This window comes from Thermodesulfobium sp. 4217-1, from assembly GCF_039822205.1.
Classification (GTDB): Bacteria; Thermodesulfobiota; Thermodesulfobiia; order Thermodesulfobiales; family Thermodesulfobiaceae; genus Thermodesulfobium.
Map to the genome: position 1 here is coordinate 1 of NZ_JBAGBW010000016.1, position 49,300 is coordinate 49,300.

A 49,300-nucleotide genomic window follows, 5' to 3' on the forward strand; every position below is an offset into this window, starting at 1 on the left:
GGGGAGAAAGTGAGAGACTTGAGTGACGCCCATGTTGGCCTTGCTAAAAAGCTTTTACTTACGTTTGACTCCATCTCTTGAAACATTTCGATTGGAACGGTAAAGGTAAAGATATCATCGCCAAGATGGTTTCGTATATTCTTTCTTGCAGAGATATCGCTTAACCCTACCACAGCCCTCTGGGGTGCTGATCCTCTCTCTTTATAAGCAAAAATACCCATAGTCTGGCAACCTGCGCCCCACGGAAAAATTACACTTTCGAAAGAGTCCCTGCCATAATTTGCAAGAACAACTAAAGCAGCCAGTTCATGTGGATTCACAGGGAAGACTATCACCTCTGGTTTCTCTACATTCAAATCTACATTTTGCAAGGGCTTAAATATTACATATTCTGTTGGAACTTCCATAATAGGCATCTGTTCTAAAAATTTTTTAACTTTTTCCGGGGTCTTTACGTATCTTTCCCCCTCAAGAAAGTCTTCAATAAAGTCTTTCCTTGCCAGATTCTCTAAGCTTGCAGCGATTTCCTTGCCTAAGTCATCTTCCTTATTCCCGCTTGACAAAAATTTTTCAAAACACGATTGTCCCCCAGGAAAGTATTTATAGGCGTTGCCAAAGCCAAGACCTACTCCGCCGCCCCAACAGCCATAGGTTTTTCTATCAAAGGCAGCAGTCCTTCCTTTAGCAGCATTTGCAAAAAGCCACATCACGCAGCCCCATCTGCCCTCTTTGAATCTCATTGCATTTTCAGGCAACTTATCCGACCAGATAATCGCAACAGGATTAAACTTCATTTTCAAAGCCGATTCTATCTGACTTTTCATGTTTCCCCCTTTAAAAATTTAAAAAAATTTTAAAACATATAATATTATTATATTATTGTAAATTAAATATCCTTCTGTCGCCCAAAACGTTGAAATCGCTTCTGTATTTTTCTACCGATGAAAGATCTATATCAGAAAAATACAGGCCTTCTTTATCGCCGCACTCCAAGAGAGTTGCCCCATAAGGGTCAAAAATAAGAGAGTTGCCAGAATACAAGTTATTTCTATCAGAGCCCACCCTGTTTACTCCGACTATGAAGCATTGGTTTTCAATCGCGCGAGCCCTTAAAAGAGTTTTCCAGTGCTCTATCCTGCTCTTTGGCCACATAGCGCTCACTATCGTAACCCTTGACTTTGTGGAAATCTTTCGAAAGAGTTCTGGAAACCTTATGTCGTAACAGATTGCAAGACCCACCTTGCCCAGATTCTTTGACTCTGCCACCACAGACTCACTCCCCTCTGAAAAGATATCCCTCTCCCCCATAATACCTATTAGATGGATTTTCTTGTATCTACCAATGCAGCTTCCGCCGCTAAAATAAAAGCCGCAATTGTACATGCTGCTGTCTTCTTTTACAGGCAATGAACCATATATATCCATGCTGCATTCTCTTGACATGCTTGAAAGTTGATCAAAATAATATGATAGGTTTTCGCTAACCTTTTTAATTGAACTCTTGTAATATCCAGAGAGAAAGGTCTCAGGCAAGGCTAAAAGATTTAGGTTGTTCTTCTGAGCCTCTAAGATCGCCCTCTTAACCTTCTCAAAGTTTAATTCAAAGTCTCTTAATATGTCCATCTGAAAGAGCCCTATTCTCATTTGTCCACACATCCTTTTTCCATAAACCATATATATAGATCCAAGACTCCCGGTGGCTTTCCAAAATCATCTGAAATTTGAAAAAAGGTTTTCTCGAAATTAATATATGTTTTTTCGGTAATTGTTTTGGGAATCTCATCAAGATAGCCATATTCCTTCATAACCCTTAATATGTGCCTGTCAAGAATCGCCACATCAAATATACCAACGTTTCTAAGGAAGTGGCTTGCCTCTTTCATCCCAAAGCCCTTTACCTCTTTTACCAGGGTCTTCCTCTTGTCAAAAGTGCTTACATCAGAGCCCAGGATATCTCTCAACATCCCAAAAAGTCTTCTGTTTTCTACGATAAATCTATATCGCGGATTCCAGAACCTATAGCCCAGCTCTCTAAGAGTTAGCTTTAGCTCTTCTTCCTCCATATACAAGAAACCATCGCCTATCTTGTTCTGAATAGATATGCCGCCCTTAGCAGAGTAGTTTGCAGTCAGAACACAGAAACAAAGCTCCTCAAAGATCTTTTCTTCACTGCCAGAACCAATTTCTCTAAACTGAGAAACTCTCAACTCAATTTGGCTCTCGCAAGGAGATCCCCTAAGAGAGTCTAACTTATCTAATAGTCCCAATTTTATTTGTGATGTCCTGAAATTTCTCCCAATTCCATCATAAAGCCCTCTTCCTTCATCTTTTCCATAGAGCACTCGCCTTCCATGCCCTGATCGTTGTATTCGCATACCCTGTTCTCTATATCCACAGTAAGCTTCCCGTCGGCAATTGCATCTGAGTGATACCACCACATAAAGATAGGCTTGTATTCATATTTTGAGAAATACTCTTTCCCTATAAATGACACTATGTATGGAGCCATAAGCAGGAATTTCTTATCTACAGACTTAATATTGGCTGCCAGATCCCCATCTAAATCGAGCTTGTTCTTCCACAAGTGTTCTCTTGCCTCAAGTCCTCTATCCAGCTTAAGGAGCATGTCCTCTTCATTTTGTTTTATAACATTTTGCCACAAAGCAAAAAACTCATTATCCAAATTTGCACCTCCAAAATATTTAAAAACCTAATATAAAATTAGATATTATATTATACTATAATGTTGATATTAGCTTTTTGATAGAGAACTTATTAGTTTAACCAATTAAAATTTTATTCTCAGTTTGCTAATTTCAGGAGGAAAAAAATGGTTGATATCAATTTTAAAATAAAGGATAAAATTTTAGAAATTGTTAAAGGAGATATCACGCTCAGGGACACTGATGCCATAGTAAATGCGGCAAATAGATATCTTCAGCATGGGGGCGGCGTAGCCCTTGCAATTGTCAGAAGAGGCGGAGAGATAATCCAGACTGAAAGCAATATGATAATTAGAAACCAGGGGCCTATTCCCACAGGGAAAGCGGTATACACTACAGCAGGCGATTTAAAACCAAAACACATAATCCATGTAGCTGGTCCTGATTACAATGAATATGCGCCTGACGCAGCTATGGAGCTACTAAAGATGTCTATAAATTCGTGCTTTGATCTCGCATTGAAACTTAGGCTAAAAAGCATTTCTCTTCCTGCGATTTCATCAGGCATATACGGCTTCCCAAAGGACAAATGTGCTGATATTCTTATTCGAGAATCCTTTGAACATCTTATGAAAGACGAATCGCTGAGAAAAATTGAGTTCGTGCTCTATGAAGAGATTACAGCAGAGGTTTTTGCAACAACAGCAAAAAAATATTTTGAAATTTATAAAAATAGAAAATAATTAAATGGAGAATATTGCAGATATACTGAAAAACAGTCCGTTTTCTGACCTACTCTCTAAAGATCCAATCCCAGAGATCAGCTTCCTGATTGGCGAATGGAGGGCCTTAGGCGGAAAGCCTGAGAACAAGATCTCGTCGATAAATAACAAGATACTTTACAGGTTTAGGGGGCCTGTCTCCCCTGACATAAAACAAATTATAAATACCTCCCAAGAGGGCTTCTTAGAGCTGTCAAAAATAAGCCACTACAAGAGATTTGATATGTTGATGAAATGCAGAAAGTTGATTGAGGAGAATTTCGATCTCCTGGCGAATGTCATAGTTATGGACAGCTCAAAACCGATAAAGCTTGCAAGGGGCGAAATAGACTCCACCATAGAAAGGCTTAATTTCTCAAGTATCGATCTGATGGCGCTAAAGGGAGAATACATACCGTCAGGCATATTTGATGATTTGAAGGATAGAAGCGTAATTACCCTGAGAGAGCCATACGGCATATCTGTTCTTATCAGCCCGTTTAATTTTCCCTTTTTTCTCCACGCATCCAAGCTTGCAAGCGCTCTGATAGCTGGCAATTCTACCATTTCCATACCCAGCGAACACACACCTCTATCAGTCCTACTTCTGATAAAGATATTTGAATTGGCTGGCTTTCCAAAGAAGGCCCTCACCACCATTGCGACATCAGAGACACAAATAAAAGAGATGATAGTAAATAACCAGAAAACAGACCTCGTTTCTCTTACAGGTTCGAGCAAAACTGGCGAGAGCGTGATAAGAAATGCGGGCATAAAGAAGCTCCACCTTGAATTGGGCGGCAAGGCATTTGGCATAGTTCTGAAAGATGCCAATCCAAAAGAGGTCACAAGGTGTTGGCTAAATGGGGCGCTAAAAAACGCAGGACAGCGTTGTGATGCTCTAAATACAATATTAATTCCAGAAGAGATAGAAGAGGTCATTGTGTCTTCAACGCTGGACAAAATAAAAAACATAAAAAGGGCGGATCCCTTTAGCGAAGAGTGCAACCTGGGGCCATTGATATCAACCTCATCTGCAAACAGATTAAAGAAGCTTATAAAAGAGGCGATTGACTCTGGCTCAAAGATAATATTCTCAGACAGCCCAACCAATGCCTATTTTCCGCCACAATTAATAAAGATCTACAACCCTGAAATAAAGCTGATGAAAGAAGAAGTATTCGGTCCGATTTTCATATATTACGTATACAAAGATATAAATGAGGCGGTAAACATTATAAATTCTTGCAAGTACGGTCTGGATCTTGCAATATTTGGCTCTGACGTGAACTATATGATTAAGCTATCAAGAAGGCTCAAGGCTGGGCAGATACATATAAACGACTATCCCAGACACGGCACCGGATATTATCCTGTCGGAGGGATCAAGTCGTCAGGAACGGGCAGCAAAGAAGGCATATTTTACACTGTCCAGGAAATGAGCTACACAAAAGCGATAATAGTGAAAAATTGATATATCATAGTGCTTCTTATTGGCTCTTTGTGTTCCCAGTCGGCTCAATGTGACCGGCTTTTTTAAGATAGTGTACAACAACAGCCTTTAAAACGCCAGTCGCTGGTATGGCCAGGATTAAGCCTTCCAAACCAAAGAGCTGCTCACCTGAGACCAGAGCCAATATTATAAGAATTGGGTGAACCTGAGCCTGCTTTCCCATTATCCTGGGGCACAATACATAGCTCTCCAGCCAGTGTATGCAGAGTATCACCGCCACAACCTCAAGAGAAACTGTCCAAGACTGAGTGAGTCCAAGAAAAACTGCAGGCAAGGTGGTAGAGAGGGTTCCGAAAACTGGTATTACAGAAAGACATCCTGCCAGCACCCCTATCAAGATGGCGTATTGAATTTTCAAAATAACAAGGGCTATGGTAGTTAATGTACCGTTTATAAGACATATCAGAAATTGCCCCCTGACAATCCTCTTCAAAACAAAATCCACATCGGTAGAGAGCTCCACGACCTCTTGCCTTCTGTCGGGGGGAAATAGGGTTAAGAGACCTTCTTTAATATTTTCAAAGTCGATTATCCAGAAGGCGGCGACCATAAACACAATAAATATATTAACGCCCGTTCTTACAGATTCCAAAAAAAATGTCTTCAGAACTTTTGCGCTCTCGTAAAAGGAGAGAGAATATGGGTGAGACTGAACGTATTCCTGAGACAAGAAAACTCCGTTAAATGAAGACCTGATATCAAGGGGTATAGAAAATGAATTCAAAAGCGTCTGCAAATTGTCCATATAGCCCTTAATCGATTCAAAATATACAGGTGTGTGCCTTGCTATGCTCCTTACTTCGTTAGAAAGGCCAAAGAAGAGCACGATACCAATACTTCCCAGGAAGGCAAACACTATAATATAAGATACGATCAGAGATATTACCCTATTTTTTTGAAATCTCAACACTAAGTTAAAGAGGGGCTCTATCAGATACGCAAGCAAAAGAGAGATGAAAAATAGTATCAAAATACCCTTAAAGATCCACACGACAAACAAGCTCAATATTATAACAAGAGCTATAATAAAGACCTTTATTCGAGGATATACCAGATGCTCTTCGAGTTTCACTCTAAGCCTTATGCATCATTGAGAAATTTTGAGACCCTTCTTATTACGATGTCCTTTCCAAGGGCGTCTACGATCTCAAACAACCCTGGGCCTACCTTCATTCCAGTGATTAACAGCCTAAGAGGATGGACCAAGTCCTTGAAAGCAAGATCAAGGGAGGCTGCCATTTCTCTTGACTTGTTCTCCAAATCTATATGTGAATCATAACCAGTATTCAGCAGTTCGAGAAATTTCTCCAAAAGCAGTGCGGTTGAACTATTTGACTTTATGCTATCCATTTCTTCAGCCGAAAGCTCAGGTTCTACAAAGAAATATTTCGTGCCGATAACAAGGTCCTGCAGAGTCCTTGCCCTTACTTTGCCAAGATTTATCGCCCTTATGGTAAAGTCGTCTTTCACAAGCTCTATCCCTGCTTTATCATAAAAGGCTTTGGCAAGGTCAAATAACTTTAGATCGTCCATATTTTTTATATATTGAGAATTCATCCAGTCCAATCTCTTCATGTCGAATACAGCGGGATTCGAGTTTAGCTTTGCAAGACAAAACATAGATATCAGCTCATCCCTTGAAAATATCTCCTGGCCCTCTTTTGGCGTCCAACCAAGGAGCGACAAAAAGTTAAAAAGGGCATCAGAAAGGTATCCCATTTCCCTATATTCCAGAACGCTCTCGGCTCCATGCCTTTTCGAGAGCTTTGCCTTATCAGGCCCCAGAAGAAGCGGTATGTGGGCGAATTTTGGCAATTCTTTGCCGAAAGCCTTATAAATGATCATCTGTTTAAAGGTGTTCGTCAAGTGATCGTCGCCTCTTATGACGTGGGTAATATCCATATCTATATCGTCTATTACCACCGCAAAGTTATAAGTCGGATACGAGTCAGACTTCATTATCACCATATCGCCGCCCAGACTGTCATTCGCAAATGACACATCGCCCTTTACAGCATCGCGCAAAAATGACTTTCCGTCGGGGATTCTTATCCTTAGAACTGATTTTAAGCCCTTGGCTCTGAGGTCCCTCTTCTGATCCTCGCTAAGATCCCTACACCTGCCGTCATATTTTGGAGGTCTGCCCATCTTTATCATCATCTCTCGTCTTTCCCTTAGCTCCTCAGGGGTGCAAAAGCACTCGTATGCCAAACCCTTTTGGAGAAGTTCGTTTGCCTTCTCTCTATATATATCCAGTCGCTTTGACTGATAATATGGCCCCTCATCCCACTCTATCCCCATCCATTTCAAACTTTCTAAGATGACTTCCTCATATTCCTTTGACGATCTCTCTGTATCCGTGTCCTCAATCCTTAAGATAAATTTGCCCTCAAGACGCTTGGCAAAAAGGTAGTTAAAAAGTGCAGTGTGAGCTCCGCCAATGTGAAGTGCACCTGTAGGAGATGGAGCAAAACGAACTCTTATCATTAAGATCTCCTTTCATAAACGCTTCTGATGTAGTAAAAAAATATATAAGTTTATTATAAGCGATATTTCAAATTTATTAGCAATTTTTAATACCTAAGCAAGTGTCAAGAAAAGAAATTTAAATATTATTAAACTTTTCATTAACTAATATTTCTAAAACTCTTTGATTTACAAATAAAATTAATTTGTTAAAATCATTCTTATGGAAAACAAAAATAATCTGAAAATTGCTGTGGTTGTGCCCTGTTATAACGAAGAAGCAGCCATTGGAAGTGTTATAAAAGGTTTTAGAGAATCTCTAAGTGAATTTAGCGATACTAAAATTTACATTTATGACAACAATTCAGTTGATCCTACAATAGAAATAGCTAAGAAGTGTGATGCTATTGTACGTCAAGAAGAGCGTCAGGGCAAGGGGAATGTAGTAAGAAGAATGTTTAGAGACGTTGATGCTGATTTTTATATCTTAGTTGATGGAGACTCTACATACGAGCCATCTATTGCTCCATTGATGCTGAAGTTAGCTATAAAGAGGCAGTATGACCTTGTTAACTGCATTCGTAAAGAAGTGGATTCAGAAGCCTATCGCTTTGGTCATACATTTGGAAATAGAATCTTAACAAAAGCTGTAAATATGATATTTGGTAACTATATTCAGGACATGCTATCTGGTTATAAAGTTCTATCAAGGCGATTTGTAAAGTCTTTCCCAGTCCAATCAGATGGGTTTGACATAGAGACAGAGATAGCTATTCATGCATTGCAACTTCAGTGTCCTATGGGATATATTGTAGGAAATTATTATAAAAGGCAAGAGGGCTCAAATAGTAAACTAAATACATATAGGGATGGGTTTAAGATCTTAAAATTAATTATCGCACTTTTTCGTCATGAGAAACCTTTACTGTTTTTCTCTCTAATAGGTCTTATACTGGCTATGATTGCCTTGGGATTAGGTATTCCTATAGTCATACAATTTATCGAGACAGGTTTAGTGCCCAAGCTGCCTACTGCATTGCTTGCTGTAGGGATAATGATCATTGCATCTTTATGCTTCACAATAGGAATAATACTTGATACTGTAACAAAGGGAAGAATAGAAAATAAAATGCTTGCTTATTTATCGCATAAAATGTTTGATCCAGAAGGTAGTAGAGAATAGTAATGTATAGCGGCAAAGAGAATTTGGAAGATATGCTCTTAGCAGAAAATTATAATAATCATCTATCAGAGCTTATTAAGCCACATTTGAATTTAAAATATACTATTGTTGACTTTGGATCTGGTTTAGGTAATTTCGCTGAGAAATTTAAAAAAATTGGTTACAATTTATATTGTGTAGAGATAGATGATGATCTTAGAAGAAAGTTAGAAAACAAAGGGTTTAAGTGTTTTAAAACCTTAGATGAATTAGATGACGATAGCATTGATTTTATCTATACATTAAATGTTATTGAGCACATTGAAAATGACGATGAAATAATTAAAAAGTTTTATAAAAAGCTTAAGAGGGGGGGGCAAATAGTAATTTATGTCCCCGCTTTAAAGATTTTATATAGCACTATGGATAAAAAAGTTGGTCATTTTAGAAGATATTCTATGAAGCATTTGAATAACCTAATGATAAGTAATGGGTTTGAAATTCAAAGGTCTATTTATGTTGATTCTCTTGGTTTTTTAATTACATTGTTTTTCAAAACATTTGGGAATAAAGAAGGAAATATAAATCAGCAAGCACTAATTATTTATGATAGATATTTATTTCCAATGAGCATTTTTCTAGACAATTTGTTTAGGAAAATATTAGGCAAGAATCTTTATGTTCTTGCTAAAAAGCCTAATAGAGTAATTTCTTGAATAAATGAGCTTATACAAAAATCAATTTGTAAGATTTTCAATAGTTGGTGCTATAGGGTTTTTTGTAGATGCAAGTATTGTTTGGATCTTAACCCAAAAAGATATGCATCCAGTTTATCGCATATAATAGCTTTCAACATCGCAGTAGTGACAAGTTAGCTTCAAAGTTCTAAGCTTTTTTAAAACTAAAGGAGAATATATATGAAAAGTCATAAAAATCTTATACCATCAGTCTTAATCAGTGTATTCTTCTTTCTTCTAATGAACTCATTAGCCTATTATTTAGGAGCTGATTTTAATTGGGACCTATTAAATTACCATTTTTACAATGGTTATGCATTTTTGCACGGCACATTTATATCTAATTCACTTCAAACAATACAATCTTACCTTGAACCATTATTAAGCTCCTTTTATTACATCCTTATCTCCAACCTCTCTCCTTTGTTGGTCAATCTTATAATCGCATCGCTTCAATCTATAAGCCCTATATTGATTTTTTTATTAAGTCTAAACATTTTTTACAACCTTAAATATAAATATTTAATATCATTTTTAATAGCCCTATCTTCAATTTTTGGTCCAACTTTTATTTCAGAAATAGGTTCCACTATGGGAGATACTCTTGTCGCACCTCTTATTATTTTATCCTGTTTATTTATGATAAAATCAATCCAAAAAATTACCATTGAAAATAAATCATACAATAAAACTATCTCCGTTTATATAGTTGCCTCTGGAATAAGCCTTGGATTAGCAGCAGGACTTAAACTAACTAATATGATCTATGTAATAGGTATGTTCGCTTCATCTTTAATTGTATTTTTGCTGCTAAATATAGAACTTAAGAAAAAGTTAACTTATATCTCACTTATATCCCTTAGTATGGCTATATCATTTCTTGTTATCTATGCCCCAGTTGGCATAATTTTGTATGACAACTTTAAAAATCCCTTGTTTCCTTTTTTTAATAATATCTTTAAATCTCCGTTTATATCACCCGTAGCTATCGGAGACACAAGATGGACTCCTAAAAATTTATTTCAATACTTTGAGGTGCCATTCTTACTAATTAGCAAAAAAGTTGTCTTGCCATATTCAAACAATTGGGTAGGCAGAATGGAATTACCTTTTAAAACTTGCTTGTTTGCAGACATAGCTATTTTTGTTCCATTCTATTTTTTTTTATTAATTAAGCAATTTAGGCGCAAATATAATGAATATCCAAACATATTCATAGTTTTATTTTTTATATTTTCTTATATTCCTTGGCTATTAGAATTTGGACTTTATAGATACATAGCAGCCTTAGAGATACTGGCACCCTTGGTCCTTTTCATAATCATCTCTTCATTTATTAAGAACAAATATTTATACGTCATTTTATCGGGAATTATTTTACTGCTTTGTTTAATGAGTTATCCATATTATAACTGGGGTCGTATCAAACCATTCCCTGAAACTTACTTTGGAATCGACAAGCAAATGTTCAAAGAATACGACAACTCAATGATAATTGTAGGCAGCATTCCAATAGGCTTTGTCATTCCATATTTACCGGAAAATGACAAAATTATAGCTATTCCATTTAAAGTATTCCCCTTTTTCAGAATACCCTTAACTGAACAATATGAACATAAATATTACAAAAGTATTGAAGACTGGGACAAAAAAATATATTATCTATCTATCAACCAGCCAGATACACAAAGAGCATTAGAAATTCTAAAGGACTATAAGCTCTTAATTAATTTTGGTTCTTGTAAAGAAACAAGAACCAATGGTCCAAAAATTAGCCTTTGCAAAATGGAAAAAGTCAGTGCTATAAATGACTCGATTATAAACAAACTGATAAATCAAGAAAACGAAAGAAGTTTAAAAATCTTTGATACTTTATTAAATTCATCAATCAAATATCTCGATACAAATAGCAACCTCTCAAATCTATACCCACAATATCTTGAAGAAAATGGATATCTTGACAAATCTTTTGGATATGGACAAGGAGCAGGTTTTAACTGGACCGTTAATGGCAGTTGGGCTGGAAAATGGCCATGTCCTGACAATAAGGGTAGCTGTTTTGGTATAGGACTATTAGGTGATTCTTACAATACAAAATCAATAATAGATAAATATAAGTCTAAAAGCTTACAAACATTCTTCCCCTATCCAAAAATATATGATAAAGAATCTAAGGAGTCAAACGGATTCCTTCTTATGGTTTTTAGGACACCAAAGTAACAATTTTTATTTTTATTTGCACAAAATTAAAAATTGAGATTTAGCATATTAAATTAAATGCTGATTAAGAGTTATTTTTGTATAATGTTTAAGTTTACTAGAAATAATTTTAGGAGGGCACGTTGAAAAAAGAAATATTCTCATTTATTGGCAGCCAGAGAATACTAAGCTCTTTGAGATCAAGGCTTAGCACTTCTGCCCTGAAAGACAATCTCAAGCTCAGCGAAGAAACATTTGCTTTTATCGTTCTGTTCTTCCTCACTTTTTATATTATTATTATGCCTTTTGGAGCAGGACTTGACCCCTCCTGGCAGTTTGCAATGAACTATGCCTTCGAGCACGGTCTAACCTTCGGCAAGGATATAATATTCACTTTCGGACCTCTGGGCTTTCTGGCAGCGCCTGGCCCGATGTATCTGCCGCTAATCTTTGCTAATCCAATATTCATAATCATAAACTCATATATGATACTGTCTTTTATATTTCTCGTTAAGTTATGCAGTCAGGAGCGCACGATAAAAAGATACTTAGGCTATCTTCTCACATATATCCTGATCCTGATCATAAACGACCACAACTTTGTAAGATCCCTTGATTTAGACCTCATATTTACGAGCTTAAACCTTTCATTTCTCTTTTACCGCACGAAAAAGCCTGTTTACCTTCTGATGAGCGCACCTGTCCTCGTATTTGGCTTTCTTTACAAGTTTGGAGCCTTTGCAATGTGCGCTGCCATCTATCTTTTTAGCTACCTTATAGCGATCAAGAACCGCCGCTTTAAGCTCCTGTCCTCTTATATACTTCTCATTATCCTTCTTTTCACTCCCTTTTACCTTTATTTCTTTAAAAATTTCTCAAACCTTATAAACTTCACGCGCGGCTATCTTGAGCTCTCATACGGCTATTTTGCAGCCTCATCGTCATATCCCCCTATCCACGAAAATGCCTTTGCTATTGTATTTCTTCCTATTGCCTTTCTTACATTTTATCTGGTAAAGAATAAAGAGTTTAAGATATTTTTAGTCTCATTAATCCCATTTTTCTGGCTGGTCGCGAAGTATTCCTTCTGTATAGAGGGACCCTGGTTTTCGGGCTTTTTTACCACTGTCTTTTTAGGATTTGCAATCTTTACGATCATCGTCTTAGAGAATAGACAAATCTTCTCTTTTTTAAAGAGATTTACCATTGCCTGGTTTATAATGCTTATTTTCCTGATCTCATCCAACTCAATAATGCCAAATTACTGTTCAAACCTTCTTGGGAACATCTCAAACAGTCTGGACTTTAAGTACTTTAACGTAGCAAATCTCACTGCGATGACAAACAACGCGAAAGTTCAAACGGAGAAAAATCTTGAAATAGACACCCTGCCAGAGAATATCGAAAGGAAAATTGGAAAAGCATCGGTGGACACATACCCCTGGGAATCATCTCTGGTATTTGCCAATTACTTAAACTGGGACCCAAGGCCTGTCTTTCAGTCCTATACCGACTACACCCCCTGGCTTGACAGCCAGAACGATGCCTTTTTGCGATCAGATAACGCGCCCGAGTACTACATCTGGTATGGAGTTGGCAACAATCCTCCCTTTCAGAGCTTCAGGGGTGGAATGCTCCTGAATGACGACCCAAAAACATTATTGGATATCCTTAGAAATTACTCTATGATAGAAAGAGAAAAGAAGTTTACCCTCCTTAAGAGATGCGCGTCCCCATCAATCTCTGAGCCCACAAGTATAGGGCAATCTGAAGCTGGCTGGAATACCTGGATAAATGTGCCCATAAAAGGATCAGACAAAAATATAGTACTTGCAAAAATCTATATAAAGAAGAATCTACTTGGCTCGATAAAGCGCATGTTGTATAAAGAAGAACCGATTAGCATCGAGTACAAAGATATAAAGGGCAATATTCACACCTTTCGTCTCCTCCCTGACAATGCAATAGAAGGCGTCTGGATAAGCCCCCTGCCAGTAAGCATGGAGAACAAGGTTCACTTTATGAGCGCAGTCCCCATAGAGTCATTTAGGATAACTGCTCAGGACAAGCTGCTATACAGTGATAAGATTAAATTAGTTTGGGAGAAGATAGATATATACGATAAAGATCTTATAAAATTATCTGACTAAGAAGTTAGTTTTACTAAGTTTATATTTCTAACCCTGGGGCCGTCTGCCTCCACGAAGAATATCCCCTGCCACCTGCCCAGCTTCAGAGCGCCCTCCTCTACGGGAACCATCACAGATGAGCCAATAAGAGTTGAGATGACGTGTGCGTCAGAATTTCCTTCCAGATGTCGAAATCTTATGCCTTCAGGAATATGAAGCTTGAGAAAGCTCTCAATGTCAAGGGCCACATCCGGATCAGATGCCTCGTTTATAGTAATTGCGGCAGTTGTGTGAGGCACATAGCAAAGAAGCGCCCCATTGTAAACACCAAATAACTTCCTTATCGCGCTGTCTATCATAGACGTAACGTCTATTAGCTGAAGCTTCTTTGAGGTCCTGAGACTTATCGATTCTGTCAAATTATCACCTTGTACACTCTGAGAGAGAAGTAATTAATAAAAAAGGCCGCCTCGGCGGCCTTTTGAAGTTTTTTACCAGGAAGTGCAGGTTGTGCCAGCGGCTCCAGAGCCCGTGCAAGAAACAGTACCAGTTGTACTATCATAGCTAAGAGTATATTGATAACTTGTTCCACCAGCAGCAACTGATAGAGTGTTTCCATTAAAATATATTCCGCCCTGAGATTGAGTACTAGCCTCAACATCTGCTATACCTGCTGCGTAGGTTCCATTCTGCCCATAATACAGAGCTGCTGCGCCCCTCAAGGCAGCAAGCGCGCCCTTTGCAGATGCGTCAGCAGCGTTCTTGGTAAGGTTTTGATAAAGCGGAAATGCGACTGCAGAGAGTATGCCGATGATGACGATGACCACCAAAAGCTCGATCAACGTGAAACCCTTCTTGTTCCTTAGACTCTTTCTTGGTAAGTTTAGCATATAACCCCTCCTAAGATTATTTTTAGAACTTCTTACATTATAAATCAGTTGCAAAGCTGTCAATAGTAATACTCAGTCCTATATAAACACACCTCCTTACACTACTATGATATACCATATATCGGCAAAAGAAAAGAGAAATTATTTGACTATAGAAACTATTTTACGATTGCCTGATACAGGCTAAATATAGGCAGATACATTGCTATTACGATAAATCCCACAATGCCACCTATTATCACTATCATAGCAGGCTCCAGCATGCTTGAGAGAGCTTTTACAGTGGTCTCCACCTCGTCGTCATAGTAATCGGCAGACTTATCCAGCATCTCATCAAGGTGCCCCGTTTCCTCACCGATAGCTATCATCTCCACCAATACCATAGGGAATTTATCGGTCTTGCTCATAGAATCGGCTATCGTCTGGCCCCTCCTGACAGCGTCGTGTATAAACCTTATGCCCTTCTTCAATACCACGCTGGACAACACGTCTTCTATTATCTCAAGAGATGTGAGTACCGGCACGCCGCTCCTTGTCATAGAACCAAATGTCCTTGCAAACCTGGAGCACTCTATCTTCATATAAAGAGGCCCGAATATCGGCAGCCGAAATATGACAAGATCAAAGGCCTCCCTGCCCTTTGGAGTCTTCAGAGCCCTGGTAAAAAGAAAGATACCCGCTATCAAGAATATAACTATCAAGATAAAGTTGTTTATCAGAAAATGGCTGGCGTTTACTACTATAGAGGTCATAAGAGGCAGCTTCGCACCCATTCCCGTAAGAAAGCCCGCGAACATTGGGACGATAAAAATCAGCAAAAAAGAGCTGAGCGCCATGGCGATGGTTAAGACAAATATAGGATAGCTCACAGCCTGCTTTACCTGATTCCTAAGGGCCATCTCCTTTTCCAGGTAGGTTGCAATCCTTGCAAGTATTACGTCAAGAGAGCCAGATGCCTCACCTGCTCTTACCAGGCTGGTATAGAGCTTGTTAAAAAGGTTGCTATGCCTCTCAAAAGCCTTTGCCAGGCTCTCTCCGCCTTCTACCCTCTTCAGGACGTCGTCGATAATATCCTTGAATGCCTTTTTCTTGGTTTGTGACTTCAGGGTGTTTAGCGTCCTTGCTATTGGCACCCCTGCCGCCACCAGGGTAGCAAACTGCCTTGAAAATATTACGAGCTCCTTCTGGCTAACCCTATTAAAAAGAGAGAAGGAGCCTGACGGCTTCTTATCATCCTTTTGCGCCGCTAAAGCCTGGGCTTGATCTTTTATTTCGTTTATCTCTACCACCAGGAATCCCTTGTTTCTAAGGTCGTTTTTCAAGACCACAAGGGATGCTGCATCGGTATTTCCAGTAACCAGCTTGCCCTGAGCGTCCCTGACCCTATAGAAGAAATTAGGCATTACAGCCTCCCAACCAGACGCATAAACTCTTCCTTGTTCACGGCGACCGTAAATGCGTCCTCAAAGGATACCTTCCCGCGCAGCACCAGATCTTTTAGAGATGAGTCAAGCTGCTGCATGCCGTATCTGCCCGAAGTCTGTATCACAGAATATAGCTGTGCTGCCTTGCCCTCCCTTATAAGGTTCTTCACAGCAGGAGTAGCGATCATCACCTCCACCGCAGCCACCCTGCCGCCCCCAATCTTTGACAAAAGCGATTGGGAGAGAACACCTTGAAGCGCTGTGGAAAGCTGGGTTCTGACCTGCTGTTGCTGGTTTGTAGGGAATACGTCTATTATCCTGTCTATAGTCTGAGGGGCATCGTTCGTGTGAAGGGTTGAGAACACCAAGTGCCCTGTCTCTGCGGCGGTAATAGCCGCAGATATCGTCTCAAGGTCTCTCATCTCTCCCACCAATATTACATCGGGGTCTTCTCTTAAAGATGCCCTTACAGCCCTAGCAAAGGATTTGGCATCATTTCCTACCTCTCTTTGATCTACTATAGACTTCTTGTGAGAGTGAAGATATTCAATAGGGTCTTCAATAGTGATAATATGGCACTCTCTTGTTCTATTTATTATGTTTACAAGTGAGGCAAGCGTGGTAGACTTTCCTGAGCCAGTAGGACCTGTTACCAGCACAAGTCCTCTTACCAGCTTGGCAAACTCAGCTACCACAGGAGGAAGGCCCAGAGTTTCCAGACTTGGGATCTCCCATGGTATCAGTCTGAGCGCTGCGCCCCATACGCCCCTTTGTCTGTAAACGTTTACCCTGAATCTACCTATTCCAGATATGCCGTAGGAGAAGTCAATATCGAGCTCCTCTTCTATCTTCTTCTTCTGAAGATCTGAGAGCATAGAAAATATAGTCTCAAATGCTATCTTTGGTGTAAGGTTGCCATACTCCTCCAGCCTTACCAATCTCCCCTCCTGCCTTATGACGGGAGGTATTCCGACAGAAAGGTGTATGTCGCTCGCGTTCATTTGAACAGCCTTTTCGAGAAGTTCTGATATCTCCATATTGCCTCCTAATCTTCGGTAAATATCTTCTTTACAATTTCCTGGGGGGTAGTAATCCCCTTAAATATAAGATCTACTCCATTTTCTCTCATTGTTCTCATGCCGCCTTTGATAGCTGCGCTCTTTATCTCTTTGGAAGGCGCTCTTGACATAACAAGAGACCTGACCTCATCGTTTACTACCAGGAGCTCGGGCACCACGATCCTGCCCTTATATCCCGTTCCAAAACACGCGCTGCAACCTGTGCCCTCAAAATATGTGATCTCTCCCACAGGTCCAAAGCCAAACCCTCCAGGAGAAATGCCCAAAGCTACCTTAAGGTCATCAGGCATCGGCACCTCTCTTACGCATTCGGGGCAGACTTTCCTTACAAGCCTTTGTGCCAAAACACAAAGGGTGCTGGATGCGAGCAAAAAGGGCTCTATATCCATATCCATAAGCCTTGGAAATGAACTGGCAGCGTCGTTTGTGTGAAGGGTGCTCAGCACAAGGTGCCCTGTCATAGCAGCCCTAACAGCTATCTCCGCCGTCTCAGAGTCTCGAATCTCGCCAACCATTACGATATCAGGGTCCTGTCTCAAAAAGGACCTTAAAAGGCTTGCAAAGGTAAGATTTATCTGTGTGTTTACCTGAGACTGGGTTATACCAGGGATATAGAACTCCACAGGATCCTCGGCAGTCAATATGTTAACGTCTTCATTGTTGAGCAGGCTAAGGGCAGAATACAGCGTGGTAGACTTTCCTGAGCCAGTAGGACCGGTTACAAATATCATGCCATAAGGCTTTTGCAATATAGATTTAAAGGTCCTTAGCTCCCTTTCGGGAAATCCTAAAAGCTCCAGGTCCATCGCTACTGCCTTTTTGTCAAATATTCTAAGAACAACCTTTTCTCCCTGAGTACAGGGCATTATTGATACCCTCATATCTATCTCTTTGTTTGCCACATTCAGGTGCATTCTGCCATCCTGAGGCCTTCTTCTCTCTGAGATGTCGAGAGTGGAGAGTATCTTTATTCTTGAAACAATAGCAGGGCCAATTGTTTTTGGAAACTCTGAGATCATCAAAAGCGAGCCGTCAATCCTATATCTTAAGACTATCTTGTCTTCATAAGGCTCTATGTGAACATCTGATGCCCTTTTTAGGACTGCTTCTTCCACAATTGAGTCAACTAAATCCACTACAGATTCGTCATCGCCATAGGTAAATTTCTCTTTTTGCTGCTGAGAATCGGTATAGGCCGCTACATCGTCAGCTTCCTTCCCGAACATCGTCTCTTCTCTTTTTTTGAAGCTTATCTCGCCAGAAATATACTTTGCAAAGTCGCTTGCAAGGATCATAGCAGGCTCGATATCTGTCTTTGTAATCATACGAACGTCGTCAACGGTGGACAGATCCTGTGGGTTCACCATTCCAAGCAAGAGGTTTTTCCCCTTTAACGCTAAGGGCAATATCCTTCTTTGTTTTATGAAATCTGGAGATAAAATCTGCAAGGCCTTTTCATCAAGTGGGGTTTCTTGTATGCGTTTTATCTTAAAGCTGTAAATGCCCTCCAGCCTCTGGAGCAAGTCTTTCGTCAGAAGCCCTTTGTTGTCCAGTATGTCGAGCAAGGGCATATCGCCAACCTCAAGTTCGTATAAAACGTCTCTAACATAGTCTTCTGTCAAAAGACCATCATCCAAAAGCTTGCTAACTACCCTTGCTTCTTTCGGCCTTTTCGCGCTCTCTACTGTCAAAACCCACCACCATTTTAAAGAATTTATTTATGACACATAATTATCATATTACCAAAACTTTTAATTAAATTTTATTAACGTTCTCACTTTATTGTAAAAATTATATAATATTATCTGACAAAATAACAGGAGGTAATATGAACGAATTATTGATAGAAAACGCATCAATACTCGATGTAAAGTCTGGCAATGTTTTAGAGGGGTCAAATATCTACATCTCCAATGGCATTATAAAAGGCATAAACGTTAAGAAAGAGTGTTCTGAAAAGATAAACCTAAACGGTCAGCTGGTGATGCCAGGGCTGATAAATGCTCATACCCACGCAGCAATGACGCTCCTTAGAAGCTATGCAGACGATCTGTCCTTGATGGATTGGCTCACCAACCATATTTGGCCTAAGGAAGCCCAGATTATAAACCCTGAAACGGTATACATAGGCACCCTTATTGCCTGTTATGAGATGGCGAAAAATGGGGTTACTACATTTGTAGACATGTACTTTTATGAAGATATGGTAGCAAAAGCAGCCGAAGAAATAGGCCTAAGGGCCTTAATTGGCGAGGGGGTTTTGAGCATTCCTACTCCTCATGCAAAAGGCGAGGCACAAGGGATAGAAAACACAAAAAGATTAATAGAAAAGTACAAAAATAGCGAGCTAATATCTACTGTCGTCGCCCCTCACGCCCCATATACCTGCTCAGATGTCCTATTAAAAGAGCTCTCATCAATAGCCATAAGAGAAGGTTGCCCAATTCATATTCACCTGTCAGAATCTGAAAAGGAGTTCCTCGACATGCAAAGGGAAAAGAGCCTCACCCCCACAGAATACCTTGCAAACCTGGGGCTATTTGAGGCAAAGACGCTCGCAGCCCATGCAAATTACTTAACCGATGAAGACATCTCTATTCTGAAAGAAAACGATGTAAGCATAGCCCACTGCCCCGAGAGCAACGCGAAACTGGCAAGCGGCATATGTCCTGTGGTAAAGCTATTCGACTCTGAGATAAACGTAGCGCTTGGCACAGACGGGGCAGCCAGCAACAACAACCTTGATATTCTTGGTGAAATGGATTTTGCTCTAAAACTTCAGAAGATCTCCAATGGGAATCCGCAGGCGCTAAAGGCCCTTGATGCCCTTCAAATGGCTACCTCAATGGGAGCAAGGGCGATATTTAAAGAAGAAATTGGCAGCATCGAAGTGGGCAAGAGAGCTGATTTTCTTGTGATAGACAGAGAAAACCCTTCATTGCTGCCAGGACACCACATAGTAAGCGACTTAGTCTACAGCGCTACACCCGATTGCATATTGAGCCTTTGCGTAAACGGCAAATGGGTTATAAAAGACAGACTTCCTCAATTCGATAAGGATAAGATAATAGGACTTTCAAAAGAGGTTATGAGGAAGTATTTTCCATAAAAAATTCTTTAAAGACAAATATAATAGGGCTTGCAGGATAGAGGTCTTCAATATCGTGCAAGAATGCCTTTGTAATAACAATTAAAAACCCCTTAAGCTTATAAAGTAAGCTATATGTACTCGACGTCGTCTTCCTCCAGGTATTCTCCCTGCCAGATTTCCAATATCTGAGCGCTTATCTTGCCAGGATTGGTTATCTTGTGAGGAGTAGATTTCGGTATCAAAACGCTCTCGCCCCTGTGATAAAATGCCTTCTTGCCATCTTTTTCAACCTCTACTGCCCCAGAGAGTATCATCCAGTTCTCCGATCTGTGATGGTGCATCTGAAGCATTATCTCCTTCTTAGGAAGCAACAATACCTGATAGATAAGGAAGTTATCCCCTCTGCTCACAAGAGTCTTCTGTCCCCAAAATCTATAGACAGTTCTGTGAATCTGACTCTCTTCTCTGCCCTGTTCTTTGAGGGCGTCAAAAGCGTCCTTTACATATTGTGAGTGACCCCTCTTGCAGACCAAAATCGCGTCATCGGCGTCTACCACTATCAGGTCTTCCAGGTCCACTCCCACCATAAGCTTGCCAGTACTATACATAAACGAATCTTTACAATGAAGGGCAAGCACATCGCCTGTAGTCACATTTTTGCTCTTGTCCTTTTTTGCTACATCATAAAGAGAGTCCCAGCTCCCAAGGTCGCTCCATTCAAAGCCAGATGGGATAACTGCACCCAATTTAGAACGCTCCATTACAGCCTTGTCCACAGGAATGGACGGCAAGGAAGAATATATCCTTTCAGTATCTGACCCAGGAGAGTTTTCGAATATACCTTTTACCTTGTCAAAAGTTTCTACATCAAAATTTCTCACCTCAGAAAGAAATACCTCAGGCTTCCACATAAACATCCCAGAATTCCATAGATAGTTCTCATCCTGAATATAAGTGTTTGCCTTTTCTATGGAAGGCTTCTCCTCAAATCTTGATATCTTAAAACCCTTAGAGCCTTCAATCCTGTTACCTTTTAAGATGTAGCCGTAGCCAGTAGAGGCAAAAGATGGTTTTATGCCAAAGGTTACTATATAACCCTTTTCAGCTAAATTTTCGGCATCTCTTGCAGCTTCATAAAAAAGGTTTTCATTCGAGATCATGTGATCGGCAGGCACGACCAATATCGGCTCATTAACACCAATTTTTTCAAAGTACAACGTAAGATAAAGGCAGGCCGCATAGGTATTTCTTGGATACGGCTCGAGCAAAATATTATATTTTATTTTCGAATTGCCATTGTTGCTAAGCTGCCATTCCAAATCTTCTTTGTGTGCCTCAATCCCCACAATTAAAATATGGTTTTCGCACAGGGGCAACAGCCTATCTATGGTGTTCTGCAGTAAAGACTTATCGCCAGTAAGCGATATAAGTTGTTTTGGGTATCTTTCTCTGCTCAAAGGCCAAAGCCTGCTCCCTACACCTCCAGCAAGTACAGCGATCTTCATTTTTCACTCTCCTCAGAGAAGAAGTCCATTACATTATCAATATCTTTTTCAAGGTTATATTTAGAAAAATCTTTATTATTTTCAATATTCATATAAAACAAGGGCTTAACTTCAGGCACATCTATGACGTTCAAGAGCCATCTGACAGAAAGAGCAGCACACTCATATCCCTTGGCAAACGATGTACCACCTATCAGCACGATTAGAGCCTTTCTGCCATTATTGTCAATTTTCTTGCCCAGAATATTTTTTCTTGCCCAGAACGGTTGGCATCTATCTATCGCAGATTTTAAAGTAGAAGTAACCCCACCAAAGAATACTGGGGAAAAAAACAAAAAATACTTACAAGCCTCGATCTCATCATAAATCTGGTACATATCGTCTCTAATTATACAGTTACCTGTTAAAGAACACTTTTCGCATCCCCTACAGGGGGAAATATTCATCTCTCTGATATCGAATCTGATAACATTATCCAAAAATGTTACAAACCTATCTATCAGAAAATCAGTATTTCCCCCTGCATTAGGACTTCCATTTATAACCAAAAACTTTTCCTTAGTCAATATAACTTCTTGCCCCTAAATACCTCTCGGCATAGTATGATTCGTTCAAAGAATCAACCATTATCCCACCATGATAAGCTGCGTGAATAAAGCGGTTGTCACCGATATAGATGCCCACATGACTGGGACCGCTTTCATAAGTTTGGAAAAAAACCAGATCGCCTGGTTTAAGGTCTGATGTAGAAATCTTATCTCCATCATAATACTGTGAGTCTGCATCTCTTGGAATGCTGATACCATTGATCCTAAAAACATATTGCACGAAACCAGAACAGTCGAAACCGGAAGGAGTTGTTCCTCCCCATCTGTAAGATACCCCCTTGAGATGCAAAGCAGTTCTAATTATCTCCTGTCTCAAATCTTGATTGTTTGCATACGCGCTCGGCGCAAACAGAACAGAAGAAAAAGCAAAAACAGTCAACAACAAAAAACAAAATAATTTACCCTTCAAACATTCTTTCCTCCTTTCTTGGTCTAAAAACACACAGGCAAAGGAGTCCCTGCCCTGTCCCCTTATTCTTTGTCCAGAATTGCCTAACCTAACAGGGGTTAAAAGTTGTTTGCAAAATTAAATGCATTTTCTGCATCAGATTTCGCGCCAATTGACTTAAAGCCGTCTCCCGCTTTGACTAGATCCTCTCTGTTACCCTCGCTAAGTGCTACAGAAAATGCATAGTTGTAGGCAGTCCAAGCGTCAGCTTTAGAGCCTACACTCCTAAACCCATCTCCTGATTTGATTGCACCAGACGCAGATCTAAATTTCATAGCCAGTCCAAACGCATAATTGTATGCATTCCAGGAGTTTTCCTTGTCGCCCAAGGACTTAAAGCCGTCTCCCGCCAATATACACCCATCTAATGACTTTTGCATCTTCGCAAAAGCAAATGCAATAGTGTAAGCCTTCTTCGCGTCAGAATCACTGCCCAGCTTTCTAAAACCGTCTCCAACTGTAACCAGGGCTTGAATGTTCCTCTGAGAAATAGCAAGACCCAAGGCATAGGAATATGCATTCCATGCATCCTCGGTATCTCCTGCATTCAAAAAACTATCAGCAGCAGATAGAGTCTTGTCGATATTTCTCTGGATCATCGCAGCACCAAAGGACGCCGCAAGATCAGATGTGGACGTCTGACCAGAAGAGAGATCTGCAGAAGAAGAGCTGTAAGATCCAGAAGCTGATGGCATCACGCTGGAATTAACACCTTGTGCATTGCTTTGCTGTGAAAATGCGCTGTTAGATAAAAAAGGGTTTTTTGCACTATCAACGCTTTTTGCACCGGCAGAAACTGGAAAAAAGAATAAAAGGACAGTTAAAAACGCTGCCATTTTGGTGCAACCTTTCATTCAACTACCCCCTTTCAAGCGGGCAAATAAATTTTCAAAATAATTTAGGATAGTATAACATATTTTTTAAAAATACAACACATCTTGAAAGGAGAATTAAATTGATAAATAATCTAATAGATGAGCTCTATATTTTGTCCCTTTCTTCCTATAATGCAGGAGAATTACCTGTAGGTTCAATAATCTACAAAGAAGGAGATATATTGTCAGCGTCCGAAAATCTATGTGAAAGAAAAAAATCTCCCATCGAACACGCCGAGATATCAGCGATAAAAATCGCAGTCGAAAATTACAATAGATGGCATTTACAAGGTTCTACTATCTATTGTTCTCTTGAGCCCTGCCTGATGTGCGCTGGCGCAATAATAGAATGCAAGATAAAAAACGTAATATTTTGTGTAGAGTCCAAAAAACCCACAAGGGAGATCCTGGAATCAAACGGAGTTTTTTGTAGGCAGATATGTGACACAAGGTTCAATCATCTTTTAGAGAGATTTTTTAAAGACATAAGAAATAAAAATAGCGCTATATAGTATCAAGAGTCAGATATCCTCAGCGAAGATTGAAGTTCATTAAACAAAAAGTAGCGTAAATATTGACATAAAATTATAAAAAGTTTAGAATTACAACTTGTGAGCCGTTAGCTCAGCCAGGTAGAGCATCGGCCTTTTAAGCCGAGGGTCGAAGGTTCGAAGCCTTCACGGCTCACCATTTTGTTTTTAAGTAATTGTGCAATGAAACCTTTTGCTTAATCAATTAAAAGACAAAATGAAAAAGCGCGATATTGAAGTTGATTAGATTATTACATCTCCTGCATAGAACACAGGCCCATCCTTGCAAACTCTTACATATCCACTGACGCTCTTTACCACACAACCCATACAAGCCCCTGCACCGCAGGCAAAGACAGACTCTAAGCTTATCTGTGCGTTTTTGTGTCTCCTTTGGATTGCCTTCAACATTGGCACAGGTCCGCAGGCAAAAACGCCGTCATATTCTTTTTTCAATACAAAGTCAGCCACATTACCCTTTTCTCTATAAGATCCATCATCGGTATAAACAAATACTTCTCCGAGCTCAGCAAACGAATCTTCGAATATAACCCTATCCCTATTTCTAAATCCAAGTATTACGTCAACCTCAACTCCGTTTTTTTTAAGGTTTTTCGCCAGATAAAACATCGGCGCAATCCCTGTACCGCCAGCATATAGAAGAGCTTTTCTGACATTACCAAACTGAAATCCATTGCCCAGAGGTCCTCTAATCTTCAAGATATCTCCTGCCCTGGATCTGCTTAAAATCTTTGTCCCATTGCCCTTTATCTCAATCAAAAATCTAAGAATATTTTTATCAGCATCAAAAACGCTAAATGGCCTCATAAAAAATGGATCATTGAGATCGTTTACCTTCAACATAAAGAACTGCCCAGGAATGGGATTCAAATTAGTTTCAGCATCTAAATCAATTAAAAAATGGAAATTACTAACCCTTTCAGTATTTGCAATTCTTGTATCAATCATTTTTCCTATCTCCCAAAATTTTTTATCTTCCAGAAAAATGCAAGGAGGGCAAACTTTGGAAGTACTAGCATTCTCCTTGCCCTCTTTGGTTCGCTAATCAACCTGTAGAACCATTCAAGACCCAAGCTTCTAAAGATCTTTGGCGCCCTTTTCTTTTTGCCCGACAAGACGTCAAAGGATCCTCCAACTCCCATCCCGATTATATTATTATTAACTTTAGCAAGCTCATTTAAAAATAGCTCTTGTTTTGGAAAGCCCATAGCAGCCATCACAAATGATGCACCAGAGTTAGCTATTCTATCTACGGAAGGTCTAAAATCATCAAAATAGCCGTTTTCATAACCGACCACTTTTATGCCAATTTTTAAGAATTTATCGTTTAGAGCCTTTACGACATCATCGCTTGAGCCTATCAGATAAACTCCTTTGTCAAATTTTTTGCATATATCCAAAAAATGCGGTATAAGGTCGATCCCACACATTCTATTTGTATTCAGATATAAAGCAATGCCAATTCCATCTGGCACTACGAGATCTGCCCCGTTAAAAGTTTCAAGAGCAATCTTTGAGTTGGCATCCTTTTTCATAGAGTACATGACCATTTCAGGATTAAGGGTTACAATCCTGAAACCCAAGTTATTGGCAAGTCTTTCTTCGAAGGATGATAGTATGCCCTCAAGCTCTAATATATCAACAGGAACAAGATCGAATATAAGTTTTCTCATCTAATTGTGTGTTTAAATATAATCAAAATTTTTATAAGCCAATTTTTCAAGTTCTCTTAACTTTTTAGAAATTTGCTTTTCTATGATGCTCTTTCTATCGTACATCTCTGAGAGATCTTTAAGAGTCAGAGCTTTATAGCAATATTCTTCTAATCCTATCTGGCGCATAAAACCCCTAACCTTTGGGTCATAATCAATAGATATGAATGGAGTCAATGACTTAGCGCAAAATACTGCGCCGTGAAACCTGGTAGCCACGAACATCTCACATTGGGCGACCGACCTAAACGTTGTTAAAAAATCCCCATATAAAATTTCATCAAATTTTATTCCGCAACTCCTTAGATATCTCTCATCTTCTTTGTCGAATGCTACGCCTCTTATCACAAAACCCTCGCTCTTCAATCTCTCAGAAAACAACTTCAAGTCTTGAACTGACTGAGAAGATTCTTTGCACGATCTAAGGTTGATGCCAAAAATTTTCTCTTTCTTAGGATGCAAAAAATCTATTGTAAAGGTTATATCAGCAACCTCTTTGAGAATATCGCCATTCAATCTCAATCTTTTTGCCAAAGAAAGAGAGAGAGAATCTCTCAGGGCCAATGTGTCAACTCTATTTAAAAATTTAACAAAGAATTTTGACTTTTCAAGATCAATCGGGCCAAGCGATTGAGATAGCATTAGAGTCTTCTTCCCAAACAGGCTGGCAATAAAAACTATGCCTGTGTAAAAAACTAAGCTTGAAAAGCTAGTTCTATCTTGGATAATTCCTCCGCCCGGAAAGACTACTCTCTTAGCCAGCAATAAATTTTTAATCACATCAAATAATTTATTTTTCTCAACGTGATTGGGCGCTGATTTTTTAGAATTCCACAGAATCTTTACTTCATTTTTGTTCTTTAAAAGATATGCCTGGAGAATCGCATCATCTCCCACATTGCCAGCCCCAAAATAGCCTACTAAAAAGTCCAACTTAAGACTCTATTATTATATTGTCTATCAGACGGACCTTGCCTATCCAACCAGCCACAAGAACAGCTACCGGTGGCTTAATATCTGATTTTTCATTAAGATTTTCTATGTCTACTGCTTGAAGATAATCTAATTTTATGCCCTTGTCCTGAAGCCTTTTCTTTGCTTCTTCTATGATTCCTATTTCAAAAGAGCCAGATTCGATTTTCTCTTTTATCCAGAAAAGCTCTTTGCTAAGATTTAGAGCTAACTCTCTATCCTCAATAGACAGATATGAATTCCTTGAGCTCAAAGCCAAGTTATCAGTACCTCTTACGATAGGAGATGGAACAATTTTTACTGGAAAGTCCAAATCCCTTACCATCTTTCTCAAAATCACCATTTGCTGAAAGTCCTTCTCACCAAAATGGGCAAAATCAGGCTGCACTATATTAAAGAGCTTGCTAACGACTGTGCAGACCCCTTTAAAGTGGCCCGGTCTAAATAAGCCGCACAGCTTGTCCTGGAGCTCTCTTACCTCTACGAAACAAGATTGCCCCTCAGGATACATTTCTTCTGGACTAGGACAAAAAACAGCGTCAACGCCCTCTCTATCAAGCAATCTGAGATCTGTTGCAAGATCTCTTGGGTACCTGTCTAAATCCTCATTTGGACCAAATTGAATTGGGTTGACGAATATCGATACCACCACAATTCCAGACATTCCCCTCGCCCTTCTGACAAGAGATATGTGACCCTCATGCAAAAATCCCATTGTCGGAACAAGGGAAATTGTCTTACCAGCTGACCTTTTCGCTTCCAAAAACTTTCTCAGAGATTTCTTATCGAAAAAAACTCTCACTACAGGGCGTCCTTTGCTGTAGCGTTTATAATGTCTTTTATTTTATTATCTATAAATTTAGGAATATATGGGATATTTAAGTTCAAAAAGCCTGTGGTAATCAAAGAAACGGCATCGTCTTTATTTATCCCCCTGCTCATCAGATACTCCACCTGCTCTTGAGAAATTGGACCAATGGATGCCTCATGAGAAAGGTGTGCCCTTACAGAGCCTTCTGATACCAGAGCAGGAATTGCATACATCGTTGCCTCTTTTGAAAAGACTATGCCTCTGCAGTCAAGATGAGCCATACAAACTTCCTTTGTCTTTGCAATCATATCTCCTCTTGAATATATTACGCTCTGATCTGCTGCTATAGTCCTCGCAATCGACTCAGCGCGAGTGTTTGGAGCTTCAAGATACATCTTCGAACCAAGGTCGATATAAGAATCTTTTAATCCATATATTACATTGTTAAATTGAGCAGCAGCATTTTTGCCAGTGAGATAGACATTTGGTGCCGATTGAATTGATTTTACAGGCTTCATAAGAATATAATTGTTAACAAATTTGGCGTCCTCTTCAAGGTGAATGCTCGTTCTTGGCCTTACGTCAAAATTATCTGCCCAGTTGTGAATCATTGTAAAGGTTAGACTACCACCCTTTTTCACATAGAATTCACTAATTCCAAGATGAATGCCTTCAGCATCGTTCTTTGAAAGAGAGCACCCTGTAATAACGTTTAGAGATGCGCCCTCTTCGACGATGATGATATTGTGGACGTTTTGGCTTATGTTGTTCTCATCCACGAGCAAACACGCTTGCAAAGGGTATTCTATATGCTGATTTGGGAAAACCCTCATAAAATATCCGTGCGAAGGATTAAGTGCAACCGCAGCGGTGTATTTGTCCTGATCAGGCTTAACTATCCTCCAAAAATAATCCTCAATAAAATCAAATTTTTCTACCGCGTCATCTGTGCTCATTATCTGGAGCTGATCTTTATACTTTTCATTGAGACTCTCATATATTACGCTATGGTTTAGCTGAACAAATGAGCCACTTCTGACATCTTCTTTTATATCCATACCGCTCATAATAGCGGCTTCCATAGTTTGGGCCTTTAAAGATGACAGGTTCTCAACTCTATCTCTTTGGGCAAGCTCTTTAAATCTTTCCAGATCAACGTCAGGACCTAATAGAGCCTTTTTATCCTTTGCAGCAGCAGCTAACGATTTTATTTCAGAAAGCCTATTTTCACTTATTGGCATACCTGACACCCCTTATAACCATTTCGCTTTATTTCATTTAGCATATCTCTTGGATTACCGCTACATATTACCCTACCGTTTATGAAAATATAACCCTTGTCAGCGTTAACGAAGTCAAGAATATAGCCTGTATGGGTTATTATCAAGGCACCCCTTTTGGGGCTTCTCACCTTATCTTTGCCAAGCAAATGATTTATGGCATGGCCTACAAGAGCAATATTCTCCATATCCACGCCCGATTCGGGCTCATCTATAAGCACAAATTCAGGTTTTTGTAACATAAGTTGCAATATCTCAGATCTTTTCATCTCTCCGCCAGAAAATCCATCATTAATTGATCTCTTTATATGTTCTTTAATCTTCAGATTTTCCAAAATAACTTCAACTTCTTCATCAGAGATACCGTTGTTCTTGCTCAACAAATTTATCAATCTTTCCAGGCTTACGCCTCCGACCGTTGGAGGTCTCTGGAATGATAGACCAATGCCCATTTTTGACCTTTCATATATATCCTTGTTTGTAACGTCTTCCCCTTTAAAAAATATCTTGCCATGATCGACTTTATATTTTGGAAAACCCATCAAAGACATCATAAAGGAGGTTTTACCAGCTCCATTCGGTCCAAAAAGAACGTATACGTCCCCATACCCCATAGAGAAGTCTACTCCCTTGAGAACTTGCTTGCCCTCTACAGATACCCATAAATCTACTACCTGCAGCATCTCTTGCATATCGTTGCTCCTTAGGAAAAATTTTTATATGTCTAATTTTAACATATAAAAATAATAAAATTCAAAGAAGGCATCCTGTTCCAGAGTAGTGTAAAATTGTCTGACAATTTATAAAATTTTACAAAAATATCCATTTACACTAAAATTTTATAAGAAATATTCAGGAGGTGATAGGTTTGTATCCAACTCTCAAAGACTTTACTGATAAGATTTTTATTGTCGACACAACGCTCAGAGATGGCGAACAAACGGCTGGAGTTGTTTTTGCAAACCAGGAAAAGATCCACATTGCAAAACTCTTAGACGAAGTAGGCGTTAATCAGATCGAAGCAGGAATACCTGCTATGGGAGGTGGAGAAAAAGAAGCTATCAGATCGATAGTAAACTTAGGTTTAAAAGCATCGATAATGGCCTGGAACAGAGCGGTAATTGAAGACGTAAAAAATTCAATTGACTGCGGAGTTGATGCTGTAGCAATATCCATATCCACATCCGACATACACATTAAACACAAATTAAAAACATCGAGAGAAGACGTGCTTGATTCAATGTGTAAGACAGTTGAATTTGCAAAATCAAAGGGACTTTACGTCTCAGCAAACGCAGAGGACGCATCTAGATCTGACATGGATTTTTTGATCAGATTCGCCGAAAAAGCCAAACAGTCTGGAGCCGATAGACTCAGATTCTGTGATACCTTAGGGATTCTTGATCCATTTGAGACCTTTGCAAAAATTAAAACTATATGTGATAGCACGGGAATTGATATAGAAATGCACACCCACAATGATTTTGGTATGGCAACCGCCAACGCACTTGCAGGCGTAAGAGGTGGTGCAAAATATGTAGGAGTAACAGTAAATGGCCTTGGAGAGAGAGCTGGAAACGCTGCCTTGGAAGAGGTAGTAATGGCTCTTAAAATAATACACAACCTTGATCTTGGATTCAAAACAAAGAAGTTTATTGAAATATGCGAATATGTAGCCAACGCTTCATCAAGACAGATCCCAATATGGAAGACGATTGTCGGTGCTAACATATTTGCACATGAATCTGGAATACATGCCGATGGAGTGTTAAAGAATCCGACAACCTATGAGGCGTTTTCACCTGATGAAGTAGGTCTGGTTAGGCAGATCATCATAGGAAAGCATTCTGGAAGCGCAGCAGTAAAAAATAAATTTCATCAATTTGGCATAGAGTTGAGCAAAGAAGAGACAAAAATGATACTGGAAAGCGTTAGAAATCTATCAATTCAGCTAAAAAGGCCCTTGTTTGACAAAGAGCTTATGTATATTTACAACGATGTCCAAAAGGATATAAACAAGGAATCTAACTTAGCTGTCTAATATTAATATCGCGGCCAGGTTAAATGCCTGGCCTATTCTTTAGAAACCAGCTTACCGTCATATCGATACCGCTCTTTAAATCTGTTTTTGGCTCCCATTTAAGGTTTTTCTTGGCACTGCTATAATCCAACAAACTCCTTCTAAGGTCTCCCAACCTTGCGTCAGCATAATTTGGAATGGTTGCATCATCAGGTATTGACAAACCATATTTTTTTGCGCTCTCTAAAATTAATAAGAATATATCTTTAGTCTTGGTTGCCATGCCCGTCGAAATGTTAAATATTCCACTCTCATCTGACATAAGAGCAAGATCGTTTGCCCTTACAACGTCTTCAACAAACACATAATCTCTTATCATTCCGTCATTGTCTTCAGGAAATACGTTTATAGCAGACTTCTTACCATTAACTATATTTTCCATAAATATAGATACTACGCCTGCCTCACCATGCGGCACCTGTCTTGGGCCATATACGTTTGAGTATCTCAAAATCACATATTTAAACCCCGAACTTAAAGCCAAAAGTTTTATATAGTTCTCAGAAGTTAACTTCGCAAGAGCGTATGGAGAAACCAAACAAGGCTCTGTATCTTCTGTGGCAATATCTTTTATTTCACCATATATAGCGCCGCCAGTTGATGCAAATAAAAATTTTGCTTTTAATTTTGAAGCGCATTCGAGCATTTTTATCGTGCCAAGTATGTTCGTTTTTGCATCGGTGTATGGGTGGGTTACCGAATAGGGCACCGATATCTGAGCTGCCTGATGACAGATTGTGTCAGGAGAGAACTCCAATATCCTATCAGATGTGCTATCAGAACATATATCCCCCTGGAAGAACAAGCTTTTTGGGTTTACGTTTGCGATGTTTCCAGATGATAAGTCATCAATTGATAGAACGTCGTGACCCTTCTCTATCCAATAGTCTACGATGGTTGATCCGATAAAGCCAGCTGCCCCAGTAACCGCAATCTTTGCCAAATTTACCTCCTGAATTATTAACCTAAGTTAAACATATTTAAGTATATTGTATAACAAAAAAAATAGGGACAAAAATCGTCCCTACTTCTTTTTGTTATAGATTTTGGAAAATTTTAAATATTGGTTCCCTTTGCTTCCTTACCAGACAAGAGATTTGACCAAATTCTTATAGAATCTAATACTAACCATATACCCATAGCAAGGAGTAACAATGAGAGAAATGCGTTTATTCCCATAGCGAAGTTGCCCTTCATTGCAAGAGGCATATAAATATGGCTAAAGTTCAGCCAACAGGCATAAAATGTGACAATTGTCATAAAAACAGCAGGTAAAAATGTGACCATAGCGTAAGAGAACTTGCCAGTTCTCCTTAGAATTTCAGTGGTAGATATTATAAGGGCAAAGGTCGCAAGGAGTTGGTTGGTAGCTCCAAAGATAGGCCAGATAGTAGATACGTTGCCCGAATAAAGCAAATAGCCCCAAAAAAAAGACATAAGAAACCCAGTGGAAATAATGCCGAAGTTCCAGTGCATATCTTTAAATTGAGGTATAAAATATCCAAAGAACTCCTGCAAAAGATACCTGCCGACTCTTGTTCCAGCATCAATAGCAGACAAAATAAACATAGCTTCAAACATAATTATAAAGTGATACCAATAGGCCATCATGCCAGAAAGAAATGGTACCTGTTCGGTTATATAGGCTACGCCAGCAGCAAGAGAAACTGCTCCGCCAGGCCTTCCTGCAAGATTTTCGTGAACCATTGCAGACAGTATAGGAACCTGATTTGCAATCATGCCCAATTTTTCAAATACTGCCGGAGGAGTGTTAATTGCAAAGTAATCTCCCTGAGGCAGGACACAAGCGGCTATAAGTGCAAGGACGCCCACAAAGCTTTCTAATATCATTGCTCCATAGCCTATAAATCTCGCGTCACTCTCACAACTTATCATTTTTGGCGTGGTACCCGATCCAACGAGTGCGTGAAAACCAGATATGGCACCGCAGGCAATTGTTATAAACAAATATGGGAAAAGCGGGCCAGGAATAATCGGGCCGCCGCCTGCATCAAATTTAGTAAAAGCTGGCATTTGAAGATTTGGATGAACTATAAAAACGCATATTGCAATTGCAACCGCTACACCTATCTTCATATATGAAGATAGATAATCTCTGGGGAGAAGGAGCATCCAAACTGGTAGAACAGATGCTATAAAGGCATAAGTAGGCAAAATAATTTTTACAGTATTCTCATCAAAGGTTAGCATCCTCCCAATCTCTGATTGTGGTGGAACCAAACCACCAACCCAGGTAACGACAAATAAAAGAACCACACCTATAAGGCTAGCCTCCAAAATCTTACCAGGGCGAAATACATACATCCAAAAGGCCATTATAAAAGCAATCGGTATAGTAAGGCCGACAGTTATAATACCCCATGGGGAGTTCTTAAGAGCATTTACCACAGCTATAGAAAGTCCAGCCATGGCAAGGACAAGAATTAAGAATGTAGCAAGAGAGAGGACCTTGCCTGTTGGGCCAGAGATCTCTCTTCTTGCTATATCTGCCAGAGAACAAGCGCCTCTTCTGGTAGATGCGACAAGGACCACGAAGTCATGAACTGCGCCAGCAAGAGCCGCGCCAATGACCAGCCAAAGGAGCCCTGGCATAAAACCGAACTGTGCAGCAAGAACAGGGCCTATAAGAGGGCCAGCTCCTGCAATAGCTGCAAACTGGTGGCCAAATAAAACATATTTATTAGTAGGAACAAAGTCTCTCCCGTCATTGATCTTACATGCAGGAGTTTCGGCTCCAGAATCCAAACACATTACCTTTGCAGCAAGAAAGGCACTATAATAGCGATATCCAATTGCCCAAATAGCAAAACCGAAGATTAAAAGCAGTACAGCGCTTGGTACGCTTAAAACAGAAAGCAAAGCTAAGACAGCAACGATTAGAAGTAGAATGATCACAAAAATAGATGTAGCCTTCATTTCTCAAACCCCCTTAAAAAATTTGTCAAAACTTCTCCCTCCTTATTCTTCAAGATTTAATAAAAAATATACAAATTTATTATACCACATAGTTACTAGCATTTATTGAGTTAAATCATAAGAAAGTATTATAAAACCAACCTTTTCATTAATATTCATAACAGGAGACACTACAAAAAAAATACCTTTTTCATTCAAAACAGTTATTTTTTGAAAGCTTGAAAATTGTTCAGGATAAAACCTTGAGAAGTCAGAGCCTTCATATTTTTTATTAGTAGATATCTGAATCGTATTACCGCTCACAAAGCTAATTTCTCTAAAACCTTTATTTTTAACAATTTGATTAAAGCACTCTTCCACTTGATAAGTTCTATTTGACTGGATGCTATCCCTGACAAAAAAGGTTAATGGTATTGAGATATCTGTCAAAAAGTCTTTGCTATCGTTAGCAAACTTCTCCCCTAAATCTTTTTTCACACTTTCAATGTTTTTTTGACAGTTTCTATCATAAGTTTCCTTAGCAGAATTGATTGCAAATATCCAGTACACATTTGATACAATCAGGCAAATAAACAAAATAAAAATGAAGTAGACGTACCACTTAACTTTTTTCATATTCCCCTCCATAAAAGTTATTTACACATTTTAAATCTTTAGCTGTTTACAATTAATAATTAAATTTTTTAAAATACAAGAAGGAAAGAACAATATTTATGCTCATAGCGACATTTAAAGATTCAACGCTTTGGGTTGGTATACAAACTGTTTTGTTAGAGATGCCAATAATATCATCGCTTATGCCATTGCCTTCGTTTCCGAAAACAAGAAGGGTTCTTTTTGTGAATTCACAATTAAAAAAAGGCGTAGTAGCCCTTGGGGAAAAAGAAAATACTTCTAAGTCATCTTTCATTTCAATTATAATCTCATTAAAGCCTTTCCTTCTAAATGGCACCTTAAAAATTGCTCCAGCTGATGACCTAATAACCTTTGAGTTGTAAACGCTGCAAGAATCCTCAGACAAAAACACACCGCCGCATCCAAATGCCAGAGAACTTCTCAAAATAGTGCCCAGATTTCCAGGATCTTGAATCCTATCCAGATAAATCCACGGCGAGGGACCAAACTCTTTTTGTTCAGGAGGCCTGCCAAAGCTAATAATGCCGGTTGGAGACCTTTCGCTTGAAAGTCTCTTTATGATCTCATCTTTAACTATGGTGAATTTTAAATTTTTACATATTTCTGTAAAAATCTTATCTTGAAAAAAGGCATTCTCGAGCATTTCTTCATCTTTTAAAAGGATAAGATCTGGCAAATAATTTGCTCTGAGAGCCTCTTCCAGAGTATGAAAGCCCTCAAAAAAAACAAATTGCCCAGATTTTTTCATTCTGAGCAATTCTTTAATTTCAGCCCTTGAAGCAAAGCTTATGTTCAAAAAGTTACAAGTCCTTGACTTGCATTACTACCTTTTTAAATTGCTCTGGATAAGAAAGAGCCATCTGTGCCAAAACTTTTCTGTCAAGATCGAGGCCAGACTTCTTTAAAGCACAAATAAACTTGCTGTATGAAAGACCATATTCTCTCACAGCAGCGTTTATCCTTACGATCCAAAGACTTCTATATTCTCTCTTTTTCCTTCTTCTATCATTAAAGGCATAAGCAAGGGCATGAAGCAAATGCTGATTTGCAGTCCTATAAAGTCTGTGCAAAGATCCCCTAAAACCTTTAGTCATCTTTAAAACCTTCTTGTGACGCCTATGCGTCACAAAACCACCTTTAACGCGCATATTCTTTTCCTCCTAAAAAATCCTAAATTTAAAAATTAATTTACGTTGTGATATGGAAGCTGAATCAAAAGTCTTGGCAGGTCAGAGCCCGATAAGACTAAAATATTTGAAAGGCTTCTCTTTCTTTTTGGGCTCTTATGAAAAAGGAGGTGACTCCTATTTTGCTGTCTTCTGATAATCTTTCCAGAACCCGTTACCCTAAATCTCTTAGCTGCTGCTCTACACGTTTTCATCTTAGGCATCTTTCAACCCTCCTTTTTGTTCTATCTTTTGTTTTATTTTAGCTGGGCCGATAACTGCTACAAGGTGTTTCTCTGTCTCGACCTCAGGAAGTTTTTCTAAAACAGCATTTTCGAGTAGACCAAAAAATTTGTTAACAAGTTCTATTCCCTGATTCATGTGAATCATTTCTCTGCCTCTAAATATAACACTAAGTTTAACCTTGTTGCCCTCGTCAATGAAGTCTTGTGCAGCTTTCGCCTTGGTTTTAAGATCGTTCCCGCCTATAGCAGGTCTCAAACGAACTTCTTTAATGATAGTCTGCCTTTGATGTTTTCTTTGAGATTTTTCTTTTTTTGACTGCTCAAATCTGAATTTTCCATAATCCATAATTCTTGCTACAGGGGGGCTTCCCTGAGGAGCAATTAACACGAGATCGCTACCTTTTGTCCTCGCCAACCTTAAAGCCTCTTGCGTAGTCTGCACACCCAATTGCTGACCATCAATATCGATCAGTCTAACGTTAGGGTAGATCTGGATCTCTTCATTAACGACATACTCTTTGCTTATAACATTCACCTCCGAATTTAAAAATAAGACAATAATACTAACACAGATCTTTTATATAAAAAAGACCTAAAGTAAAATATATTTGATTATACGAAAAAACAAAAAAAATAACAACGATCAATTCATAATAAACTATAATAGTATAAACTATGAATTATAAATTTGCACAGATATTTATAAATGCTCTGGAAGACTACCTTATATTATATTCTCTATTGTGTCCGCTTGATAGTTCGAGCTTTTTCACAATAGAGTTCGCTATAGCGTATATAGAAAGAGGCTTTCCAGGACTATATATAAAAGAATTGAGAACTCAATGGAAACACTATGCGAATGATATCCAATTTAGAGATTATCTTGTGCAAAATTCTACATTTATAAAAAACTTAGATTCCAAAGAGATTGATCTCGACCTAATAGTCAAACTGAGAAAATTTTTACAGACTGCGAAAAAGCTGGTTATTATTTATGTCCCTGATGTAACAGAGAAACTCTTTCCATATATCAATCTCGATGAAAGAGAGCTTCTTGACCCTGTAAAACTAAAAAAATCTTTAAAGAGGGGTGCCTTTTGATAGGGATTGATATTGTAAGCCACAAAAGAATAGAGAAAGTTTTCAATCGATTTAAACATGAATTTCTCAGAAAAATATATACAGAAAATGAGATAGAATATTGTCTAAGTAAAAAATCTTTTGTAGAATGCTTATCTGCAAGGTTTGCGGCAAAAGAGGCTTGCATAAAAGCTATTTATCAATACTGCTCTGTGCGCCTGGAAATGAAACAAATAGAAATATGCGGCAAGAGAAATGAAGGAGCGACCATAAGGATATATTCCGATAAGTTAGATACATCAAGTTTACAAATATTACTCTCGATATCCCATGAAAAAGAGTATTCTGTGGCAGTTGTGTTAATTAATACAAATAGCTTGGAAAAAGGAGGAAATTGAAATTATTAGAAAAGCCAGGATTGATGATGCAAAGAAGATAAAAGCCTTGATCGAAGGCTTCGCCAAACACGATCTTATGCTTGTAAGACCGCTATCTGATATATACGAATGTATAAGAGATTTTTGTGTGGTAGAAATCGATGGAAAAGTATGCGGTTGCGGAGCACTTCATATATTTTGGGATGATATAGCAGAGATAAGAAGCCTATCTGTAAGCTCAGAATATCAAAGAAGAGGAATAGGAAAAGAGATTGTGAATTTTCTTATTAATGAGGCAAAACAACTTAAATTAAAAAAGGTATTCGCTCTAACCTATCAGGTTGTTTTCTTTAAATCTGCAGGATTTGACATAGTAGATAAGTCACATCTACCGCAAAAAATATGGTCAGATTGCGTAAAATGCCCCAAATTCCCTGATTGTGATGAAGTTGCAATGATTCACAAGATATAGAACAGGACATTGATAATATTGGACTTTTTTGTGTTGCTCATATCTTTGCTCGCCATCTTAGCATTCTGTGAATTATTTACAAATGCCGTAGAATGGCTTGGAAAAAGTCTAAATTTCGGTCACTCAGTGGTGGGCAGCGTATTTAGTGCAGTTTCAACTGCCCTGCCAGAAACAATTGTGCCAATAATAGCCCTTATAACCATCCCGACCTTTACTTCCAGAGAAGAAATTGGCATAGGAGCAATTTTGGGCGCGCCTCTTATGCTCTCAACGCTAACCTTTTCTTTGCTAGCTATACCGGCTATCTTTAGAAAAAAAGATAGCAATCTAAATTTTAAAAGAGAATCTCTTCTCTTAGACATAAAGTTTTTTATATTAAATTTTTCTGCGGCGCTATTGATATCGCTCTTTGCAGAACAGCTAAGAGGCTTTTTTGTTATATTTTTTCTAATATCTTATCTGGCATATCTATACATAGTTTTCAAAAACGATGAGGGCTTCGAAGAAGAAGAACTACACCCCCTTATATTTTGTAAGTCAGCATACCCTTCAAATATATTTATATTTTCGCAATTGGCCATTGGGTTGTGCGGAATTGTTTTGTCATCATATTTTTTTGTAACGAGCATTGAATCGGTATCAAAAATTATTGGACTTGCTCCTTTTATAATATCAGTGATACTTTCTCCGATAGCTACAGAGCTCCCGGAAAAGTTTAACTCAATATCCTGGGTTATTAAGGGCAAAGACCATCTGGCTATGTCAAACATTACAGGCGCAATGGTATTCCAATCTTCCTTTCCAATAATAGTAGGGCTGACACTAAGTACATGGCACCTTGATGAGAGGGCGCTTATTTTAGGCTGTATAACAATTATTTCCTCTCTATATCTATATTTTTTAATAAGAAGGGGCAGTATCAATCCAAAAGCACTGTCCATAAACTTTATCTTATATATAACTTACATCCTAATATCTATAAACTTTGGAGCTAAATAAATATGAATTTAGATTGCTTATTCGACAAAAAAGAGATTTTTCTCATAGTAGGGCTTGGCAACATAGGACAAGAATACAGCCTAACCAGACACAATATAGGTTTTTTATTTTTGGACTTCTTAGCAGACAGTCTTGGCATAAAGCTGTCAGGATACAAAACTAAAATTAACAATCTGATATTTCTAAAACCTACCACGTATATGAATAGGTCGGGAATTGCAGTTCAAGAGGTTTCAAGTTTTTACAAAATTGAACCAAAAAACATTATAGTTATATACGATGATATGGATCTTGATTTCAAAACGATACGGTTTAGACCAAAAGGAAGTTCTGGAGGGCACAAAGGCATAGGATCGATTATAGATATCCTTGGGACAGATTCAATTCCAAGAATAAAGATTGGCATAGGAAGAGAAAAAAACGCTGAGGCAAAAGACTATGTATTGTCAAGGTTTAACAGTGATGAAATGCTGTATTTACCTGAAATATTTGATGCTGCAAAAAATTGTCTTGAGATTTTTTTGGAAAAGGGAGCGAGTTTAGCGCTTGAAAAATGCGGCAGAGTTAAAATTATCTCCTAAACGTCCTTGCGCTAAATCCTTGAAAGGGAGAATTAATTGAAATTCATAGAAGATCTCTTTGATAATATATTGAAGCGTATCACAAAATCATACAAGGATCGTGTAATAGATATTCAATTTGAGAGTGCACTATTTCTAATTGACTCTTGTATGAAACAGAAAAAGAGGTCGCTTTTTGTCTACAAAAACGAAAAGCTATCCCAAGAAGTATACGCCCTATTCAGAAGAATCTCCAAACATGGTAGTGAAAGGGAAGAGGCCCTGCTACTTTCACTATATCCAGCGTGGGATATTCTGTTTGGGGAAAGGCTCTCACCATCTCCCAGGATAACTTCTCAAAGGATTATAGCGCACAAAAGCGATTACACTATGTTAAGCTCTGTAAAAGCCATCCTCTCGCCTCTCGAAGATAATTTTCAAAGTTTTAATCTCATCTCTGGCATAGAGATTGATAGGGACAATCTAATAAGTATGCTAAACACTACATACGTTAGAAAGAGTCTTTGCGAATTGCCAGGAGAATTTGCAGTAAGAGGAATGTTGTTGGACATCTTTCCATTTTACTTAGAAGCTCCGATAAGGCTTATTTTTAGCGACAACACGCTTAAACAGATAAAATCTTTCAATCCAGAAGACCAAAGAACCTTACAGGAAATAGAAAATTTTAATCTAATAACCATTAAACCATTAAAATTTTCAGATGAAGAAAAAGAAAATATCAAATCATTTTTCGAGAGCCTGCCCAAAAATGACAGAGATCTGATATCTGATGAGATAGACAATATTATGTCAGACACGAATTTCTCTGGCATTGAAAATTATCTATGTTTTAAGAAGGACTTAAAATTTCTACCAGATGATTTTGACTCTATCTTTTTTGTTGAAACAGACCAAATCCAATCTGAGATAGAAAGACTTCTGCAAGAAACTAAAAAACTCAGAACCTTTCAGATTGAAAACAACATATACGTACAAATGCCTTCTTTTGTTAATAGAGTTAAAAATTTTGTTTGTCCATCAACCCAGGGCAGCTCTGAGGTTAGCTGTCATCATAAGGACATCATCAGCTTAGACAAAGGCCTCTTGCAACCTTTTGCAAAAGAAATAAATCAGGCGCCGCCTTTGCCCAGGGGCAGAACAGAAGACATTCAAAATACTCTAAAGTGGTATCTAAAATCTGGTTACACTGTCGAAATATCAATCAATCATATGCCAGATTTTATAAAAGATCTAGAAGGCCCTCAGATAATATTGTCAGAAAAAACCTATCCTGCTGGCATAGAAATTATCGGAATAGATAAAGAAATTGCAAAAAAATATAATATAAGAGAAAATTTTATAATCTTTACCTCACAAGAATTCTCAACAAGGCAGGCAAAGGAAACAACTTGTAGGCGTAAAAATATAACAAGTCTGCAGGAGCTCCAATATAACGATTTGGTAGTTCACAGAGACCATGGCATTGGAAGATTCTCAGGCCTAAAGCTAATGAATTTTAGCGGTGTACAAAAAGAATATGCACAGATTTTATACAAAGACAAAGACTTGCTATATATTCCGGTTGAAGAGTTTACAAGGCTCTCAAAGTATATAGGCCCAGATGATGTAGAACTCTCAAGCCTGAAATCAAACGAGTGGGTCGCAAAAAAAAAGAGAGCTAAAGAGTTTGCAGAGAAGATAGCCCACGAGATAGTTTTCATTGAGGCATCCAGACAGAATGTTCACAGAGATGCTTATTCAAAGGGCAAAGAACTTTCTATAGAAGAGTTAGACCTAAAAGAAAGCTTCATGTATCAAGAAACGCCAGATCAGGAAAGGGCCATTGAAGATGTATTTTCAGATATGTCAAAACCCTATCCAATGGACAGGCTCATAGTAGCAGATGCGGGATTTGGCAAAACAGAAATTGCGATAAGAGCTTCCTATAGAGCAGTGCTCGCATCAAGACAGGTTGCGGTTCTGGCTCCAACAACTCTGCTCTCAGATCAGCACCTTAGAACATTCAAGAATAGGTTTGATGCACTTGGAGTAAGAGTAGAAGGCCTATCAAGAATTTCGTCAGGAAATAAGAATAAGATATTGCAAGATCTTGCAGAAAATAAAATAGATATAATTATAGGCACGCATTCTTTGTTATCAAAAAATGTAAAATTTAAAAATTTAGGGCTATTAATCATAGACGAAGAACAAAAGTTTGGCGTTATGCAGAAAGAGCGCTTCAAAAAAATTAGAACAGAGCTTGATGTCTTATCTCTATCTGCGACGCCCATACCCAGAACGCTAAATATGGCGCTAAGCGGTCTAAGGGATATATCTACGATCTTTACGCCCCCGCAAAACAGGATGCCAATTCGATCAATAGTATCGGTATTTAAAGACGTAATAGTTAGAGAGGCTATACTCAGAGAAATAGACAGGGGCGGACAGGTATTTATCGTCGATGCAAGAATCGCAAACCTAAACAATCTAAGGGACAGAGTAGAAAGTATAGTAAATAACGTTAGTTGTGCCATTCTACACGGACAAAAAAGCCCACAAGAGATATCATTGACTTTAGAAAAATTCTTAAACTCAGAAATAGACGTTTTAATATCAACTGCTATATTAGAATCTGGTTTAGACATACCTCAGGTGAACACTATAATCATAAACAATGCCGATCTCTTTGGACTCTCTGAACTCTATCAGTTGAGGGGGAGAGTGGGGAGAAGCTCAAAGCAAGGTTATGCATATTTTCTATACAACTCAGATAAAAAAATTACAGAAGATGCCAGGAGAAGGCTCTATACAATCCAAAAAAATTCTGCTCTTGTAAGCGGTTTTAACATAAGCCTAAAGGATATGGAGATAAGAGGAACCGGAAATGTATTGGGCACACAACAACATGGACACATGGAGAATATTGGCGTTGAATTGTTCACCGAAATGATATCGGAAGAGCTGTCAAGAATAAGGGGCTCTGCAAAGGAGCTCACTCAGGTAACAGCTCACATTGAACTATTTATTGATAAAGATTATATAAACGAAGAGGGGCTAAGAATCGATCTATACAAGAGACTACAGAAAATTGAGAACGAAGAAGAGCTTTATTCTTTACAGGAAGAAGTCGAAGACAGATTTGGCAAGATGCCCCAAGGACTTCTAAATATATTTTTAGTAACACTAATAAGGTTAAAAGCCACAAAATTGGGGATTAAAGAGCTACACATTCTGAAAGACAGGCTAAAAATTGCCCCGAATAAAGATGAATACACAGAAAAAATAAAAAAGAGCTCATTTTTTATAAAATCTTCAAAAGAAGAGATTACCGTTCGAAGCCCCAACCCAACCGATCCATTTGGTATGGCCATATCTATCCTATCAGCTATATCAAAGTAAATCTTATGCCTCTCTCTTCATTATCCATGCGTCTTTATGTTCGCCATAATAATTTTTTCTCTTATATATAATTCTAAAACCCAATTTTGTATAAAAGGCGCAGGCAAGAACATTGGTAGACTCCACCTCAAGCCACATTTCTTTACCATTAAGGAAAAAATTCTCAACTGCATGCTTAAATAGCCTGCTGCCCAAACCAATATTTCTAAAGCCTTCCTCAACGTATATATATGCAAGATGAACCTCATCAAAGACTTTAAAAAACGAAACGAATCCAACTGGCATATTGTTATAAATGGCTATATAAAAACACTTCATCGGATCTTGCAAATCTTTTTTCAAAAAATCTATATTTGGATAGAAAGAAGGCAAACGTTTGCCAAATTCCATCAAATTCTCACAGTAGGCCTCAGAGACAGGAGAGATGTTTATCTGGGATTTATCAATTTTGTCAAAAGCACTATCCTCATTGTTCATTATGTTAATGTCGAACGGTTCCATATTTTGACATTAAGATCGACCCCATATTCTGGTTCGAAATTATATATATCCTCTTTCTTGAAAATCTCATATATTATTTTAATGTCATTTATAGAAATATTCACAAAATTCTTCAGCTCGCAATTTCCTATGAAAAATCCTTTTGTAGTTATAACTTCGTCTTCTTCTGCCAATTTATAGTTACAAAATTTGCTATCACGCGAACAGTCAGCAAGATAATAGGTTTTCTTTTTTGAAAGAAGAGCCATATTATATTTTTCTTCTTTTATATTGGATAAAAATATTTCAAAGACATTAGCTGAGTAGAGACTTGCGCCCAAGCAAAGACATAGAGTCTTAGCAAATAATATGATCATTCTCAATGAGGTAAATGAGCCAGGACCCCTGCAAACGTAAATTGAATCAATTTCATTGATATTAATACTATACAGATCTAAAAAATGACTAAATCGAAGATGCAGTTGATCTGACAAATGTCCTTTGAAACTGAAATTTTTAATGTCTTTGCCGTTGGCTATCATAAAAAAAGTCTCATCATTTACATTCGCAATAAAAAATTTAATATTTTTCACCGTCCCTTAAGATTAACTTTTATTGAAAAGACTGCAATACTCAGCAGCCTTCCCCCCACGAATAAAGATCTCTCTATGATCCTCATATAAAACAAATTCAAAAACCGTTGCGTTTTTAAATATTGGCAAATCAAATTTTGGCCACTCGACTATTACAATCTCATCTTCAATTTCTTCAAGCTCCATAAAAAGGGCAAAATCTGGCTTTTCCAACCTATAAAAATCAAGATGATAAATTCTTGTGTCTTTAAAATCGTACTTGTTCAAGAGAGTGAAACTCGGGCTAAAGGCTGTACCCACAATCCCTCTCACAAAGGTAGTCTTGCCAGATCCCAGATCCCCTACCAAGAGCAAAACGTCGCCCTTTTCAAGAATTTGGCTGACTTTATCGCCGAACTCAGTCATTTCCTCTTCGCTATTAATTACTACTTTATTAACTTTATTTTTATCCTTTTCTGCCATATTATTTTTTTACACAGCATATTAATTTCATTTCTCAAACGCTAGTTTTGCAATTTTTAAAGAAAGTTCTTTTTCCTTTTTTGCCAGGTCTAAAAATTCAACCTTTGCTTCTTTGTTGGTGGAGAGATTTTCTCTTAAAATTAACATATTTTTTCTTGTCCACGCAAGTTGTAATATCGTTTCCCACTGATCGTCTGAAATAATTGGTATATCCTCTAAGATAACCTGACTTATTTTAGCCTTTGTTTTATCAGACAGCTCGAAAATATTGTCGTCCAAATCAAATCCATCCTTACTAAAAATCTCTTCTGCTGCCTGCAAAAATTCATCATCGCTAAAAAGCATAGAATAATCAAAAGATTTAAGCAAAAAGTAAAAGTCAGGTCTCTCAATAATTGTCCTCAAAATATGTCTATCAAGATAATTTACAGAACCATAGACTATCTTTTCTCCAGATATCTTTCTTTTCGATATCCTTTCCGAATCCGACAGAATCCTTGATTGTGGAATATGCAGTTTTTCGCTAACCTTTTTTACAAATTCATCGATCTCTTCTGCGCCAAGGTTTTGTATCTGTGAAATAGCCAGTCTATATTTTTGTCTTTTTGACTCAATGGTATTAGAAATATCAGAAAAGATAAGATTGACTCGAAAATCTACGCCGCTAATATAATTTTGCAAAATTTTTCCCATAGCTGTCCTGCCCGACCTCACAAGAACGTCATGTGGATCCAAGCCATCGGGGAGAGTTGCGACAGAAAGGCTGCAAGTAAATTGATCTGTCATATTTAAGAGTCTATTTGTAGCAATCTTACCAGCTTCGTCAGCGTCATACATAATGATTAATCTATCTACGATCTTATCTATCCTCTTAAAGGCAGATGGACTAGCGCTAGTTCCCAGAGATGCAACTGTGTTTCTAAAAGAGTTCTGATGCATCATCAGAGCATCAAGATAACCCTCGACCAATATAGCCTTTCTTGAACTCTTTATGTGTTCAAAGGCCCTATCGATTAAAAATAGCGTATTCTTTTTCCTGAAGACAACGGTATCAGGATAATTTAGATATTTAGGGGAGTCTAATGCATTAGTTATCAGCCTTCCGCCAAAAGCCACAATTTCATTTTCTGCATCCTTGATAGGGAAGGAAATCCTGCCAGCAAGACGCAATATGCTATCCCTTATATTTGAAAATATAGCAGATTTATAAATTATATCTTCAGAGATAGATAGTTTCTTCAGTCTTTCGACCAGATCCACTGCATCTTCTGGAACGAATCCTATTTCATATTCTTTCAAAAAATCATCAGAAAAACCCCTTGAACGCAGATAATTCAAAGCCCCACTTCCAATTTCTTTCCATAGACTTTCCTTAAAAAACTCGCCTGCCTCACTAAGCACCTTTAGAACCTTGTCTTTTGACGAGCTCTCAAATTCAGAGGATATCTCAATACCGCAAATTGAGGCAGCCTTCTTAAATGCCTCTACGAAAGTAAGATTTTCAAGTTTCATAAGAAAAGCAAAAGCATCCCCGCCAGTCTTACATCCAAAGCAGTAAAAAAGGCCTTTTTCGGGGTTTACATGAAAAGATGGAGTTTTTTCGTTGTGAAAGGGACACAACCCGATAAGGCTCTTCCCTTGCTGTTTCAAATGAACATAATGTCCAATAATCTCTGTTATTGAGATCTGTTTCTTGATATAGTCAAGATCCATAATATTTTACAAAAAAGGGTCAATCAAATTTAAACATATTATTTCCATAGCTACAGGATACTATGAATCAGAGGCACCTTCAATCAAGAATTTAATTACAGAAAAAACTCCTGGATAGACCCTCACTTTTGCCTCATATTCTCCTGGCATCTTAGCGCCATCAAAGGTTATTTGTTTTGAATCAAAATCAAACCCTAACTCTTTTAATTTATTAGAGATATCTTTTGAGGTTATAGCTCCATAAAATTTGTTATTTTCGCCAACCCTTGCCTTGATCACTATATTTGTAGAAGAGAGCTTCTGTGCCAAAGCCTTTGCATCAGTCAATCTCTTATCTTCTTTCTTTTTGTTTGCAACCTTTCTTGTCTCATATTCTTCTATAATTGACTTTGTAGCCTCTTTTGCCATCTTTTTTAAAAACAAAAAATTTCTCGCATAACCCTGAGAGACCTCGACTATATCCCCTGTCTTGCCAAGAGACTTTATATCTTGTGTAAGCAATACCTTAATCTTATCCATACTATATATCCTCCCTACAAGATTGAAATTTCAAAGGCAATATTACAAAAATTAGAAAGCGAAAAGAAACGAGAAAATCATCTAATAAATCTTCTAATGTTAAAAACAGAATCAAACACTCCAAAAAAAACTAACGAAAAGCTCAAAAAGGGCAATATTACAAACAACAAAACTATAAATATGCTTATAGTTTTAGATAAAAAAGCGTTTTTCAAAATCAATTTTTTTGACAGTATATACAAGAGCACAGAAGCCCCTGCAACTATATACACAAAAGTAAGTATCGATTCAATGTTTAAAAAAGCGTTTTTAAATTCAGTCGGTATCGGTAAAAAGGCTGCTACTAAAGTAAGCAAAAATAAGAGACTTAACTCATAAGGAACGTGAATATCTTTGAAATTTCCAAACTTAGTAACTTCAATTTTATAGACATATTTTAAAATATAAGAAACAACTCTATATTGGAAGAGAGACCACAGAAAAAACAACAGTATCAATATAGAGGGGAGATATATTTCAAAATATTTTACAAATTGTTTAACCTCTTCAGGTGTTACGCCCGAAGACCCTTGATAGTAGGTCACCATAAATGATTCAAAGCTCGTATAAATATTGTTTAAAAGATCCTTTGGGCCAGAAAAGATAATATATGCCGCTCCTAAAGCAAATAGCCCGGCAAGAGCTGCAGTAGAGCCGAGCAAAACATTTATCGGCTTTTCTCTCTTTAAAATTGCCCCCATAACTATACCCAAAGAAAAATTAATTGAACAAAAAACTACAGAAATTATGTATGGTAGAAAAATAGCTATAATGATGCCAGATAGAAGCAGGGCAATCATGCCTTGAACAATGCCTTTTTTATACGTGATCACACAAATAGGTGCAGCCATCAATAGAAGCCCCAAAAAACCTAATGTTGGCACATAAATACCAAATAAAACAAGAAATACCACTAAGGCCGATACTAGCAAAACCTCAATGGCATCAAAGTTTTTTTTAAACAAAGGACCTCCTTAAATAAAAGTGAGTAGTTAGCTATAGGTCTTGATGTATTCAAGTAAACTACTACAAGTTTAAGTGCTAACTACTCACGATTAATCTTTTAGTCGACAGTAAATGGCAAAAGAGCGATCATCCTTGCCCTTTTTATCGCTGTAGTAAGCTGCCTTTGATGCTTAGCGCAAGCTCCAGTAGCCCTTTTTGGCAAAATCTTACCTCTATCGCTTAGATACTTCTTTAAACGATTTACATCTTTATAATCAATAAACTTAACTTTTTCTGCACAAAAAGAACAGGCCTTACGTCTAACTCTTTTTCTTGTATTCTGTAATGCCAATTAAAACCCTCCTTCTATTTCAAGACAATTTAAAATAAGTAATAAAATTTAAAATTAATCAAGTAGCTACTTAAAGCTCACGCTCTCCAATTTCTAAAAAGGAGAGTCACCCTTAGAAAAGTCATCATCAAATATAAAATCTTCTAATTCAGCGCTTTCTTCTCCAGTAGCTGACTTTTGGGAATTGTCTTGCTTGGGCGTCAGAAGCTGAACGCTATCAGCAATAATCTCAGTAACAGTTCTCTTAGAGCCTTCTTTGGTTTCATAGCTCCTATTTTGTAATCTGCCCTCTACAAGAAATAGTACTCCTTTTCTCATATAGTTACTGACAAATTCAGCAGTAGCGCGCCAGGCTACTATATTGAAAAAATCTGCATTTGTTTGATCTGTAGAATTCTTTCTGTTAATCCTATTGACTGCAATAGTCAAACTCGCCACAGGTATGCCATCAGCAGTGTATCTGAGTTCTGGATCTTTAACAAGCCTACCTACTAATATGACCTTATTAAATCTGCTCATCAGAATCAGTCTCTCCTTTTTTTGACTGATTATCCTCCTTATCAGCACTCACGACTACTTTTTGAAGGATATCTGGTTTTTTGACTATCATATGACGAATCACAATTTCATTAATCTTCAAAATTCTGTCGATTTCTGAAACCGCAGATGTTACCAACTTAAATTCATCATAGAAATAGATAGCTTCACGCAGGTCGTCAATCGTATAAGCTAATCTTTTTTTGCCCCAGTTGTCGCTTTTTATAAGCTCACCGGAATTTTTTGCAATCAGATCGTGAATACGCTTCATCAACGCATCGATCTTTTCCTCTTCCGCATTTGGGTTGAAGAGAATTACTAGTTCATAAAACTTTGAATTTATCAACAAAACACCTCCCTATGGGTTTTGCCCTCTGTGTGGGCAGGGATAAAAATGGCGGAGAGGGAGGGATTCGAACCCTCGAGACAGTTTTAGCCATCTACACGCTTTCCAGGCGAGCCTGTTCGGCCACTCCAGCACCTCTCCAAAAAGCAAACACATTATAACACAGTTACGAAGAAAGAGTGAATAGAAGAAATAAACTTAACTCTTACAAGCAATAACTAAGAAAACAATATTAATTTAAAACATATCTCTTATTTCATCTATACTTTGAACCTTGATAGTAGCTTTAAGTATTCTTCTTAACTTCTCCCTGTCCTTCGTTTTTTTCACCAATAGCTTTATATCTCTTGGAACTTTATCAAATTTGGCTTCAATGGCATCTAAAAGTAAATCCTGGGCTTCAATAATCATGCCCTCTATCTTACCTTTCTCCATACCTTTCTCCATACCTTTCTCCATACCTTTCTCCATACCCTTTTTCATGCCT

52 protein-coding genes, 2 tRNA genes and 1 pseudogene are annotated in these 49,300 nt (G+C 38.2%); 16 read left to right on the forward strand and 39 right to left on the reverse strand.

What is annotated here, in order from left to right:
- From V4762_RS06830 to V4762_RS06845, 4 genes are all read right to left on the reverse strand, one after another.
- Positions 1 to 824, reverse strand: an 824-nt coding sequence (locus tag V4762_RS06830) for a DUF169 domain-containing protein (RefSeq protein ID WP_347315039.1), incomplete at its 3' end; no start/stop codon positions are given.
- Between the two features lie 52 nt (positions 825 to 876).
- On the reverse strand, positions 877 to 1,644 hold the full coding sequence (locus V4762_RS06835) for a nitrilase-related carbon-nitrogen hydrolase (RefSeq protein ID WP_347315040.1): 768 nt from the start codon (positions 1,642 to 1,644) through the stop codon (positions 877 to 879).
- Entirely contained in the window at positions 1,641 to 2,342 is a 702-nt protein-coding gene (locus tag V4762_RS06840) for an N-glycosylase/DNA lyase (protein WP_347315041.1), read from the reverse strand. Before V4762_RS06840 ends, V4762_RS06835 begins: the two co-directional genes overlap by 4 nt.
- Positions 2,270 to 2,683 (reverse strand): hypothetical protein, encoded by a 414-nt coding sequence (locus V4762_RS06845; protein ID WP_347315042.1) that lies wholly within the window; start codon positions 2,681 to 2,683, stop codon positions 2,270 to 2,272. The genes V4762_RS06840 and V4762_RS06845 overlap by 73 nt, the downstream gene beginning before the upstream one ends.
- 147 nt (positions 2,684 to 2,830) lie before the next feature.
- Here V4762_RS06845 and V4762_RS06850 point away from each other — a divergent pair, with 147 nt between their 5' ends.
- Both V4762_RS06850 and V4762_RS06855 read left to right on the forward strand, forming a co-directional pair.
- Entirely contained in the window at positions 2,831 to 3,406 is a 576-nt protein-coding gene (locus V4762_RS06850) for a macro domain-containing protein (RefSeq protein WP_347315043.1), read from the forward strand.
- Positions 3,407 to 3,410: 4 nt separating this feature from the next.
- Positions 3,411 to 4,898 (forward strand): aldehyde dehydrogenase family protein, encoded by a 1,488-nt coding sequence (locus V4762_RS06855; RefSeq protein WP_347315044.1) that lies wholly within the window; start codon positions 3,411 to 3,413, stop codon positions 4,896 to 4,898.
- A gap of 16 nt (positions 4,899 to 4,914) precedes the next feature.
- Here the strand turns inward: V4762_RS06855 and V4762_RS06860 are convergent, their stop codons facing one another.
- Together V4762_RS06860 and gltX are read right to left on the reverse strand one after the other, a co-directional pair.
- A complete protein-coding gene (locus V4762_RS06860; RefSeq protein WP_347315045.1) occupies positions 4,915 to 6,009 on the reverse strand; it encodes an AI-2E family transporter in 1,095 nt (364 codons plus the stop codon).
- A gap of 8 nt (positions 6,010 to 6,017) precedes the next feature.
- Positions 6,018 to 7,424: a glutamate--tRNA ligase gene (gltX, locus tag V4762_RS06865; protein ID WP_347315046.1), complete on the reverse strand. Its 1,407-nt coding sequence runs from the start codon at positions 7,422 to 7,424 to the stop codon at positions 6,018 to 6,020.
- 202 nt (positions 7,425 to 7,626) lie between these two features.
- On the opposite strand from gltX, the gene V4762_RS06870 reads away from it, so the two are divergent.
- The 4 genes from V4762_RS06870 (at position 7,627) to V4762_RS06885 (ending at position 13,651) form a co-directional block, all read left to right on the forward strand.
- Positions 7,627 to 8,586: a glycosyltransferase family 2 protein gene (locus tag V4762_RS06870; protein WP_347315047.1), complete on the forward strand. Its 960-nt coding sequence runs from the start codon at positions 7,627 to 7,629 to the stop codon at positions 8,584 to 8,586.
- A 2-nt stretch (positions 8,587 to 8,588) separates the two neighbouring features.
- Positions 8,589 to 9,281 carry a class I SAM-dependent methyltransferase gene (locus V4762_RS06875; protein WP_347315048.1) on the forward strand — a complete coding sequence of 231 codons (693 nt, stop codon included), beginning with the start codon at positions 8,589 to 8,591 and terminating at the stop codon, positions 9,279 to 9,281.
- A gap of 201 nt (positions 9,282 to 9,482) precedes the next feature.
- Positions 9,483 to 11,522 carry a hypothetical protein gene (locus tag V4762_RS06880; protein ID WP_347315049.1) on the forward strand — a complete coding sequence of 680 codons (2,040 nt, stop codon included), beginning with the start codon at positions 9,483 to 9,485 and terminating at the stop codon, positions 11,520 to 11,522.
- Between the two features lie 122 nt (positions 11,523 to 11,644).
- Positions 11,645 to 13,651: a hypothetical protein gene (locus tag V4762_RS06885; RefSeq protein ID WP_347315050.1), complete on the forward strand. Its 2,007-nt coding sequence runs from the start codon at positions 11,645 to 11,647 to the stop codon at positions 13,649 to 13,651.
- Here the strand turns inward: V4762_RS06885 and V4762_RS06890 are convergent.
- The 5 genes from V4762_RS06890 to V4762_RS06910 form a co-directional block, all read right to left on the reverse strand.
- Entirely contained in the window at positions 13,648 to 14,049 is a 402-nt protein-coding gene (locus V4762_RS06890; protein ID WP_347315051.1) for a secondary thiamine-phosphate synthase enzyme YjbQ, read from the reverse strand. The two genes, V4762_RS06885 and V4762_RS06890, sit on opposite strands and share 4 nt — an antisense overlap.
- A 72-nt stretch (positions 14,050 to 14,121) precedes the next feature.
- A complete protein-coding gene (locus V4762_RS06895) occupies positions 14,122 to 14,520 on the reverse strand; it encodes a type IV pilin protein (RefSeq protein WP_347315052.1) in 399 nt (132 codons plus the stop codon).
- 158 nt (positions 14,521 to 14,678) lie between these two features.
- A complete protein-coding gene (locus tag V4762_RS06900; protein WP_347315053.1) occupies positions 14,679 to 15,923 on the reverse strand; it encodes a type II secretion system F family protein in 1,245 nt (414 codons plus the stop codon).
- Positions 15,923 to 16,981, reverse strand: coding sequence for a type IV pilus twitching motility protein PilT (locus tag V4762_RS06905; protein WP_347315054.1), 1,059 nt, complete (start codon positions 16,979 to 16,981; stop codon positions 15,923 to 15,925). The genes V4762_RS06900 and V4762_RS06905 overlap by 1 nt, the downstream gene beginning before the upstream one ends.
- An 8-nt stretch (positions 16,982 to 16,989) precedes the next feature.
- The gene (locus V4762_RS06910) at positions 16,990 to 18,714 is read right to left on the reverse strand and encodes a GspE/PulE family protein (RefSeq protein WP_347315055.1); all 1,725 of its coding nucleotides are present in this window, start codon (positions 18,712 to 18,714) and stop codon (positions 16,990 to 16,992) included.
- Positions 18,715 to 18,851: 137 nt separating this feature from the next.
- Between V4762_RS06910 and V4762_RS06915 the strand changes: the two genes are divergently transcribed.
- Entirely contained in the window at positions 18,852 to 20,132 is a 1,281-nt protein-coding gene (locus V4762_RS06915; protein ID WP_347315056.1) for an amidohydrolase, read from the forward strand.
- Positions 20,133 to 20,242: 110 nt separating this feature from the next.
- Here V4762_RS06915 and V4762_RS06920 read toward each other — a convergent pair whose 3' ends face one another.
- The 4 genes from V4762_RS06920 to V4762_RS06935 all read right to left on the reverse strand — a co-directional run bounded on the left by V4762_RS06920 (position 20,243) and on the right by V4762_RS06935 (position 23,529).
- Positions 20,243 to 21,619 (reverse strand): mannose-1-phosphate guanylyltransferase/mannose-6-phosphate isomerase, encoded by a 1,377-nt coding sequence (locus V4762_RS06920; RefSeq protein ID WP_347315057.1) that lies wholly within the window; start codon positions 21,617 to 21,619, stop codon positions 20,243 to 20,245.
- A complete protein-coding gene (locus tag V4762_RS06925) occupies positions 21,616 to 22,185 on the reverse strand; it encodes a flavodoxin family protein (RefSeq protein WP_347315058.1) in 570 nt (189 codons plus the stop codon). Before V4762_RS06925 ends, V4762_RS06920 begins: the two co-directional genes overlap by 4 nt.
- On the reverse strand, positions 22,178 to 22,636 hold the full coding sequence (locus V4762_RS06930; RefSeq protein ID WP_347315059.1) for a C40 family peptidase: 459 nt from the start codon (positions 22,634 to 22,636) through the stop codon (positions 22,178 to 22,180). The genes V4762_RS06925 and V4762_RS06930 overlap by 8 nt, the downstream gene beginning before the upstream one ends.
- 98 nt (positions 22,637 to 22,734) lie before the next feature.
- Complete coding sequence (locus V4762_RS06935; RefSeq protein ID WP_347315060.1) at positions 22,735 to 23,529, reverse strand: hypothetical protein; 795 nt, start codon at positions 23,527 to 23,529, stop codon at positions 22,735 to 22,737.
- Between the two features lie 101 nt (positions 23,530 to 23,630).
- Here V4762_RS06935 and V4762_RS06940 point away from each other — a divergent pair, with 101 nt between their 5' ends.
- Both V4762_RS06940 and V4762_RS06945 read left to right on the forward strand, forming a co-directional pair.
- On the forward strand, positions 23,631 to 24,062 hold the full coding sequence (locus tag V4762_RS06940; RefSeq protein ID WP_347315061.1) for a nucleoside deaminase: 432 nt from the start codon (positions 23,631 to 23,633) through the stop codon (positions 24,060 to 24,062).
- A gap of 101 nt (positions 24,063 to 24,163) precedes the next feature.
- Positions 24,164 to 24,240: transfer RNA gene (locus V4762_RS06945), tRNA-Lys, on the forward strand.
- A gap of 83 nt (positions 24,241 to 24,323) precedes the next feature.
- Here V4762_RS06945 and V4762_RS06950 read toward each other — a convergent pair.
- The 6 genes from V4762_RS06950 to V4762_RS06975 are packed head-to-tail and all read right to left on the reverse strand — an operon-like array spanning position 24,324 to position 29,568.
- A complete protein-coding gene (locus tag V4762_RS06950; protein WP_347315062.1) occupies positions 24,324 to 25,049 on the reverse strand; it encodes a dihydroorotate dehydrogenase electron transfer subunit in 726 nt (241 codons plus the stop codon).
- Between the two features lie 5 nt (positions 25,050 to 25,054).
- A complete protein-coding gene (locus V4762_RS06955) occupies positions 25,055 to 25,774 on the reverse strand; it encodes a WecB/TagA/CpsF family glycosyltransferase (protein ID WP_347315063.1) in 720 nt (239 codons plus the stop codon).
- 12 nt (positions 25,775 to 25,786) lie between these two features.
- On the reverse strand, positions 25,787 to 26,746 hold the full coding sequence (locus V4762_RS06960) for a polysaccharide pyruvyl transferase family protein (RefSeq protein ID WP_347315064.1): 960 nt from the start codon (positions 26,744 to 26,746) through the stop codon (positions 25,787 to 25,789).
- A gap of 1 nt (position 26,747) precedes the next feature.
- Complete coding sequence (gene panC / locus V4762_RS06965) at positions 26,748 to 27,587, reverse strand: pantoate--beta-alanine ligase (RefSeq protein ID WP_347315065.1); 840 nt, start codon at positions 27,585 to 27,587, stop codon at positions 26,748 to 26,750.
- Entirely contained in the window at positions 27,587 to 28,837 is a 1,251-nt protein-coding gene (locus tag V4762_RS06970) for a SufB/SufD family protein (protein ID WP_347315066.1), read from the reverse strand. Before V4762_RS06970 ends, panC begins: the two co-directional genes overlap by 1 nt.
- A complete protein-coding gene (locus V4762_RS06975; protein ID WP_347315067.1) occupies positions 28,828 to 29,568 on the reverse strand; it encodes an ABC transporter ATP-binding protein in 741 nt (246 codons plus the stop codon). Before V4762_RS06975 ends, V4762_RS06970 begins: the two co-directional genes overlap by 10 nt.
- A 176-nt stretch (positions 29,569 to 29,744) precedes the next feature.
- Here V4762_RS06975 and nifV point away from each other — a divergent pair, with 176 nt between their 5' ends.
- A complete protein-coding gene (gene nifV, locus V4762_RS06980) occupies positions 29,745 to 30,917 on the forward strand; it encodes a homocitrate synthase (RefSeq protein ID WP_347315068.1) in 1,173 nt (390 codons plus the stop codon).
- Positions 30,918 to 30,936: 19 nt separating this feature from the next.
- On the opposite strand, the gene V4762_RS06985 is transcribed toward nifV, so the two are convergent.
- The 7 genes from V4762_RS06985 to infC all read right to left on the reverse strand — a co-directional run bounded on the left by V4762_RS06985 (position 30,937) and on the right by infC (position 36,475).
- Positions 30,937 to 31,899 carry an NAD-dependent epimerase/dehydratase family protein gene (locus V4762_RS06985; protein ID WP_347315069.1) on the reverse strand — a complete coding sequence of 321 codons (963 nt, stop codon included), beginning with the start codon at positions 31,897 to 31,899 and terminating at the stop codon, positions 30,937 to 30,939.
- 113 nt (positions 31,900 to 32,012) lie between these two features.
- Positions 32,013 to 33,893 (reverse strand): carbon starvation CstA family protein, encoded by a 1,881-nt coding sequence (locus V4762_RS06990; protein WP_347315070.1) that lies wholly within the window; start codon positions 33,891 to 33,893, stop codon positions 32,013 to 32,015.
- A 102-nt stretch (positions 33,894 to 33,995) separates the two neighbouring features.
- Positions 33,996 to 34,508, reverse strand: coding sequence for a hypothetical protein (locus V4762_RS06995; RefSeq protein ID WP_347315071.1), 513 nt, complete (start codon positions 34,506 to 34,508; stop codon positions 33,996 to 33,998).
- Positions 34,509 to 34,560: 52 nt separating this feature from the next.
- Positions 34,561 to 35,325 carry a TrmH family RNA methyltransferase gene (locus tag V4762_RS07000; RefSeq protein ID WP_347315072.1) on the reverse strand — a complete coding sequence of 255 codons (765 nt, stop codon included), beginning with the start codon at positions 35,323 to 35,325 and terminating at the stop codon, positions 34,561 to 34,563.
- 4 nt (positions 35,326 to 35,329) lie between these two features.
- Positions 35,330 to 35,677, reverse strand: a complete 348-nt coding sequence (rplT, locus tag V4762_RS07005) for a 50S ribosomal protein L20 (RefSeq protein ID WP_347315073.1) — start codon at positions 35,675 to 35,677, stop codon at positions 35,330 to 35,332.
- Between the two features lie 35 nt (positions 35,678 to 35,712).
- Positions 35,713 to 35,919, reverse strand: a complete 207-nt coding sequence (gene rpmI / locus V4762_RS07010; protein WP_347315074.1) for a 50S ribosomal protein L35 — start codon at positions 35,917 to 35,919, stop codon at positions 35,713 to 35,715.
- Positions 35,912 to 36,475 (reverse strand): translation initiation factor IF-3, encoded by a 564-nt coding sequence (gene infC, locus V4762_RS07015; protein ID WP_347315075.1) that lies wholly within the window; start codon positions 36,473 to 36,475, stop codon positions 35,912 to 35,914. The genes rpmI and infC overlap by 8 nt, the downstream gene beginning before the upstream one ends.
- A gap of 140 nt (positions 36,476 to 36,615) precedes the next feature.
- On the opposite strand from infC, the gene V4762_RS07020 reads away from it, so the two are divergent.
- The 6 genes from V4762_RS07020 to mfd are packed head-to-tail and all read left to right on the forward strand — an operon-like array spanning position 36,616 to position 42,827.
- The gene (locus V4762_RS07020; protein WP_347315076.1) at positions 36,616 to 37,041 is read left to right on the forward strand and encodes a hypothetical protein; all 426 of its coding nucleotides are present in this window, start codon (positions 36,616 to 36,618) and stop codon (positions 37,039 to 37,041) included.
- Positions 37,038 to 37,418 (forward strand): holo-ACP synthase, encoded by a 381-nt coding sequence (acpS, locus tag V4762_RS07025; protein ID WP_347315077.1) that lies wholly within the window; start codon positions 37,038 to 37,040, stop codon positions 37,416 to 37,418. The genes V4762_RS07020 and acpS overlap by 4 nt, the downstream gene beginning before the upstream one ends.
- Before the next feature lies 1 nt (position 37,419).
- Positions 37,420 to 37,869, forward strand: coding sequence for an N-acetyltransferase (locus tag V4762_RS07030; protein ID WP_347315090.1), 450 nt, complete (start codon positions 37,420 to 37,422; stop codon positions 37,867 to 37,869).
- Positions 37,870 to 37,887: 18 nt separating this feature from the next.
- Positions 37,888 to 38,868 (forward strand): sodium:calcium antiporter, encoded by a 981-nt coding sequence (locus tag V4762_RS07035; RefSeq protein ID WP_347315078.1) that lies wholly within the window; start codon positions 37,888 to 37,890, stop codon positions 38,866 to 38,868.
- Positions 38,869 to 38,870: 2 nt separating this feature from the next.
- Positions 38,871 to 39,449 (forward strand): aminoacyl-tRNA hydrolase, encoded by a 579-nt coding sequence (gene pth / locus V4762_RS07040; RefSeq protein WP_347315079.1) that lies wholly within the window; start codon positions 38,871 to 38,873, stop codon positions 39,447 to 39,449.
- A gap of 36 nt (positions 39,450 to 39,485) precedes the next feature.
- Positions 39,486 to 42,827, forward strand: a complete 3,342-nt coding sequence (mfd, locus tag V4762_RS07045) for a transcription-repair coupling factor (RefSeq protein ID WP_347315080.1) — start codon at positions 39,486 to 39,488, stop codon at positions 42,825 to 42,827.
- A 3-nt stretch (positions 42,828 to 42,830) separates the two neighbouring features.
- Here the strand turns inward: mfd and V4762_RS07050 are convergent, their stop codons facing one another.
- From V4762_RS07050 to V4762_RS07100, 11 genes and pseudogenes are all read right to left on the reverse strand, one after another.
- Positions 42,831 to 43,304: a GNAT family N-acetyltransferase gene (locus tag V4762_RS07050; protein ID WP_347315081.1), complete on the reverse strand. Its 474-nt coding sequence runs from the start codon at positions 43,302 to 43,304 to the stop codon at positions 42,831 to 42,833.
- Positions 43,304 to 43,900, reverse strand: a complete 597-nt coding sequence (locus V4762_RS07055; RefSeq protein WP_347315082.1) for a hypothetical protein — start codon at positions 43,898 to 43,900, stop codon at positions 43,304 to 43,306. Before V4762_RS07055 ends, V4762_RS07050 begins: the two co-directional genes overlap by 1 nt.
- Before the next feature lie 12 nt (positions 43,901 to 43,912).
- On the reverse strand, positions 43,913 to 44,362 hold the full coding sequence (gene tsaE, locus V4762_RS07060) for a tRNA (adenosine(37)-N6)-threonylcarbamoyltransferase complex ATPase subunit type 1 TsaE (RefSeq protein WP_347315083.1): 450 nt from the start codon (positions 44,360 to 44,362) through the stop codon (positions 43,913 to 43,915).
- A gap of 27 nt (positions 44,363 to 44,389) precedes the next feature.
- Entirely contained in the window at positions 44,390 to 46,075 is a 1,686-nt protein-coding gene (gene dnaG, locus V4762_RS07065; protein WP_347315084.1) for a DNA primase, read from the reverse strand.
- Positions 46,076 to 46,135: 60 nt separating this feature from the next.
- On the reverse strand, positions 46,136 to 46,594 hold the full coding sequence (rplI, locus tag V4762_RS07070; protein WP_347315085.1) for a 50S ribosomal protein L9: 459 nt from the start codon (positions 46,592 to 46,594) through the stop codon (positions 46,136 to 46,138).
- 77 nt (positions 46,595 to 46,671) lie between these two features.
- A complete protein-coding gene (locus tag V4762_RS07075; RefSeq protein ID WP_347315086.1) occupies positions 46,672 to 47,598 on the reverse strand; it encodes a DUF2232 domain-containing protein in 927 nt (308 codons plus the stop codon).
- Between the two features lie 98 nt (positions 47,599 to 47,696).
- Positions 47,697 to 47,930 (reverse strand): 30S ribosomal protein S18, encoded by a 234-nt coding sequence (rpsR, locus tag V4762_RS07080; RefSeq protein WP_347315087.1) that lies wholly within the window; start codon positions 47,928 to 47,930, stop codon positions 47,697 to 47,699.
- Positions 47,931 to 48,023: 93 nt separating this feature from the next.
- Positions 48,024 to 48,449: a single-stranded DNA-binding protein gene (locus tag V4762_RS07085; protein WP_347315088.1), complete on the reverse strand. Its 426-nt coding sequence runs from the start codon at positions 48,447 to 48,449 to the stop codon at positions 48,024 to 48,026.
- Complete coding sequence (rpsF, locus tag V4762_RS07090; protein WP_347315089.1) at positions 48,436 to 48,813, reverse strand: 30S ribosomal protein S6; 378 nt, start codon at positions 48,811 to 48,813, stop codon at positions 48,436 to 48,438. Before rpsF ends, V4762_RS07085 begins: the two co-directional genes overlap by 14 nt.
- A gap of 49 nt (positions 48,814 to 48,862) precedes the next feature.
- Positions 48,863 to 48,954, reverse strand: a tRNA-Ser gene (locus tag V4762_RS07095).
- A gap of 96 nt (positions 48,955 to 49,050) precedes the next feature.
- Positions 49,051 to 49,300: pseudogene (locus tag V4762_RS07100) on the reverse strand (hypothetical protein); the annotation flags it as partial.

Coding starts and splice junctions, on each gene's coding strand:
- V4762_RS06835 (WP_347315040.1), bottom strand. CDS start 1,644: ATGAGAATAGGGCTCTTTCAGATGGACATATTAAGAGACTTTGAATTA.
- V4762_RS06850 (WP_347315043.1), top strand. CDS start 2,831: ATGGTTGATATCAATTTTAAAATAAAGGATAAAATTTTAGAAATTGTT.
- V4762_RS06855 (WP_347315044.1), top strand. CDS start 3,411: ATGGAGAATATTGCAGATATACTGAAAAACAGTCCGTTTTCTGACCTA.
- gltX (WP_347315046.1), bottom strand. CDS start 7,424: ATGATAAGAGTTCGTTTTGCTCCATCTCCTACAGGTGCACTTCACATT.
- V4762_RS06870 (WP_347315047.1), top strand. CDS start 7,627: ATGGAAAACAAAAATAATCTGAAAATTGCTGTGGTTGTGCCCTGTTAT.
- V4762_RS06875 (WP_347315048.1), top strand. CDS start 8,589: ATGTATAGCGGCAAAGAGAATTTGGAAGATATGCTCTTAGCAGAAAAT.
- V4762_RS06880 (WP_347315049.1), top strand. CDS start 9,483: ATGAAAAGTCATAAAAATCTTATACCATCAGTCTTAATCAGTGTATTC.
- V4762_RS06895 (WP_347315052.1), bottom strand. CDS start 14,520: ATGCTAAACTTACCAAGAAAGAGTCTAAGGAACAAGAAGGGTTTCACG.
- V4762_RS06900 (WP_347315053.1), bottom strand. CDS start 15,923: ATGCCTAATTTCTTCTATAGGGTCAGGGACGCTCAGGGCAAGCTGGTT.
- V4762_RS06905 (WP_347315054.1), bottom strand. CDS start 16,981: ATGGAGATATCAGAACTTCTCGAAAAGGCTGTTCAAATGAACGCGAGC.
- V4762_RS06915 (WP_347315056.1), top strand. CDS start 18,852: ATGAACGAATTATTGATAGAAAACGCATCAATACTCGATGTAAAGTCT.
- V4762_RS06920 (WP_347315057.1), bottom strand. CDS start 21,619: ATGAAGATCGCTGTACTTGCTGGAGGTGTAGGGAGCAGGCTTTGGCCT.
- V4762_RS06935 (WP_347315060.1), bottom strand. CDS start 23,529: ATGAAAGGTTGCACCAAAATGGCAGCGTTTTTAACTGTCCTTTTATTC.
- V4762_RS06950 (WP_347315062.1), bottom strand. CDS start 25,049: ATGATTGATACAAGAATTGCAAATACTGAAAGGGTTAGTAATTTCCAT.
- V4762_RS06955 (WP_347315063.1), bottom strand. CDS start 25,774: ATGAGAAAACTTATATTCGATCTTGTTCCTGTTGATATATTAGAGCTT.
- V4762_RS06970 (WP_347315066.1), bottom strand. CDS start 28,837: ATGCCAATAAGTGAAAATAGGCTTTCTGAAATAAAATCGTTAGCTGCT.
- V4762_RS06975 (WP_347315067.1), bottom strand. CDS start 29,568: ATGCAAGAGATGCTGCAGGTAGTAGATTTATGGGTATCTGTAGAGGGC.
- V4762_RS06990 (WP_347315070.1), bottom strand. CDS start 33,893: ATGAAGGCTACATCTATTTTTGTGATCATTCTACTTCTAATCGTTGCT.
- V4762_RS06995 (WP_347315071.1), bottom strand. CDS start 34,508: ATGAAAAAAGTTAAGTGGTACGTCTACTTCATTTTTATTTTGTTTATT.
- rplT (WP_347315073.1), bottom strand. CDS start 35,677: ATGCGCGTTAAAGGTGGTTTTGTGACGCATAGGCGTCACAAGAAGGTT.
- rpmI (WP_347315074.1), bottom strand. CDS start 35,919: ATGCCTAAGATGAAAACGTGTAGAGCAGCAGCTAAGAGATTTAGGGTA.
- V4762_RS07020 (WP_347315076.1), top strand. CDS start 36,616: ATGAATTATAAATTTGCACAGATATTTATAAATGCTCTGGAAGACTAC.
- pth (WP_347315079.1), top strand. CDS start 38,871: ATGAATTTAGATTGCTTATTCGACAAAAAAGAGATTTTTCTCATAGTA.
- V4762_RS07050 (WP_347315081.1), bottom strand. CDS start 43,304: ATGAACAATGAGGATAGTGCTTTTGACAAAATTGATAAATCCCAGATA.
- tsaE (WP_347315083.1), bottom strand. CDS start 44,362: ATGGCAGAAAAGGATAAAAATAAAGTTAATAAAGTAGTAATTAATAGC.
- dnaG (WP_347315084.1), bottom strand. CDS start 46,075: ATGGATCTTGACTATATCAAGAAACAGATCTCAATAACAGAGATTATT.
- rplI (WP_347315085.1), bottom strand. CDS start 46,594: ATGGATAAGATTAAGGTATTGCTTACACAAGATATAAAGTCTCTTGGC.
- V4762_RS07085 (WP_347315088.1), bottom strand. CDS start 48,449: ATGAGCAGATTTAATAAGGTCATATTAGTAGGTAGGCTTGTTAAAGAT.